The sequence below is a fragment of the Variovorax sp. NFACC27 genome (genome assembly GCF_048301545.1).
Taxonomy (GTDB): Bacteria; Pseudomonadota; Gammaproteobacteria; order Burkholderiales; family Burkholderiaceae_C; genus Variovorax; species Variovorax gossypii.
This window is the reverse complement of sequence record NZ_CP157613.1, coordinates 7601415-7656984: the sequence shown is the minus strand read 5'-3', so window position 1 is coordinate 7656984 and position 55570 is coordinate 7601415. Positions and strand designations below refer to the sequence as shown.

General features: G+C 68.4%; 54 protein-coding genes (2 of these 54 only partly in view). 31 read left to right on the top strand and 23 right to left on the bottom strand.

The window, feature by feature from the left end:
- The 5 genes from ABL840_RS35865 to ABL840_RS35845 all read left to right on the top strand — a co-directional run.
- On the top strand, nt 1-923 hold the 3' portion of the coding sequence (locus ABL840_RS35865) for an NADP-dependent oxidoreductase (protein ID WP_093306903.1). Its footprint begins 121 nt before the window's first position; only the last 923 of its 1044 coding nucleotides appear in the window; its start codon lies beyond the left edge, outside the window; the stop codon is at nt 921-923.
- 173 nt (nt 924-1096) lie between these two features.
- Nucleotides 1097-1654, top strand: a complete 558-nt coding sequence (locus tag ABL840_RS35860) for a fimbrial protein (protein WP_093306904.1) — start codon at nt 1097-1099, stop codon at nt 1652-1654.
- A 194-nt stretch (nt 1655-1848) separates the two neighbouring features.
- Nucleotides 1849-2667: a molecular chaperone gene (locus tag ABL840_RS35855; protein ID WP_240652315.1), complete on the top strand. Its 819-nt coding sequence runs from the start codon at nt 1849-1851 to the stop codon at nt 2665-2667.
- Between the two features lie 11 nt (nt 2668-2678).
- Nucleotides 2679-5348, top strand: coding sequence for a fimbria/pilus outer membrane usher protein (locus ABL840_RS35850; protein ID WP_093306906.1), 2670 nt, complete (start codon nt 2679-2681; stop codon nt 5346-5348).
- The gene (locus ABL840_RS35845) at nt 5345-6364 is read left to right on the top strand and encodes a fimbrial protein (protein ID WP_093306907.1); all 1020 of its coding nucleotides are present in this window, start codon (nt 5345-5347) and stop codon (nt 6362-6364) included. Before ABL840_RS35850 ends, ABL840_RS35845 begins: the two co-directional genes overlap by 4 nt.
- 39 nt (nt 6365-6403) lie before the next feature.
- On the opposite strand, the gene ABL840_RS35840 is transcribed toward ABL840_RS35845, so the two are convergent.
- The 5 genes from ABL840_RS35840 to ABL840_RS35820 form a co-directional block, all read right to left on the bottom strand.
- The gene (locus tag ABL840_RS35840; protein WP_093206313.1) at nt 6404-6721 is read right to left on the bottom strand and encodes a hypothetical protein; all 318 of its coding nucleotides are present in this window, start codon (nt 6719-6721) and stop codon (nt 6404-6406) included.
- A gap of 95 nt (nt 6722-6816) precedes the next feature.
- Entirely contained in the window at nt 6817-7656 is an 840-nt protein-coding gene (locus ABL840_RS35835; protein WP_093206314.1) for a DMT family transporter, read from the bottom strand.
- Nucleotides 7657-7853: 197 nt separating this feature from the next.
- On the bottom strand, nt 7854-8549 hold the full coding sequence (locus tag ABL840_RS35830; protein WP_093306908.1) for a helix-turn-helix transcriptional regulator: 696 nt from the start codon (nt 8547-8549) through the stop codon (nt 7854-7856).
- A gap of 52 nt (nt 8550-8601) precedes the next feature.
- Complete coding sequence (locus ABL840_RS35825) at nt 8602-9735, bottom strand: SLC13 family permease (RefSeq protein WP_093306909.1); 1134 nt, start codon at nt 9733-9735, stop codon at nt 8602-8604.
- Nucleotides 9716-11248, bottom strand: coding sequence for a class I adenylate-forming enzyme family protein (locus ABL840_RS35820; RefSeq protein WP_093306995.1), 1533 nt, complete (start codon nt 11246-11248; stop codon nt 9716-9718). Before ABL840_RS35820 ends, ABL840_RS35825 begins: the two co-directional genes overlap by 20 nt.
- A gap of 221 nt (nt 11249-11469) precedes the next feature.
- Between ABL840_RS35820 and ABL840_RS35815 the strand changes: the two genes are divergently transcribed.
- Nucleotides 11470-11712, top strand: coding sequence for a GlsB/YeaQ/YmgE family stress response membrane protein (locus tag ABL840_RS35815; protein WP_093306910.1), 243 nt, complete (start codon nt 11470-11472; stop codon nt 11710-11712).
- Nucleotides 11713-11744: 32 nt separating this feature from the next.
- A complete protein-coding gene (locus ABL840_RS35810) occupies nt 11745-12236 on the top strand; it encodes a hypothetical protein (protein ID WP_093306911.1) in 492 nt (163 codons plus the stop codon).
- A gap of 6 nt (nt 12237-12242) precedes the next feature.
- Here ABL840_RS35810 and ABL840_RS35805 read toward each other — a convergent pair whose 3' ends face one another.
- From ABL840_RS35805 to ABL840_RS35795, 3 genes are read right to left on the bottom strand one after another with little or no spacing between them, the layout of a single operon-like run.
- Entirely contained in the window at nt 12243-13703 is a 1461-nt protein-coding gene (locus ABL840_RS35805; protein ID WP_093306912.1) for an efflux transporter outer membrane subunit, read from the bottom strand.
- A 5-nt stretch (nt 13704-13708) separates the two neighbouring features.
- Nucleotides 13709-16855 (bottom strand): efflux RND transporter permease subunit, encoded by a 3147-nt coding sequence (locus tag ABL840_RS35800; protein ID WP_093306913.1) that lies wholly within the window; start codon nt 16853-16855, stop codon nt 13709-13711.
- A gap of 13 nt (nt 16856-16868) precedes the next feature.
- Nucleotides 16869-18122 carry an efflux RND transporter periplasmic adaptor subunit gene (locus tag ABL840_RS35795; protein WP_206169389.1) on the bottom strand — a complete coding sequence of 418 codons (1254 nt, stop codon included), beginning with the start codon at nt 18120-18122 and terminating at the stop codon, nt 16869-16871.
- Nucleotides 18123-18257: 135 nt separating this feature from the next.
- Between ABL840_RS35795 and baeS the strand changes: the two genes are divergently transcribed.
- Nucleotides 18258-19646, top strand: a complete 1389-nt coding sequence (baeS, locus tag ABL840_RS35790; protein ID WP_093306997.1) for a sensor histidine kinase efflux regulator BaeS — start codon at nt 18258-18260, stop codon at nt 19644-19646.
- Nucleotides 19647-19662: 16 nt separating this feature from the next.
- Complete coding sequence (locus ABL840_RS35785; protein ID WP_093306914.1) at nt 19663-20367, top strand: response regulator; 705 nt, start codon at nt 19663-19665, stop codon at nt 20365-20367.
- 118 nt (nt 20368-20485) lie between these two features.
- Here the strand turns inward: ABL840_RS35785 and ABL840_RS35780 are convergent, their stop codons facing one another.
- From ABL840_RS35780 to ABL840_RS35740, 9 genes are read right to left on the bottom strand one after another with little or no spacing between them, the layout of a single operon-like run.
- Nucleotides 20486-21871, bottom strand: a complete 1386-nt coding sequence (locus ABL840_RS35780) for a hypothetical protein (RefSeq protein WP_093306915.1) — start codon at nt 21869-21871, stop codon at nt 20486-20488.
- On the bottom strand, nt 21853-23025 hold the full coding sequence (locus tag ABL840_RS35775) for a DegT/DnrJ/EryC1/StrS family aminotransferase (RefSeq protein WP_093306916.1): 1173 nt from the start codon (nt 23023-23025) through the stop codon (nt 21853-21855). The genes ABL840_RS35780 and ABL840_RS35775 overlap by 19 nt, the downstream gene beginning before the upstream one ends.
- Nucleotides 23022-23990, bottom strand: a complete 969-nt coding sequence (locus ABL840_RS35770; protein ID WP_093306917.1) for a Gfo/Idh/MocA family protein — start codon at nt 23988-23990, stop codon at nt 23022-23024. The genes ABL840_RS35775 and ABL840_RS35770 overlap by 4 nt, the downstream gene beginning before the upstream one ends.
- 30 nt (nt 23991-24020) lie before the next feature.
- Nucleotides 24021-24800: a hypothetical protein gene (locus ABL840_RS35765; RefSeq protein ID WP_093306918.1), complete on the bottom strand. Its 780-nt coding sequence runs from the start codon at nt 24798-24800 to the stop codon at nt 24021-24023.
- The gene (locus ABL840_RS35760; RefSeq protein WP_418116116.1) at nt 24797-26194 is read right to left on the bottom strand and encodes a glycosyltransferase; all 1398 of its coding nucleotides are present in this window, start codon (nt 26192-26194) and stop codon (nt 24797-24799) included. Before ABL840_RS35760 ends, ABL840_RS35765 begins: the two co-directional genes overlap by 4 nt.
- On the bottom strand, nt 26191-27192 hold the full coding sequence (gene lipA, locus ABL840_RS35755) for a lipoyl synthase (protein WP_093306919.1): 1002 nt from the start codon (nt 27190-27192) through the stop codon (nt 26191-26193). Before lipA ends, ABL840_RS35760 begins: the two co-directional genes overlap by 4 nt.
- A 7-nt stretch (nt 27193-27199) precedes the next feature.
- A complete protein-coding gene (gene lipB, locus ABL840_RS35750; RefSeq protein WP_093306920.1) occupies nt 27200-27901 on the bottom strand; it encodes a lipoyl(octanoyl) transferase LipB in 702 nt (233 codons plus the stop codon).
- Nucleotides 27902-27932: 31 nt separating this feature from the next.
- Nucleotides 27933-28241 (bottom strand): YbeD family protein, encoded by a 309-nt coding sequence (locus ABL840_RS35745; protein WP_093206372.1) that lies wholly within the window; start codon nt 28239-28241, stop codon nt 27933-27935.
- Nucleotides 28238-29146, bottom strand: coding sequence for a D-amino acid aminotransferase (locus ABL840_RS35740; protein ID WP_093306921.1), 909 nt, complete (start codon nt 29144-29146; stop codon nt 28238-28240). The genes ABL840_RS35745 and ABL840_RS35740 overlap by 4 nt, the downstream gene beginning before the upstream one ends.
- 157 nt (nt 29147-29303) lie before the next feature.
- Between ABL840_RS35740 and ABL840_RS35735 the strand changes: the two genes are divergently transcribed.
- The 20 genes from ABL840_RS35735 (at nt 29304) to ABL840_RS35640 (ending at nt 50209) form a co-directional block, all read left to right on the top strand.
- Nucleotides 29304-29789, top strand: coding sequence for an ATP synthase subunit I (locus ABL840_RS35735; protein WP_093306922.1), 486 nt, complete (start codon nt 29304-29306; stop codon nt 29787-29789).
- Nucleotides 29790-29793: 4 nt separating this feature from the next.
- Nucleotides 29794-30663 carry a F0F1 ATP synthase subunit A gene (gene atpB, locus ABL840_RS35730; protein WP_093206375.1) on the top strand — a complete coding sequence of 290 codons (870 nt, stop codon included), beginning with the start codon at nt 29794-29796 and terminating at the stop codon, nt 30661-30663.
- Between the two features lie 60 nt (nt 30664-30723).
- Complete coding sequence (gene atpE / locus ABL840_RS35725; protein ID WP_019657641.1) at nt 30724-30987, top strand: F0F1 ATP synthase subunit C; 264 nt, start codon at nt 30724-30726, stop codon at nt 30985-30987.
- An 82-nt stretch (nt 30988-31069) separates the two neighbouring features.
- Nucleotides 31070-31540, top strand: a complete 471-nt coding sequence (locus ABL840_RS35720; protein ID WP_093206376.1) for a F0F1 ATP synthase subunit B — start codon at nt 31070-31072, stop codon at nt 31538-31540.
- Nucleotides 31541-31548: 8 nt separating this feature from the next.
- On the top strand, nt 31549-32079 hold the full coding sequence (locus tag ABL840_RS35715; protein ID WP_093206377.1) for a F0F1 ATP synthase subunit delta: 531 nt from the start codon (nt 31549-31551) through the stop codon (nt 32077-32079).
- Nucleotides 32080-32117: 38 nt separating this feature from the next.
- Nucleotides 32118-33671 carry a F0F1 ATP synthase subunit alpha gene (atpA, locus tag ABL840_RS35710; protein WP_093206378.1) on the top strand — a complete coding sequence of 518 codons (1554 nt, stop codon included), beginning with the start codon at nt 32118-32120 and terminating at the stop codon, nt 33669-33671.
- A 32-nt stretch (nt 33672-33703) separates the two neighbouring features.
- Nucleotides 33704-34579: a F0F1 ATP synthase subunit gamma gene (gene atpG, locus ABL840_RS35705; protein WP_093206379.1), complete on the top strand. Its 876-nt coding sequence runs from the start codon at nt 33704-33706 to the stop codon at nt 34577-34579.
- A gap of 88 nt (nt 34580-34667) precedes the next feature.
- Nucleotides 34668-35066 (top strand): hypothetical protein, encoded by a 399-nt coding sequence (locus ABL840_RS35700; RefSeq protein ID WP_093206380.1) that lies wholly within the window; start codon nt 34668-34670, stop codon nt 35064-35066.
- 134 nt (nt 35067-35200) lie between these two features.
- A complete protein-coding gene (atpD, locus tag ABL840_RS35695; RefSeq protein WP_093206381.1) occupies nt 35201-36601 on the top strand; it encodes a F0F1 ATP synthase subunit beta in 1401 nt (466 codons plus the stop codon).
- Between the two features lie 12 nt (nt 36602-36613).
- A complete protein-coding gene (locus tag ABL840_RS35690; RefSeq protein ID WP_019657634.1) occupies nt 36614-37033 on the top strand; it encodes a F0F1 ATP synthase subunit epsilon in 420 nt (139 codons plus the stop codon).
- Nucleotides 37034-37281: 248 nt separating this feature from the next.
- Nucleotides 37282-38451 carry an ROK family protein gene (locus ABL840_RS35685; RefSeq protein ID WP_093306923.1) on the top strand — a complete coding sequence of 390 codons (1170 nt, stop codon included), beginning with the start codon at nt 37282-37284 and terminating at the stop codon, nt 38449-38451.
- Nucleotides 38448-39995 carry a sugar ABC transporter ATP-binding protein gene (locus ABL840_RS35680; RefSeq protein ID WP_093306924.1) on the top strand — a complete coding sequence of 516 codons (1548 nt, stop codon included), beginning with the start codon at nt 38448-38450 and terminating at the stop codon, nt 39993-39995. The genes ABL840_RS35685 and ABL840_RS35680 overlap by 4 nt, the downstream gene beginning before the upstream one ends.
- On the top strand, nt 39955-40989 hold the full coding sequence (locus tag ABL840_RS35675; protein WP_093206384.1) for an ABC transporter permease: 1035 nt from the start codon (nt 39955-39957) through the stop codon (nt 40987-40989). The genes ABL840_RS35680 and ABL840_RS35675 overlap by 41 nt, the downstream gene beginning before the upstream one ends.
- Before the next feature lie 43 nt (nt 40990-41032).
- A complete protein-coding gene (locus ABL840_RS35670; RefSeq protein ID WP_093206385.1) occupies nt 41033-41995 on the top strand; it encodes a substrate-binding domain-containing protein in 963 nt (320 codons plus the stop codon).
- A gap of 167 nt (nt 41996-42162) precedes the next feature.
- Nucleotides 42163-43329 carry a Gfo/Idh/MocA family protein gene (locus ABL840_RS35665; protein WP_093206386.1) on the top strand — a complete coding sequence of 389 codons (1167 nt, stop codon included), beginning with the start codon at nt 42163-42165 and terminating at the stop codon, nt 43327-43329.
- Nucleotides 43330-43354: 25 nt separating this feature from the next.
- Nucleotides 43355-44065, top strand: a complete 711-nt coding sequence (locus tag ABL840_RS35660; RefSeq protein WP_418116115.1) for a phosphatase PAP2 family protein — start codon at nt 43355-43357, stop codon at nt 44063-44065.
- 77 nt (nt 44066-44142) lie between these two features.
- A complete protein-coding gene (locus tag ABL840_RS35655; RefSeq protein WP_093306926.1) occupies nt 44143-44685 on the top strand; it encodes a DUF3617 domain-containing protein in 543 nt (180 codons plus the stop codon).
- Nucleotides 44686-44762: 77 nt separating this feature from the next.
- Nucleotides 44763-45794 (top strand): ligase-associated DNA damage response exonuclease, encoded by a 1032-nt coding sequence (locus tag ABL840_RS35650; RefSeq protein WP_093306927.1) that lies wholly within the window; start codon nt 44763-44765, stop codon nt 45792-45794.
- A 1-nt stretch (nt 45795) separates the two neighbouring features.
- Complete coding sequence (locus tag ABL840_RS35645; protein WP_093306928.1) at nt 45796-47451, top strand: ATP-dependent DNA ligase; 1656 nt, start codon at nt 45796-45798, stop codon at nt 47449-47451.
- Nucleotides 47452-47485: 34 nt separating this feature from the next.
- Nucleotides 47486-50209: a ligase-associated DNA damage response DEXH box helicase gene (locus ABL840_RS35640; protein ID WP_418116385.1), complete on the top strand. Its 2724-nt coding sequence runs from the start codon at nt 47486-47488 to the stop codon at nt 50207-50209.
- A 4-nt stretch (nt 50210-50213) separates the two neighbouring features.
- Here the strand turns inward: ABL840_RS35640 and trxC are convergent, their stop codons facing one another.
- Entirely contained in the window at nt 50214-50663 is a 450-nt protein-coding gene (trxC, locus tag ABL840_RS35635; RefSeq protein ID WP_093306929.1) for a thioredoxin TrxC, read from the bottom strand.
- 65 nt (nt 50664-50728) lie between these two features.
- On the opposite strand from trxC, the gene pdeM reads away from it, so the two are divergent.
- Complete coding sequence (gene pdeM / locus ABL840_RS35630) at nt 50729-51406, top strand: ligase-associated DNA damage response endonuclease PdeM (protein ID WP_093306930.1); 678 nt, start codon at nt 50729-50731, stop codon at nt 51404-51406.
- 115 nt (nt 51407-51521) lie between these two features.
- Here the strand turns inward: pdeM and ABL840_RS35625 are convergent, their stop codons facing one another.
- From ABL840_RS35625 to ABL840_RS35615, 3 genes are all read right to left on the bottom strand, one after another.
- Nucleotides 51522-52067, bottom strand: a complete 546-nt coding sequence (locus ABL840_RS35625; protein WP_093307000.1) for a TPM domain-containing protein — start codon at nt 52065-52067, stop codon at nt 51522-51524.
- Nucleotides 52068-52072: 5 nt separating this feature from the next.
- Nucleotides 52073-52936 carry a TPM domain-containing protein gene (locus tag ABL840_RS35620; protein WP_093307001.1) on the bottom strand — a complete coding sequence of 288 codons (864 nt, stop codon included), beginning with the start codon at nt 52934-52936 and terminating at the stop codon, nt 52073-52075.
- Nucleotides 52937-53076: 140 nt separating this feature from the next.
- Nucleotides 53077-53676, bottom strand: coding sequence for a LemA family protein (locus ABL840_RS35615; protein ID WP_418116114.1), 600 nt, complete (start codon nt 53674-53676; stop codon nt 53077-53079).
- A gap of 46 nt (nt 53677-53722) precedes the next feature.
- Here ABL840_RS35615 and ABL840_RS35610 point away from each other — a divergent pair, with 46 nt between their 5' ends.
- Nucleotides 53723-54481 (top strand): hypothetical protein, encoded by a 759-nt coding sequence (locus ABL840_RS35610; RefSeq protein ID WP_093306931.1) that lies wholly within the window; start codon nt 53723-53725, stop codon nt 54479-54481.
- Between the two features lie 3 nt (nt 54482-54484).
- Here the strand turns inward: ABL840_RS35610 and ABL840_RS35605 are convergent, their stop codons facing one another.
- Nucleotides 54485-55159: a cysteine hydrolase family protein gene (locus tag ABL840_RS35605; protein WP_093306932.1), complete on the bottom strand. Its 675-nt coding sequence runs from the start codon at nt 55157-55159 to the stop codon at nt 54485-54487.
- On the bottom strand, nt 55156-55570 hold the final stretch of the coding sequence (locus tag ABL840_RS35600) for an ABC transporter permease (RefSeq protein WP_093206395.1). Its footprint extends 518 nt past the window's final position; the window shows 415 of its 933 coding nt (coding positions 519-933); its start codon lies beyond the right edge, outside the window; the stop codon is at nt 55156-55158. Before ABL840_RS35600 ends, ABL840_RS35605 begins: the two co-directional genes overlap by 4 nt.

The following is a 55570-nucleotide window of genomic DNA, read 5'->3' as shown; positions in this document are numbered from 1 at the left end:
TCGTCAAGACGCTGTCGCTGTCGCTCGACCCCGCCATGCGCGGCTGGCTCAACGACGCCAAGAGCTACATCCCTCCAGTGGGCATCGACGAAGTGATGCGCGCCGGCGGCGTCGGCCGCGTCATCGCGTCGAAGAACCCGCAGTTCGCGGTGGGCGACACCGTCTACGGCACGCTGGGCGTGCAGGAATACATCCTGATCCCCGAAGACCAGGTCAAGCGCAACGGCCTGGTGAAGATCGACCTGAACGTCGGCACCATCACCCAGTGGCTCAACGTGCTGGGCATGCCCGGCATGACCGGCTACTTCGGCCTGATGGACGTGGGCATGCCCAAGCCGGGCGAGACGGTGGTGGTTTCCGGCGCGGCCGGCGCGGTCGGCCAGACCGTGGGCCAGCTGGCCAAGATCAAGGGCTGCCGCGTGGTCGGCATCGCCGGCGGCGAGGCCAAGTGCGACTGGGTGGTGAAGGAGCTGGGCTTCGACGCCTGCATCGACTACAAGGCCGGCGCCGCAGCGGTGCGCGAGGGCCTCAAGACGCACTGCCCGAAGGGCGTGGACATCTACTTCGACAACGTCGGCGGCGAGATCCTCGACATGGTGCTGGCGCGTCTCGCGCGCAAGGCCCGCATCATCATCTGCGGCGCCATCAGCCAGTACAACAACGCCAACAGCATGCCCTCGGCCGGGCCGAAGAACTACCTGAGCCTGCTGGTGAACCGCGCCCGCATGGAAGGCATCGTGGTGTTCGACTATGCCGACCGCTATCACATCGCCATCGCCGAAATGGCCGGCTACCTGAAAGATGGGCGCATGAAGAGCAAGGAAGACATCGTGAAGGGGCTGGACACCTTCCCCGAGTCGCTCAACAAGCTCTTCGCGGGCGAGAACTTCGGCAAGCTGGTGCTGCAGGTCGCCGAAATCTAGTGTCGAGTTGTTAACGTTCGTGTAAATTTCACAGACATCTTGAGTGCAATGTTAACTACGGTTAACTAGCGCCAACGCACCTTCTTCTTGCGTCATCGACTGCATAGACTGCGCGCCTGCCTTGCATCAGCAGGTCGCAGTTCAGTCACATCAATCCCCAGGGAACGCAAGAAATGCAGAAGTCTGTAATCACGAAGTTCGCAGCGCTGGCCATCGCCGGCGCTTTGTCGCAGGGCGCATTCGCCGCCGACGGCACCATCAATTTCACCGGTGAGATCGTCGACGCGCCCTGCTCGATCTCTCCCAACAGCCAGAACATGACCGTGCCCCTGGGCAAGGTTTCGCGCACTGCGTTCGACGGCGCCACCGCCGGCACGGCAGTGGTCGGCAAGAAGGCCACCCCCTCCAAGTTCAAGATCGACCTGCTCGGCTGCGGCGCCACCGCCAAGGGCGCGACCGTGACCTTCTCGGGCACGGCCGACCTCGACGACGCCACCAACCTGCGCATCGCCAACGCCGGCCAGGTGGGCGTGGGCTCGGCTTCGGGCGTGGCCATCGAACTCGGCGACTCGGCCGGCACCAAGATCCCGCTGGGTTCGGAATCGGGCCAGTACGTGCTGGGCCTCGGCGACAACTCGCTGAACTTCCAGGCCGCCTACGTCGCCACCAAGACGACCGTGACGGTCGGTCCGGCCAACTCGGTCGCGCAGTTCACCGTCGCCTACAAGTAAGCAGGCGCGCCCGCGGCATCCACGGCCCGCCGAAGCGCCCGCCGCTTCGGGTCGGCCGGCGATGCCGCCAATGCCCGGCGCCGCGTCCGGACTCCACGTCCCCGCCGGCGCCGGCATCCCCTTTTTCTTCCCGCTTTTTCCGACGGCGCTGCAACGCGCGCCGTCGCGCCGGGTTCGCGTGTTCCACGTCCTTCATGCGTTCGGCCCGGGCCGAGGACTTCTTCTCTTCTCTTATGTGCAGCAACAACCGCTTCCGATGGGCTCTCGCCGTCCTGCTGACGCTGGGCCTGCAGTGGCCGGCAGGCGCGGGCGTGATGCTCGGCGGCACCCGCGTGATCCTCGGCGAGAAGGACCGCGAAGCCTCCATCCCGGTGAAGAACACCGGCGTCTCGCCCTACGTGGTGCAGAGCTGGATCGACGCCGGCGAGGGCCGGAACAAGACGCCGCTGCTCGTCACGCCGCCGTTGTCGCGGCTCGACCCGGGCATGGAGAACATCCTGCGCATCATGCGCACCACGGGCGAGCTGCCGTCGGACCGCGAGTCGGTGTTCTGGCTCAACGTCAAGGAGATTCCCGAGAAGTCCAGGGACGAGAACGTGCTCCAGATCGCGGTGCGCAGCCGCATCAAGGTGTTCTACCGGCCCTCGGGACTGCAGGGCAAGTCCGACCAGTCGCGCGGCCAGCTCAGGTGGGCGGTGAGCGCCGGTGCGCAGGGGCAGGGCGCGGTGCTGAAGATCGCCAACCCCACGGGCTACCACGTGACCTTCACCGCGCTGAATGTCAACAATGGCCAGCAGCTCATCAACGCCGACATGGTGCCGCCCTTCGGCGAAGTGGCGTACCCGCTGAGCGCGGTGAAGGCGCCGCAGGCTGTACAGGTCGGCTACACCACGCTCAACGACTACGGCGGCGAGACGCCCGAGGAGCGCGTGCAGGTGCCGGCCGGCGCTGAGCCCGTGGCGGTGACGGTCGAGACGGTCACCCCGCCGCCCGCCGACGGCGCAAAGCGCTGAGGCATCCCCCCATGCGCCGCTGCCTGTCCGCTCCTCGCGCGCCGTTCCGGCTCACCCTGTGCGCGGCCCTGCTGGGCGCGCTGGGCGCGACTGGTCATGCGCAGCAGCAGCAGCAATCGCAGCAGCAGGCGGCCTCCAGCTTCAACGAGGAATTCCTGAACATCGGCGGCGACCAGCCCCACGCCGACCTGTCGCTCTTCTCCTTCGGCAACCGCGTGCTCGCGGGCAAGTACATGGTCGACGTGTCGCTCAACGAACGCGGCACCGGCCAGGCCGAGATCCGCTTCGTCGACAAGGAAGGCAGGAACGACGCCGAGCCCTGCATCACGCGCGGCATGCTCGACGGCTGGGGCGTCAACGTGGCGGTGTTCGCCGCGCTGGCGAACGCGGCGGACGACGCCTGCGTCGACCTGTCCGCCATCAGCCCCGAGGCCAGGTACAGCTACGACGCCGGCAGGCAGCGCCTGTTCGTGAGCATTCCGCAGGCGGCGCTGAAGCGCTCGGCGCGCGGCGCGGTCGGCCCCGAGAAGTGGAGCAGGGGCATCACCGCCGGCATGCTGGACTATCAGCTCAACTTCGCGCGCTACAGCGGCGACAAGTACCGCAACGACGTCAATCCGTTCGCGACGCCGCAGAGCGCCTTCGACAGCAATCCCTTCGCCGACACGAACAAGACCCTGCAGCGCAACACGCTGTTCGCGGGCCTGCGCGCCGGCTTCAACTACGAGGACTGGCGCTTTCGCCACTTCTCCACCTACAACCGCGGCATCGACGGCCAGAGCCGCTGGCAGGGCATCAGCACCTACGCGCAGCGCGACATCGCCCCGATCAACGGCAGCCTGCTGATCGGCGACGGCAACACGCCCGGCAACTTCTTCGACAGCGTTCCCTTCCGCGGCGCGCAGCTGGCCTCCGACGACGCGATGCTGCCCGACAGCCAGCAGGGCTACGCACCCACCGTGCGCGGCGTGGCGCAGACCAACGCGCGCGTCACGGTCCGGCAGAACGGCTACATCATCTACAGCACCTTCGTCGCGCCGGGCCCGTTCGTGATCGACGACCTCTACCCGACCGCGTCCAGCGGCGACATCGAGGTGACCATCACCGAGGCCGACGGCCGCGAGGTCAAGTACACGCAGGCCTTCTCCGCCGTGCCCACGCTGCTGCGCGAAGGCACCTGGCGCTACTCGGCCACCGTGGGCAAGTACCGCAACAACTACTTCGGCACGACGAGCACCGGGAGCCGTCCCACGCTGACGCAGCCCGCCTTCGTGCAGGCGACGCTGGCGCGCGGCCTCGGCAACGAGTTCACGCTCTACGGCGGCCTGCTGGCGGCCAACATCTACCAGTCGGTGCTGGTGGGCGTGGGCAAGAACATGAAGGACTTCGGCGCGGTGTCGGTCGACCTCTCGGCCGCGCGCACCACCGACCGGACGCCGGTCAACGGCGCGAGGAACTTCAACGGCCAGTCGGTGCGCTTTCTCTACTCGAAGGCCATCCTCTCGTCGGGCACCAATTTCCGCGTGGCGGGCTACCGCTATTCGACCAGCGGCTTCCGCACCTTCCAGGAAGCGGTGCAGATGCAGGACCTGCTGCCCTTCGAGTCCTTCAACAGCCGCCGCAACGAGATCCGCTTCGAGGTCTCGCAGCAGATCAAGGACTGGGGCAGCGTCTTCGCCTCGGCCCGCCAGCAGAGCTACTGGGGCACCAGCGCGAAGGACAGGCTGGTGCAGGTCGGCTACTCGGGCAACTACAGGCAGTTCGGCTACAGCGTCTACTACAACTACACCACCAGCCTGAACCGGGCGCCGGTGCGCCAGCTGATGTTCACGCTGAGCATTCCGCTGGGAGACACCCGTGCCAGCGCGCAGTACGCCGTCAACCGCGACAGCACCGGCCGCCTCAACCAGCAGGCCAGCGTCTACGGCTCGGCCTTCGACGACAGCCGCCTGACCTACAACGTCACGGCCAGCAACGCGAACCAGGGCGGCGGCAGCAGCGCCAGCGCGAGCGCCAGTTATCTGTCGTCGGTGGGTCGGCTGGACCTCGGGTACTCGCAGGGCCGCGGCTACGGCCAGAGCACCGTCGGCGTCGCCGGCGGCCTGCTGTTCCACGGCGGCGGCGTCACGGCGTCGCAGCCGCTGGGCGAGACGGTGGCGCTGGTGCAGGCGCCCAAGGCGCAGGGCGTGGGCTTCGAGTCGCAGCCCGGCGTGGCGACCGACCGGGCCGGCAACGCGGTCATTCCCAATCTCACGCCGTACCGGCTGAATCGACTGGCCGTGCGCACGAGCGATCTCGGCGACACCGTGGAAGTGAAGAATGCAGCGACCGAGCTGGTGCCCACGCGCGGCGCCGTGGTGGTCGCGAAGTTCGAGACCTCGGTGGGCTTCCGCCTGCTGATGGTGCTCACCGACCGCAAGGGCCGGGCCCTGCCGCTGGGCTCGAAGATCGAGAACGAGGCGGGCCAGGAGGTCGGCATCGTCGGGCCCGACGGCCAGTCCTTCGTGACCGGCGCGGCCGACAGCGGACGGCTGACCGTGCGATGGGGCCAGGGCCAGGCCGACCGGTGCGTCGTGCCCTACAGCCTGCCCGACGAAAAGAACCCGCCGCCGATCCGCGAGCTGAACGGCCAGTGCGCCGCCACCGGACCGGACGCCGTGCAACCGAAGGGAGCGGAATGAGCCGCAGCAGCCATCCATCCGGCGCGACGAAGGTCGCACGCATCGCCTTTCCGACGCTCGGGGCCCTCGTGCTGCTGCTCGGCGCGCAGGCCGCGCGCGCCGCCTGCTACGTGACGCCGGGCTACATCGAGAAGACCGTCAACATGGCGATGGGCCGGGTCGTCATCCCGAACGACGCCGCGGTCGGCACCATGTTCAAGAGCCAGCTCTTCCCGCTGCCTCTGACGGGCACCACCAACAAGCCATGGACCTGCTCGGGCGGCGGCAACGTGAAGGGCGTCATGCTGCAGGGCTCCCCCGTGGCGGGCTACGACCACGTGTACACCACCAACGTGCCCGGCGTCGGCATCCGGCTGTCGCGCTACTTCGACCAGACCGCGGTCAACTACTACCCGCACGATCGCTCGACCACCACGGATTTCGGCGACTTCAACGCGGCTTCCCGCTTCCAGGTGGAGCTGTTCAAGATCGCGACCGTGACCGGCAACGGCCCGCTGGCCCAGGGCACCTACACGCAGTACTACAGCGTGGCGGACAACAAGTCGGTGCTCACGACGAACCTGCTGGGCGAAGGCATCACCATCATCACGCCCTCGTGCTCGGTGGACCTGGGCTCGCGCAACATCACGGTGGATTTCGGCAAGGTGCCCCAGAACAACTTCAAGGGCAAGGGCACGACCACGGGCGACCGCAAGTTCGATATCAGGCTCAACTGCAAGGCCGGGCAGAACGCGCAGAACACCGTCTACCTGCGCATGGACGCCACGCCGGACCCGTCGAACGTGCAGGGGGTGCTGAAGATCACCCAGGGCGGCACGGGCACCGCGACCGGCGTGGGCATCCAGGTGGTGGACAACCAGAGCCAGCCGGTCAAGTTCGGCGACGAGGCGCTGGTCGGGCCGTCGAAGGACGGCGACTACGTGCTGCCCTACACCGCGCGCTACTACCAGACCGCCGACAAGGTGACGCCGGGACGCGCGGACGGCACCGCCACCTTCACCCTCGACTACAAGTAGCCCCGACAGCCCGGGCCGGGCCGAAGCCGGGGCCGGCGCTCAGCCCAGGTCGGGCCGCAGCGGGATGTCGCCCAGCGCGTCGTCCTCGCGCAGTCCGCGCGCGGCCTTCAGCAGCTCGATCGACAGGCCGTCGCCGTGGCCCGCGAAACCCCGGGCGATGCCCTCGAGCACCGTCGACAGGCCGGTTTCGCCGTCGTTGCGGGCATCCATGCTGATGTTGAGCACCCGGGCCGCCATCTGGCGGTAGGTGACGGCGCCCGCGCCCTCCAGCGCGGCCACCAGGTCGAGGTACAGCGCCAGGTTCAGGTCGAACACCAGCTTGGGCGTGATCTCGAAATCCCTGTTCTTGTCGTCCATGTGGGTTGGCTCCTTTTTTCCTGAGCCTCCACTCTAGCCACAAAAAATGAAGCCGCCCCGTCGGATACAGCCTGATTCAGCACGCCCGGCACGTCTCACCGTGCGCGAGTGCCCATGATCGCCGCCGAGATGATCAGCCAGGCCGCGAGCACGATGGTCCAGGTCAGCGGACGCCCGGTCACGAGCAGCAGCAGCGCCGTCGAGCCCAGCGGCGTGATGTAGCTCAGGATGCCGATCTGCCGCGCGTCGCCGCGCTTGAGCGCCATGTCCCATACGAAGAAGGCCGCGCCCAGCGGGCCCAGGCCGCACAGCACGAGCAGCAGCCAGTCGCGGCCCGACAGCGCCACCGAAGGCTCCAGCACCGCGTGGCAGGCCAGCGAGAGCGCGCCCGAGACCAGCCCGAACAGGCCGATCGCCGAGGTGGGGAAGGCCGGCACGCGCTTCGTCCACAGCGAATAGCTGGCCCAGACGAAGGCCGAGGCCAGCGCCGGCAGGAAGCCCCGGTAACCCGAGAAGGACGCATTGCCGCCGCCCGCCCCGAGGATCGCCGCCGCGGCCCCCGCGAAGCCCAGCAGCCCCGCCACCAGGTGCAGCGGCCGCAGCGACACGCCCGGCAGCAGCACCGGCGCCAGCACCACCATCAGCAGCGGCCACAGGTAGTTGACCAGGTTGGCCTCGACCGGCGGCGCGTAGCGCAGCGCGATGAACAGCAGGAAGTGATAGCCGAAGAGCCCGTAGATCCCCAGCGCCAGCGTGCGCGGCGGCACCTTCCAGGCGGCGCGGTCGCGCAGCACCAGCGGCCAGCTCGGCACGCTGCCGATGATGAGCGCCAGGCCCGTCAGCAGGAAGGGCGGCAGGTGGGACAGGGCCGTGCCCAGCGAGGCGAGCGTGGTCCACAGGGCGATGGCGATCAGGGCGTAGGCGGTCGATGGCATGGACGGCGAGGCTACGCGATGCGGTCGTCGCGCAACGATGGTCCGTCGTCGCGAAACGACGGTTTGGGCTTTGCTCCTTCCCCCGCTGGGGGAAGGTTGGGATGGGGGCAGGCCATTGATCGCGCCCCGTGTTTTTTCGTCGCCGTCGTGCCCCCACCCCGGCCCTCCCCCAGCGGGGGAGGGAGAAAGTCAGCGCCTCAGCGTCGGAGGGCGGCCGTGAGCGCCGACGGCGAGCGGTAGCCCGTGCGGCGCGCCGTCTCCGCCACGCTCAAGCCGCCCAGCCGCAGCTCGCGCGCATGCGCCAGCCGCAGCGAGCGCAGCCACTGCATCGCGCCCATGCCCTGCTCGTCGCGGCAGCGCTGCGCGAACTGGCTGGGGCTCAGGCAGGCGACCTCCGCCAGGTCGGCCACGGCCAGCGGCTGGTGCCAGCGGGCGCGGGCCCAGTCGGCGAGCAGGGGCCAGTCGATGCGGCGGCGGCGCGAATCCGATGAGGATGCCGGTGCCGGATTCCATGCCTCCAGCAGCAGCGCGGGGCCGTGCTGCAGGGCCAGCGCAGAGGCCTGCGGCTGCTTCATGCATTGCGCAAGGTAGCGCGCCAGCGTGTGCAGCTGAGGCGAATCGGGAGATGCGCGTTCGGCGCAGCGGGCCCAGCCCGCATGGGTGGTGTCGAGCACCAGGCACACGGCACCATGCCTTTGCGCGCTGAAGTCGTGCCGGTCGCCCGGCGCGACCACCTGCGCCTCGCCGGCGGCGATGCCGGCGCCGCGGCCTTCCACCTCGATCTCGAGCACGCCGTCCAGGCCGATCAGCACCTGGAAATGCTCGTGCGCGTGGCTGCCGTGCGAGTGGCCGTAGTCGCGCAGGGCCAGGGTGTGCGTGGCGGGCGTGTGCATGGAAAGGGGCGGGGAAGGGAGGACGCGATTGTCCGACTCCGGCCCGCCGCTGTCATCCCAACCGCAGCAGCAGCGCCGAGGCCGCGCACACCAGCAGGAACGGAATGCTGATGCGGTGGAACTCGCGCAGCCCGTTCGGCAGCTTGGCGAGCCGCAGCGCGATCAGGTTGGCCAGCGAGCCCAGCACGCAGCCGAAGCCGCCCACGCTCACGCCGGCCGCCAGCGCCGGCAGGTCGCGCACATGGCCGTCCAGCAGGATCGCGGCCGGCACGTTGCTGATGAACTGCGAGGTGACGATGGCCGCGAGGTACGCGCGCCAGCCCTCGGTGATCGGCCAGTGGCCCAGCAGCGCCACCACGGCGGGCAGCTCCGCGAGCTGCCGCAGGTCCACGAACATCAGCGCGATGATCGCGAGCAGCGCCCAGTCGATGCCGCGCAGCACGCGCGGATACGCCACCAGGAACACGCCGAACACCACGCCCAGCCCCGCCAGCAGCCAGTGCCGGTCGAGCGCGACCACGAAGCCGACGAAAAGCAGTGCCGACAGCGCCAGCATGCGCGGCTGCACCGGCGCGGCTTCGGCCTCGGGTTTCAGCTCGATGGGCGTGCGCGGCACCAGCAGCCAGACCGCGACGAAGACCCAGAACAGCATCACCGCCACCGTCGGCCCCATCATCCCCATGAAGGCGACGAAGCCCTCGCCCGAGCGGTGCCACAGGTACAGGTTCTGCGGATTGCCGATGGGCGTGAGGGCAGAGCCCGCGTTCACCGCCAGCGCCTGCAGCACCACCAGCCGCGCCAGCGGCAGGTGCGCCTGCGTGGCGAGCACGCGCGTGAGCGGCACCAGCAGGAACAGGCTCACGTCGTTGGTGACCAGCGCCGAGAGAAATGCCGCGCTGGCCGTCAGCAGCATCGCCAGGCTGCGCTGGTTGTGCGTGCGCGCCAGCAGGCGCTGCGCGGCGGACTGCAGCATCCCGCTGCGCTCCACGCCCTGCGTGATGGCCAGCAGCCCCGCGAGCGCGCCCACCGTCTGCCAGTCGACCAGCCGCAGCCAGTCCATCGGCGCGCGCGGGCGCAGGAACGCGAACAGCACGGCGACCGCGACCAGCACCCACAGCAGGCCGTTGCCGCCGCCGCCGTGGTCGGGCGCCGCCGCCGCGCCGGTGTCAGCGGCCGACGAGTTCACGCAACTCGCGCTTGAGCACCTTGCCGATCGCGCTGCGCGGCAGCTCGTCGATGAAGGCGAGGCGCGCCAGGCGCTGGGTCTTGCCGAGCTGGGCGTTGGTCCACTGCAGCAATTCGTCTTCGCTCGTGGCGTCGCCCTCGCGGCGCACCACGAAGGCGGCCGGCGTCTCGCCCCATTGCTCCGAGGGCACGCCCACCACCGCCACGTCGGCCACCGCCGCATGGCCGCGCAGCACGGCTTCCAGGTCGCTCGGGTAGATGTTGAAGCCGCCGCTGATGATCATGTCCTTCTTGCGGTCGAACAGCGTGAGGAAGCCGTCGGCGTCGAAGCGGCCCACGTCGCCGGTGCGTATGAAACGCTTGCCGGTGGCGTCGAACCACTCGGCCTCGCGCGTCTTCGCGGGCTGGCGGTGGTAGCCGGTCATCATGCCGGCCGAGTGGCCAACCACCTCGCCGGCCACCTCGGTGTTGCCGCTGGGCAGCTCGTTGCCCTCTTCGTCGATCAGACGGATGTCGCTGCCCTCGGCCGGGCGGCCGACGGTGTGCAGCTTGGTGGGGTTCAGGTGCGCTTCCAGGATGCAGGTGCCGCCGCCCTCGGTCATGCCGTAGAACTCGACCAGCCCGCCGGGCCAGCGCTTGAGCACGTCGGCCTTCAGCGCCGCGCCGAAGGGCGCGCTGGTGCTGAACTTGTGCCTGTACGAGGACAGGTCGTGCTCGTCGAAGCGCGGATGCGCCATCAGCCGCTGGTACTGCACCGGCACGAGCATGGTGTGCGTCACGCGGCGCTGCTGCGCCAGCTGCAGGTAGCCCAGCGCGTCGAACTTGGGCATCAGCACCACGCAGCCGCCGAAGGCCAGGGTGGGGAAGAACACCACCAGCGTGGTGTTGGAGTACAGCGGCGTCGACAGCAGCGTGACCGTGTCAGGGCCGTACTCGTACTTGGCGCCGCGCTGCACGTGGGCCCAGCGCATGCCGTGGCCCTGCACGATGCCCTTGGGCTCGCCCGTGGTGCCCGACGAATAGATGATGTTGAAGGCCCAGCCGGGCTGCACCTCGACGGCCTCGGGCCGTGCGCCCGCCGGTGCGAGCCATTCGTCGATGCCGCGGCCGACCTGCGAACCGTCCAGCGCCACGCGCGGGATGCCGCCTTCATTCGCGGGGCCGATCACTTCCGCGGCCGATGTGTCGCTGAACAGGATGCGCGCGTCGGCGTCCTCGATCATGCGGGCCAGGCTGGCGGGCGTGGAGCCGGGTGCCAGCGGTGCCACGGCCACGCCGGCGCGCAGCGCGCCCAGGAACACGGCCGCGTAGTTCACCGACGACGAGGCACAGATGGCGATGGCGTCGCCGGCCTTGAGTCCGTCGCGCTGCAGGCTGGCCGCGATGCGGTCCATCAGCGCGTCGAGCGCGCGGTAGTCCAGCGTGCGGGTGGCGTCCGCCAGCGCTGCGTGGTCGGGCGTGTGTTGCGCGTGGAGGCGAATCAGATCGGCAATGGCGCCGAAACTGCGTTCCATGGCGGCTTGGACGGCAGGGTGCGTTTGCAAAGTCATCTTCCTTCTTCTTGGCCAGCCGGCAGGATAGCGAAATGCTCCCGCTTTCGGCCAGCGCCTTGGCGACCGCCCGGGTGCAGGACGGCACGCCGTCAGTTGCCGCTCAGGAAGGCGGGGCGACGATCCCCGGGCGCCTTTCGCAACAAAGCGGCGGCGCTTGTTGTCACCAAGGACAGGGAGTTTCCGTGCACATCATCTGGACGATTCTGATCGGCTTCATCGCCGGGCTCCTGGCCCGCGCCGTGCTGCCGGGTAACAACTCGATGGGGTTCATCCTCACCGCGGTGCTCGGCATTGCCGGCTCGCTGGTCGCGACCTATGCCGGGCAGGCCATGGGCTGGTATGCGGCGGGGGCCGGTGCCGGCTTCATCGCCTCGGTGGTCGGCGCCGCGGTGCTGCTCGGGATCTGGCACCTCGTGACCCGCTGAAGCCAACTGATCCGATCACCAAGGAGCTCGCCATGGGTTTACTCGACATCCTCCAGCAGGCCATCGGCAACAACAATGCCGAAGCCCACCTCGACCAGGTCGCGCAGCACGCCTCGCCCGGCGAGCTGGGTGCGGGGCTCGCCGCGGCGATGCGCTCGGACCAGACGCCGCCCTTCGGCGACACGGTCGGCCAGCTGTTCGGCCAGTCCTCGCCGGCGCAGCAGGCCGGCGTGCTCAACCAGATCCTGGCCACGCTCGGCCCGGCCGCCGCCTCCGCGCTGGCCGGCGGCGTGCTCGGGCGCATCCTGCAGCCGGGGCAGACGCAGGTCACGCCCGATCAGGCCTCGCAGCTTTCGCCCGCGCAGGTGACAGAGATCGCCACGCACGCCGAGCAGCAGCACGCGGGCGTGATCGACGAGGTCAGCCAGTTCTACGCGCAGCACTCGGGCCTCATCAAGACGCTGGGCGGCGCGGCCATCGCCATCGCGCTGGCGAAGATGAAGGAAAACGCGACGCGCGGCTGAGCAGCTTCAGCCGGTCGAAGCCGGCTGCGCCGTGTCGCCCCCGCCCATCACCTTGTAGAGCGTGATGCGGTTGCTCTGCTCCGACAGGCGCAGCGTGATCAGCGTCTGCTGCGCCGTGTACAGCGAGCGCTGCGCGTCCAGCACTTCGAGATAGCTGTAGCTGCCGTTGCGGTAGAGCGCTTCCGACAGCGTGAAGCTCTTCTGCGTGGCATCGACCAGCGACTGCTGCGCCGCCAGCTTCTCGCCCAGCGAGCCGCGCACGGCCAGCGCGTCGGCCACTTCCTTGAACGCGGTCTGCACCGTCTTCTCGTAGGTGGCGAGGTCGATCTCGCGCTGCGCCTTCGCCGAATCGAGGCTGGCGCGGTTGCTGCCGGCGTTGAAGATCGGCAGGCTGATCGAGGGCGCGAAGCTCCATGTGCTGTTGCCGCCCTTGAACAGGCCCGACAGTGCCGTGCTCGACGAGCCCGAGCTCGCGGTCAGCGAGATGGTCGGGAAGAAGGCCGCGCGCGCCGCGCCGATGTCGGCGTTCGAGCCCTGCAGCGTGTGCTCGGCGGCCAGCACGTCGGGACGGTGCTGCAGCAGCGTCGAGGGCAGGCCCGCGGGCACTTCGACCAGCGCGCTGGCGGTGGTCATGCCGGCGGCCGGCAGCAGTTCGTCCGGCACCGTGGCGCCGGCCAGCAGGTCGAGCGCGTTGCGGTCCTGCGCCACCTGCGCGGTGTAGCCGGCCACGTCCACGCGCGCCGAGTCCACCGTGGTCTGCGCCTGGGCCAGCGCCAGCGCGGTGCTGGCGCCGAGCGCCTTCATGCGGCTGGTCAGTTCGTAGGAGCGCTGCTGGCTCGCGAGCGTGTCCTGCGCGAGCTTCAGCCGCTCGTTGTCGGCGGCCAGCGTGAGCCAGGCCGAGGCGACCTCGGCCACCAGGCTGATCTGCGTGCTGCGGGTCGTGGCCTCGGTCGAGAGGTAGCTCTGCAGGGCCGCCTCGTTGAGGTTGCGCACGCGGCCGAACAGGTCGAGCTCGTAGCTGCTGAAGCCCAGCGAGGCGGTGTAGGTGTTGCCGATGGACGATTCGCCGCTGCTGCTCGTGGCCGCCGAGGTGCGCTGGCGCGTGCCGCCGGCCGTGGCCGAGACGCTGGGGAACAGCTCGGCGCGCTGCACGCCGTATTGCGCGCGCGCCTTCTCGATGTTCTGCACGGCGACGCGCAGGTCGCGGTTGTTCGCCAGTGCGAGCGTGATGGTGCGCCGCAGCCGGTCGTCGGTGATGAAGCTCTGCCAGCCGGTGGTGGCGGAGACGGTGCCGTCCTTGGCGTCCCTGGTGTCCTTTGTGTCCTTCGCGTCCGTGGAGGCCGGCCAGGCCTTGGGCACGGGCGCCTCGGGCCGCGAGTACACGGGGGCGAGGTTGACGCAGCCGGCCAGCGTCGCGGCGGCGAGGAGCGCGCAAAGCGCGCGGAGTCTGAAGCGAGGATGTGTCATGGCTTTCATGCCTCGGGCAATGCGGGCAGCGAGGCCGGCGTGGTCGGAGTCGTAGGCTTTTTCCGTTGCGCGAAGAAGCGCCGGATAGCGACGAAGAAAAGCGGCACGAAGAAGATGCCCAGCGCGGTGGCGGTGGCGATGCCGCCGAGCACGCCCACGCCGATGGCGCGGCGGCTGCCCGAGCCCGCGCCGGTGCTCAGCGCCAGCGGCAGCACGCCGAACATGAAGGCCAGCGAGGTCATCAGGATGGGCCGCAGCCGCAGGCGCACCGCCTGCAGCGTGGCCTCGACCAGCGCCATGCCCTCGTCCTGCAGCTGCTTGGCGAACTCCACGATCAGGATCGCGTTCTTCGCCGACAGCCCCACCGTGGCCAGAAGCCCCACCTGGAAGTACACGTCGTTCGACAGCCCCGCCAGCTTCGTCGCCAGCACGGCGCCCAGCACGCCCAGCGGCACCACCAGCATCACCGAGAACGGCACCGACCAGCTTTCGTACAGGGCAGCCAGGCACAGGAACACGAACAGGATAGACACCGCGTACAGCAGCGGCGCCTGCGAGCCCGACAGGCGCTCCTGGTAGGAGCTGCCCGCCCACTCGTAGCCGATGCCCTGCGGCAGCTGCTTCATGATGCGTTCCACCGCGTCCATCGCCGTGCCCGAGCTCACGCCCGCGGCCGGGTCGCCGATCAGCTCGAAGGACGACATGCCGTTGTAGCGCGACAGCTGCGGCGAGCCGTAGGTCCAGCGGCTGCTTGCGAAGGCCGAGAAGGGCACCATCTCGCTGTTGCCGTTGCGCACGTGCCAGCGGTCCACGCTGTCGGGCTGCATGCGGAAGGGCGCGTCGGCCTGCACGTAGACCTTCTTCACGCGGCCGTTGTTGATGAAGTCGTTCACGTAGCTGCCGCCCATCGCGCTCGAGAGCGTGTCGTTGATGTCCGAGGTCGACAGGTTCAGCGCGGCGGCCTTGCGGTCGTCGATGTCGATGGCGAACTGCGGCGTGTCGTCCAGGTTGTTGCTGCGCACCTGGCTCAGCGCCGGGTCTTTCCGGGCCAGCGCCAGGAACTGCTCGCGCGCCTGCACCAGCGCCTCGTGGCCGATGCCGCCCAGGTCCTGCAGCTGCACGTCGAAGCCCGCGTTGGAGCCCAGGCCGCGCACGGCCGGCGGCAGCATCACGAACACGTTGGCGTTGCTGGTGCGCGCGGCCATGTCCATGGTGAAGCGGCGCGACAGCGATGCGGCGTCCTGCGCCTTGCCGCCGCGCTCGCTCCAGTCCTTCAGCGTGATGAAGGCATTGCCCGTGGCCTGGTCGCCGCTCAGGCCGGTCAGCGTGATGAAGTGGGCGACCTCCTTCTGCGAGGAGAGGTACTGCTCGAAGCTCTTCATGGTCTGCTGCAGCTGCTCGTCGGTGGCGCTGGCGGGCAGCTTCACCTGCGCCATCAGCGTGCCCTGGTCTTCGTCGGGCAGGAACGAGGTGGGCAGGCGCATGAAGGTCACGCCCAGCACGCCCAGCAGCAGCACGTAGACCAGCATGCTGCGCTTGCCCCGGTGCAGCAGGCCGCCCACGCCCGAGCGGTAGCGCTCGGCGTTGCGCTCGAAGTTGCGGTTGAACCAGCCGAAGAAGCCGCGCTTCTCCTGGTGGTGGCCGGCCTCCACGGGCTTGAGCAGCGTGGCGCACAGTGCAGGCGAGAGCGTCAGCGCCACCAGCACCGACAGCAGCATGGCCGCGACGATGGTCACCGAGAACTGGCGGTAGATCACGCCCGTCGAGCCGCCGAAGAAGGCCATCGGAATGAACACCGCCGACAGCACCAGCGCGATGCCCACCAGCGCGCCGGTGATCTCGCCCATCGACTTGCGCGTGGCTTCCTTCGGCGAGAGCCCTTCCTCCGTCATGAGCCGCTCGACGTTCTCCACCACCACGATGGCGTCGTCCACCAGCAGCCCGATGGCCAGCACCATGCCGAACATCGTGAGCGTGTTGATCGAGTAGCCCAGCAGCGCCAGCACGCCGAAGGTGCCCAGCAGCACCACCGGCACCGCGATGGCGGGCACCAGCGTGGCGCGCAGGTTCTGCAGGAAGAGGTACATGATCAGCACGACCAGCACCATCGCCTCGGCCAGCGTCTTGGCCACTTCCTCGATGGAGATGCGCACGAAGGGCGTGGTGTCGTAGCCGACCACCGCCTTCATCTGGTTGGGGAAGAAGGGCGACAGCTCGTCGAGCTTGGCCTTCACCGCGTTCGACACCGTGAGCGCGTTGGCGCCGGTGGCCAGCTTCACGCCCATGGCGGCCGCGGGCTTGCCATCGAAGCGCGAGCTGATGGTGTAGCTCTCGCTTCCGAGCTCGATGCGCGCGACGTCGCCCAGCCGCACGATCGCGCCGCTGCTGCTGTCCGACTTGACGATCACCTCGCGGAACTGGTCGGCGGTGCGCAGCTTGCTGCGCGCCGTGATGGTCGCGGTCAGGCGCTGGCCGGCGGCCGCCGGCAGCGCGCCGAGCTGGCCGGCCGAGACCTCGGTGTTCTGGCTGGTGAGCGCGGTGGTCACGTCCGAGGGCATCAGCGAATACTTCTGCAGCTTCGCCGGGTCGAGCCAGATGCGCATGGCGTAGCCCGAGCCCAGCGTCTGCACGTCGCCCACGCCGTCGATGCGGCTGACCACGTCGAGCAGGCTGCTGGAGATGTAGTCGCCGATGTCGGTGGCCGAGGCGCTGCCGTCCTGCGAGATCAGCGAGACGATCATCAGGAAGTCGGTGCCCGACTTGGTGACCGTCACGCCCTGGTTCTGCACCGACTGCGGCAGCTGCGACTCGGCCTGCTGCAGCTTGTTCTGCACCTGCATCTGCGCCACGTCGGCGTTGGTGCCGGCCTCGAAGGTGAGCTCGATGCGCGCGGTGCCCGAGGAGGTGCTGCTCGAGGACATCGAGACGAGCCGGTCGAGGCCCTTCATCTTCTGCTCGATCACCTGCGTGACCGAGTCCTCGATGGTCTTGGCCGAGGCGCCCGTGTAGGTTGCGTTGATCGTGACCTTGGTGGGCGCGATGTCGGGATACTGCTCCAGCGGCAGCGTGCTGATCGACAGCGCCCCGGCCAGCATGATGACGATGGCGATGACCCACGCGAAGATGGGCCGGTCTATGAAGAAGCGTGCCATGTGCGTGGCCTCCTCAGCGCGCGGTGGGCGCGGCGGCCGCGGCTGCGGCCCCCGCGCTGGCCACCGTGGCGTCGGAAGCCGCCACGGCCTTCACCGAGTCGCCCGCCTTCACCTTCAGCGAGCCCTCGACGATCACGCGCTCGCCGGCCTTCAGGCCCTCGGTGACCTGCCAGCGGTTGCCGACCGCGCGCGACACCTTCAGCGCGCGCTTCTCGACCTTGCCGTCGGCCGTGACCACCAGCGCCGACGCGTCGCCGCTGGCCGTGCGCGTCACGCCCTGCTGCGGTATCAGCAGAGCGCCCTCGGCCACGCCTTCCTCCAGCACTGCGCGCACGTACATGCCGGGCAGCAGCGTGCGATCGGGGTTCGGCACCAGGATGCGCAGCGTGACAGCACCGGTGCCTTCGTTCACCGTGACGCTGGAGAACTGCAGGCGCCCGGCGTGGCCGTAGGTGCTGCCGTCCTCCAGCAGCAGCTTCACCGAGGCTTCGCTCTTGTCGCTGCTGCCCTTGAGCGTGCCGGCCGCCAGTTCGCGCTGCAGCCGCAGCAGCTCGGTGGTCGATTGCGTCACGTCGACGTAGATCGGATCGAGCTGCTGCACCGTGGTGAGCGCAGTGGTCTGGCTGGCCGTGACCAGCGCGCCCGGCGTGACCGTGGAGGCTTCGATGCGCCCTGCGATGGGCGCAGTGATGCGCGTGAAGCCGAGGTTGATGCGCGCCGTGTCGAGCGCGGCGCGGGCCACGCCCAGCTCGGCCTCGGCCTGCTGCAGCGTGGCCTGGCTGTCTTCGCTGGTCTGCTTGCTGACGGCCTCGATCTTCGCGAGCTCCGCATTGCGGCGCGCCGTGACCTTCGCGGCGTTGACCGTCGCTTCCGACTTCGCGACGGTGGCCTGCGCGCTTGCATAGGCGGCCTTGTAGCTGGCGGGGTCGAGCTGGTAGAGCACCTGCCCGGCCTTCACCAGCGCGCCTTCCTCGAAGAGGCGCTGCTGCACGATGCCGCCCACCTGCGGGCGGATCTCGGCGCTCAGGCGGGAGCGGGTGCGCCCCGAGAGCTCGGTGGTGACGGGCTGGTTCTCGGGCTGCACCGTCACCACGCTGACCTGCGTGGCGGAAGCGCCTTGGGGTCCTGCGGCGAGGCCGGGAGGGCCGGAAGGAGAAGAAGGGCCGGGCGAAGTGGAGGAAGAGCCGGAGCATCCCGCGACAGCGCCCAGCAGGCCGATGGCCAGGGCGCACGCGAGGCCGGTGCGGTTGAAGCGGGAAGACATCATGTTCGGAGTTCCAATCAGGTTGGAACCCATGGTCTTCAGGGAATGTGGAGCGAATGTGGAGGTCCCCGCGGCCCGCACGGCCATGGGGCGGCGATGCACCGCGCGGGCCCCATCTGGCTTATCTTGTGGCCCTTCATGAAGATCAGCATCACCACCAAGCTCTTTCTCGCCGTGCTGGCCACCGCCGTGCTGGCCGTGGTCGCCATGGGCGCCGCCTCGCGCTGGAACTTCGAGCGCGGCTTCGTCGGCTATCTCAACGAACAGGGCGTAGAGCGGCTCGACGCCGTGGTGCCGAACGCCGCCGCGGCCTACCGGCTGAACGGCAGCTGGGACTTCCTGCGCGACAACCCGCGCCCCTGGTTCGAGATCATGCGGCCCGCGCCTTCCGCGTCGGGCGAGCATTTCGAGCCGGGCCGTTCGCCGGCGCTGGTGTCCGACCTGACCGGTGCCGTGCTGCGCATCTCGCTGCTCGATGTCGACAGGCGGGTGATCATCGGCTTCAGGGACGTGCGCAAGGGCGCCGTCGAGCGCGCCGTGGTGGTCGACGGCAAGACCGTGGGCTGGGTCGTCATGATGCCCTTCCAGAGCGTGAGCGAGGCCGGCGACCAGCGCTTCCAGAAGAACCAGCTGCGCGCGAGCTGGGTCATCGGCAGCCTCTGCGTGCTGCTGGCCGCGGGCATCGCATGGTGGATCGCGCGGGTGCTGCTCGCGCCCGTCAAGCGTGTGGCGACGGCTACCCATCGGCTGGCGGCGGGCGATTACGCGAGCCGCGTGGCCGTGGCCTCGCACGACGAGGTGGGGCAACTGGCGCGCGACTTCAATTCGCTCGCCAACACGCTGCAGCGCAACGAGCAGATGCGCCGCGAATTCATGGCCGACGTGTCGCACGAGCTGCGCACGCCGCTGGGCGTGCTGCACGGCGAACTCGAAGCCATGGAAGACGGCGTGCGCCGTCTCGACGCGCAGGCCGTGCGCTCGCTGCAGCACGAGGTCGGCATGCTCAACCAGCTGGTGACCGACCTCTACGACCTGTCGCTGGCCGACGTGGGCGCGCTCGCCTACCGCAAGGCCGACGTGGACGTGCGCGACCTGCTGGAGCCGAGCCTCGATGCCTTCCGCGAGCGGCTGGCCTCGGCCGGCCTGCGGCTGGAGCTGGCGCTGCCCGCGCAGCCGCTCGTGGTGTTCGCCGACGAGCGGCGCATGCAGCAGCTCTTCAGCAACCTCGTGCTCAACACCTGCCGCTACACGGACGCCGGCGGCGTGCTGCGCATCGAGGCGCGCGAGGACGGCGACCGCATCGCCATCGACCTCATGGACTCCGCGCCGGGCATCGACGAGGCCTTGCTGCCGCGCCTCTTCGAGCGCTTCTTCCGCGGCGAGGGCTCGCGCAACCGCGCCAGCGGCGGCGCGGGGCTCGGGCTGGCCATCTGCCGCAGCATCGTGGAGGCGCACGACGGAACCATCGAGGCCAAGGCCTCGCCGCTGGGCGGCGTGTGGATCGCGATCCGCATGCCGAGGGCATGAGGAGGAGGGCAGGACGATGACGACAGCAACGACGAACGACACGCCGGCGGCGACGGCCCACATCCTGATCGTCGAGGACGAGCCGCGCATGGCCGCGCTGCTCGCCGACTACCTGCGGGCGTCGGGCTACACCTCGCAATGGATCGCGAACGGGCTGGAGGCGGTGCCCAGCGTGAAGGCCCGCCGGCCCGACCTGGTGCTGCTCGACGTCATGCTGCCCGGGCAGGACGGCATGAGCGTGTGCCGCGAGCTGCGGCAGTTCAGCGAGGTGCCGGTGATCATGCTCACGGCGCGCGTCGAGGAGGCCGACCGACTGATGGGGCTCGAGATCGGCGCGGACGACTACATCTGCAAGACGCCCTTCAGCCCGCGCGAGGTGGTGGCGCGCGTGAAGGCGCTGCTGCGGCGCAGCGGCTATGCGGCGCGCGAGGCGTCGCCGCTGCAGATCGACGCGCAGGCCTACAAGGCCGCCTGGCAGGGCACGCCGCTGGATCTCACGCCGGTCGAGTTCCGCCTGCTGAAGGCGCTGGCCGACGCGCGCGGCCGCGTGCTCTCGCGCGACAGGCTGCTCGACCATGTGCATGCCGACCAGCGCGCCGTGACCGATCGCGCGGTCGACAGCCACGTCAAGAACCTGCGCCGCAAGCTCGACGCGGCGAGCGGAGGGCAGGAACTGATCCGGTCGATCTACGGGGTCGGCTACAGGCTCGACTTACCGTGAAACTCCCCCAGGCTTCGCGCACTTCGTGTCGCTGCGCCAACCCCCTCGCCGGGGGCGACACCTGCGGCCCGGCGAAGCCGGTTCCGCGGTGTCTCGCGAAGGGGCTGCGCCTGATTCTCTAGCCGTCGGCGTCGCGCGCGAGGCTGCGCTGGTTCCATGCGTGCATCGATGCGGCACGCTGCGGCGTGTATTGCGTAGGGAAATGCACGAAGTGGCTCTCGCCAGTGGCGTAGATCACGGGGGCGTCGAGCGACAGGGCATCGACCACCTGCGCCTGCGTGATGAGGCCGCGCGCCCTGAACGCGTTCGCGAAGTAGGTCTGGTCGCCGCCGTTGGCGTGGATCGACGAGCGGTCGGGCGCGTTCTCGATCTGCTGGCAGACGTCCTCGACCAGCGCATGCATCGCGGGCGTGTTGCGCACGCCGACCACGCTGGAATTCATGTTCCACGCCGTGTGGTCGTTGCCCACCAGGGCATCCCGTCCCTCGACCAGCGGCTCCATGCGCAGCGACTGGTTCATCGCGATGATGTCCGCGTCGACCCACAGCAGGAACTCGTGCTCGGCGAGGTGGCGCCGCATCACGTGCGGCTTGGCCCACGAGCCCGTCAGCCCGTTCGCGAACTCCGGCACCTTGCGGTAGAGATGATAGCCGTAGCCATGCCGCAGGCAGTAGCGCGCGAAGCTCTCCTCGTGGGTGCGGCCGTAGCTCGCGATGTGGTGCGTGTAGATGCTCACGAAGGCGATGCGCGCGCCGGGGTTCAGGTGCAGCTCGTCGCCCTCCGGCTGCGCGGCTTCGGAGAGCGCGAGGCAGGGCGGGCGTTCGCCGGCGGCCAGCGCGGCGGCCTCGTCGACCAGGTTCTGCACGCCGCGGAAGTCATAGTCCAGCGTCGGCGTCCACCGGTTGCCGGGCCCTGTGCGGCGCCAGGTGGGCGCGTCGCTGGCCACCAGCGGCCGCACGCCGCGGATGGAGTCGTGATAGCCGCCGCCGGGCCAGCTGGCCTGCACGTTGGGATAGACGCCGTTGGGCAGCGCCAGGCCGCAGGGGCGGGGCGGAAAGACGTGCGCGACCAGCGAGTTCTCCGGCTGCTCGTCGTCTTCCAGGATGCGCACCGCCCAGTGGGAGACATGGTCGACCAGCTGGCGAAGCTTCTCGCGCACCTCGGCCGTGTTGCGCAGCAGGAGCATGCTGGTGTTGCAGAGCGCGTCGTCGTCGGGCTGCGCGCTGACCAGCGCGTCGACGCCCGCGAAAGTCTCTTCCAGCGCACGGGGCTCGTAGACCACCGCGAACTGGTCGAGCACCAGCAGCAGGCTGCCTTCGCCGATCTGCGCCAGGTGGTGGTAGATCGCGTGGTAGCGGAAGTAGACCGGCTGGCGTGGGCCCCACACATGGGTGCTGTCGACGACGCGGTGCGCGTAGCCGTGCCGCCGCGCATAGGCCGCGTGGTTCTCGACCAGGCCCGGGACGGGGCGGGTCGACAGCGTGGTCAGGACGGTGGCTGGCATGTCGTCGGGTGCTGATCGCCTGGGGCTCGGGCTGCTTGCCGTACGGCATCGATGATGTACCCGATTTCCTCGTCGTCGAGCATCGGGTACAGCGGCAATGCGAGCGAACAGCCGGCCAGCCTTTCACTGTGCGGCAGGGCACCGCGGTCGCCGTGCCAGGGCCGTAGCGCCTCGTGCAGGTGAAGCGGCTGCTCGTAGTAGACGCGGGTGGCGATGCCGGACGCTGCCAGCCGGGCCGCGAAGTTCTCTCGCTCGAGCGGACCGGGCAGCCGGACGACGAAGTAGTTCCAGGCGTGGCCGGCCGAGTCTTTCGGCAGGCGCATCGGCAGGTCCGACCAGGCCGCGAGGTAGCGCGCGGCGATGGCGCGACGCCGCGCGAGGTTCGCGGGGAAGTCGTCGAGCGCGGCGTGGAGCAGGCAGGCCTGCAGCTCGTCCATGCGGCTGTTGTGCCCGAGGCAGCGATGAAGGCCGTCGCGGTAGCCGTGGTTGCGCAGCAGCCGGGCCTTGTCCGCGTGGCGCGGGTCCTTGAAGGCCAGGGCACCGGCGTCGCCGGCGGCGCCCAGGGTCTTGGTCGGATAGAAGCTCATCGCCGCGGCATCGCCCCAGGTGCCGGCGTGACCTGCCGCGGCGCCGTCGTCGGACTGGGCTCCCAGGCACTGCGCCACGTCCTCGACCAGCAGCAGCCCTTCGTCGCGGCACCAGTCGGCCAGCTCGGGCAGGCTGCTCGCATCGCCGAACAGGCCCACCGCGAGGATCGCGCGCGTACGAGGCGTGCGGGCCTTGCGGAAATCCTCGGGCATGGGGATGAAGTCGTCCGGCGCGCTGTCGACGAAGACCGGCCGCGCGCCGGCTGCGAGCACCGCTTCCGCACAGGCCACGAAGGTGTAGGCCGGCACCAGGACTTCGTCCAGCGCGTCGCCGCCGCCCGCGCTTCCGATGCCGAGGCTCTTGAAGGCCAGCAGCAGCGCCTCGGAGCCCGACCCTGCTGCCACCGTCTCGCGGCCTTGCAGCAATGCCGACAGCCGCGTCTCCAGGGATTGGACCTGCGGACCGAGGATGTAGGTGCCGCTGCGCAGCACGCCGGCGAGGGACTGGGCCAGGCGCGCCGCCGTCGGTTCGGCGGAAGCCGCCGGCCGGAACAGCGGGATCTTCATGCGCGCAGTATCTGGCAGGCGCGGGTGACGGCCGCCAGGCCATCCGCGCCGGACGCGATGCGGCTGGGCTCGCCCAGCACCGCGCGCCGGAAGCCCTGGTACTGGCGCGCCAGGGCATCGTCGCCGTTGGCCGCCGTTGTCGACGCCGCGCCGCGCAGGTCCAGCCATTGCTCGCGATGGTTGTCGCACAGCTGCAGCCGGGCCGCGGGCAGGCTGCCGTAGCCGCTCTCGAACTCGGCGACCAGCGCATCCAGCCGCACGCGGGCGCGCACGCCGTGCGCATCGACATGCAGCGTGAGCAGCTCGAGTGGCGCCTCGGCGGGAATTGCGCACAGCCATGCGAACAGGTCGAGGTCGTGCACCATCAGGTCCAGCACGCTGTCCCTGGCGGTCGCGATGCGGGTCGAGCAGCGCCGGAAGCGCATGAACGGACGGGCGCTCCGGCTCTGGCGATGGTTCGTGGCCGCATTGCGCAGCCGGCCCAGGAGCACCTCGTCGAACACCGGGTTGAAGCGCTCGATGTGTCCGGTGCCGAGGGTGACGCCGCATTGCCGCGCCGTGCGGATCATCAGGGCGCCTTCGTGCCGGTCGATGCACAGCGGCTTTTCCACCAGCACATGACAGCCGCGTCGCATCAAAGCCATCGCGACCTCGGCATGCGCGTCGTCGCAGGTGGCGACGGTGGCCGAGGCGATGTCCCGCGGCATGTCGTCCAGGCTGGACAGCAACGGCAGCGCGGCAAGCTCGCTTGCGACGCGGGCCGACGGCGAGCAATCGACCAGCGCGCGCAGATGGAAGCCTTGCAGGGAGAGGAGCTTGCGGGCGTGCACGCAGCCGAAGCGGCCGATGCCCACGACAGCATGGGACAGCGCGGTGTCGGCGGCAAGCGGGGCCGGTACGGTGACGACGGGATCGGCGACGGTGGCCGTGCTGTCGTCGTCGCTGGCGGGCGTCGTGAAGATCATCGCGGCGTCGTCGCTGGCTGATGCGTCAGGTCAACGGCGAATGGCGCCGCGCAGCCGGTCGGCCACGGCCTGCAGGTGGGAGCCGCGGATCACGTGCTTGTAGACGCCGGCGGCGACGCGTTCTTCGCCGAAGACTTCGAAGGCGGGCTTGCCCGCGGGCGGCTGGGCCAGTTCGTAGCGCGTGGGCTGTGCGGCGAAGAGGCATTCGCGGCCGTAGGCCTGGGCGCCGAACTCGGCGATGAAGCCCGCCAGCTCCTGCTCCAGCTGGCCGCCGAAATGGCGCGCGTAGCCGTGCATGTCGTCCAGCTTGGCCTGCAGCTCGTTCGCATCGAGCTCGACCACGACGTGGCGCTCGGACGCCAGCCGCGCCGGCGGGCTGGGGTGGCCCACGGTGGGATAGCCGAGCGAGACGACCTCGCGGCCGCGCGCCACGACCTGCGCCGCGACCTGGTTGGCCATCAGGCGGCACATGTCGTGCGAAGGGTTGTAGTCCTCGGCTTCGTCGGCGACGATGCAGTCGATACCCTGCTCGACGACGTGATCGGCCAGCGCATCGACCCATCGCGTGAAGAGGCTCGTGTCGCCTTCGAGAAGGGCGCGGTAGATGTCGGCGTCGGCGACCGGCTGCACTACCTCCGGGATCCAGCGGGCACCGGCGCGCGAGAGATTGTCGACCGTCGGTTCGAGCCGCGGCACGCCGGTCGATCCGGCGCCGTTGGTCAGCACCACGAAGTCGGGCCGCTCGTTGCGCAGCCACTTCCAAAGCAGCAGCTCATGCCCCGAATGGGCGGCGATCACCAGCGCCTTCATGCCTGCGGTTCGCCTGGGCGAACCAGGGTCGAGATGCGGCGCAGCGGCCCGGTCACGCGCCACGAGCGGCTGGCGTAGACCTCGCGCAGCTGCGCCTGGAGCAGGGCGAGTTCGGTGCGTGCCTGCTGCACTTGCCGCTCGGCTTCGGCCAGCCGCTCGTTGCAGTGCGCATTCGACTGCGCCGCGTGCTCCGCCTGGCGCTGCGCCTCGGCCTGTACCGCCTCGATCCGGCTCTGGTACATGTGCTGGTGGTCGTTGAAGGACTGCTGCAGCCCCGCAACATGCTGGTGCAGCGATGCGATGGTCAGCTGCGCGGCCGAAGGATTGCCGCGCCGGATCCAGTCCTGCATGTAGCGGGACATCTCGTCCGCCCGCTGGCCGGCGGGAATTTCGATCACCGTGTGTTGCCGGACCATGCGCAGCACGCAGCCTTCGAGCGCGCCTAGCGTGGCGTCGAGACTGCCGTGCGTGCGCATCCACTCGCCGGAGCTGGCGGCATCTTCGGCGTCGTAGCGGTCGAGTTCAGCGCCCACGCTTTCCCGCGTGATCGGACGGATCAGCAGCGCCCGGCCGAAATTCCAGCGCCGCGCGTGGGCGATCGTGGAAGCCGTCACCATCTCGCCCATGCCCCAGACCGGGTCGAGAACCACCACCGCGTTACCGGTGCACAGCGCCTCGGTGGCGCAGCGGCCCTTGCCGAAGACGATGTCGTAGCGGCCCAGCGCCTCGGCCGGGTCGGGCAGGTGGTTGCCGGTGCCGCTGCCGATCACGTCCAGCGACAGCCCGCGCTGCACGCAGGCGGCGCGGATTTCCTCGAGCTGCTCGTTGTGCGAGGCGTAGTTGCTGAAGACGAGCGCCGTGCGGGCCCGCTGCGGCAGTGCGCCGCGCCGAGGAAAGCGAGAGAGGTCGACGCCGTTCTGGATCAGCTCGATGCGCTCGCGTTCGATGCCGAACTCGTGCACCAGCCGCTGCGCGCAGTTCTCGTCGACCGCCACATGGCGCACGACCTGCGCGAACTGAGCGGGCCGCCCATGGTCGTCGCTGCGGTCGTGGCAGATCGTGATGACCGGCACGTCGTGGAAATGCAGCAGGGCTCTAACCGTCTCGTGGTGCGTGTTGCCGACGATGGTGTCCGGTCGCGCCGCCATGTCGGCCAGGTCGGTGACGCAGGCGATGGAGGCGAAGCGCAGCTCGTTCGCCATGTCGCCGAAGGCCGTCGCGAAGATGGTGACGGCGTGCCCGCGGCGTCGCAGCCACATCGCCAGGTCGCGCGTGAACATCTCGGCGCCCGTGCGATGCAGCAGGTAGCACATCGCCAGGAGGATGTGCAGGGGCTTGCCCTGCCGCGGTGCGTCGTCCGCAGCGGGCTGTGTCGCCGCGGTGTCGTTGCTCAATCGAGCGCCGGCGCGCCGGCCAGAACGTGTCCTGCCTGCTGGTCTGCGTGGTAGCTCGACCGCACCATCGCGCCCACGGCGGCGTGGCTGAAGCCCATCTTGTAGGCCTCTTCCTCGAACATCTTGAAGGTGTCGGGGTGCACGTAGCGGCGCACCGGCAGGTGCGAGCCCGACGGCGACAGGTACTGGCCGATGGTCAGCATGTCGATGTCGTGGGCGCGCATGTCGCGCATGACCTGCAGGATCTCTTCGTCGGTCTCGCCGAGGCCGACCATGATGCCGCTCTTGGTGGGCACGTTGGGGTGCAGCGCCTTGAACTTCTTCAGCAGGTTCAGGCTGAACTGGTAGTCGCTGCCGGGACGCGCTTCCTTGTAGAGGCGCGGCGCGGTTTCCAGGTTGTGGTTCATCACGTCCGGCGGCGCGGCCTTGAGGATCTCGAGGGCGCGGTCGTCGCGGCCGCGGAAGTCGGGCACGAGGATCTCGATCTGGGTGGTGGGCGAGAGCTCGCGGATATTCCTGATGCAGTCGACGAAGTGCTGGCTGCCGCCGTCGCGCAGGTCGTCGCGGTCGACGCTGGTGATCACCACGTACTTCAGGCGCAGCTTGGCGATGGTCTTCGCGAGGTTGAGCGGCTCGTCCTTGTCGAGCGGATCGGGGCGGCCGTGGCCCACGTCGCAGAACGGGCAGCGCCGGGTGCACTTGTCGCCCATGATCATGAAGGTGGCCGTGCCCTTGCCGAAGCATTCGCCGATGTTCGGGCAGGAAGCCTCTTCGCAGACGGTGTGCAGGTTGCTCTCGCGCAGGACCTGCTTGATCTCGTAGAAGCGCGTGGTGGGGCTGCCGGCCTTGACGCGGATCCAGTCGGGCTTCTTGAGCACTTCGCCGCTCTGCACCACCTTGACGGGAATGCGCGAGAGCTTGGCCGCCGCTTTCTGCTTGGCCAGGGGGTTGTAGGTTTCGGCGCTTTGCGCGTCGCGGACGACTTCTGTGGTGCTCATCGGTATGTCAAGGCGCCAGGAAGGTGGAGAGCTTCTGGCTCAGCACCGCGGCGGCTTCTTCCCATGTGGTTTGGATGCCGATTGTAGAAAGGTCGACCGTTTGCAGGCCGGCATAGCCGCAAGGGTTGATGCGCGAGAAGGGTTCGAGGTCCATCCGCACGTTGAGCGCCACGCCGTGGTAGGTGGCGTGGCGGCTCACCTTGATGCCCAGCGCGGCGATCTTGCCGAGGCCGCGGAACGGGTCGGCGGCGGGCATCGGGCCGGTCAGCGCTGCGTGGGAGAACGGGTCGTCCAGCCGCACGTAGATGCCGGGGGCGCCCGCCACGCGGTGGCCCGTGACGCCGAAATGGGCCAGCGTGCGAAGCACCGATTCCTCGATGCGAAACACATATTCCTTGACGAAGTAGCCCGCGCGCCGCAGGTCGATCAGCGGGTAGGCCACCACCTGGCCGGGGCCGTGGAAGGTGACCTGCCCGCCCCGGTCGGTCTGCACGATGGGGATGGCGCCGGGGTTCAGGATGTGGTCCTGCTTGCCCGCGATGCCTTGCGTGAAGACCGGGGCGTGCTCGCAAATCCATAGCGCATCGGGCGTGTCGGGCGTGCGCTCGAACGTGAACTGCTTCATCGCCGCGAAGGTGTCGGCGTAGTCGACGCGACCCAGCGCGAGCAGTTCGATGGCGGGAACGGCGATGGCGGCTGAGTCTGTCATTGCATGGCCTGCCGTGCGAACGGCTTGCAGGTCAAAGCACGACCTTGACCATCGGGTGCGAGGACAGCGCGCGATACAGGTCGTCGAGCTGTTCCCGGCTGGTGGCCGTGACTGTGATGGTCACGCCGAGGTAGTTGCCGGCCTTGCTGTCGCGCAGCTCGACGGTGGTGGCGTCGAACGTGGGATCGAAGCGTTCAGCGATCTGCGTGATGGCGTGCACGAAGCCGTCGGCCTTGGCACCCATCACCTTGATCGGGAACTGCGAGGGGTACTCGATCAGCGATTCCTTGCGCGGATCGGGGATCGAGGTGGTTTCGGTGGTGGTCGTGTTGTCGGTCATGCCGGGACTCCGTGCTTCTGCTGCTTCTGCGTTTGTGCGTTGTGTACCTTGGCCTCCTGGTAGGCCTCGTACAAGCTCTTGTAGATGGGGCCGGGGCGGCCATTGCCAATAAGCTTGCCGTCGAGCGTGACGACCGGCAGCAGTTCCTTGCTGGCCGAGGAGATCAGCACTTCATCGGCGGCGAACACTTCCTCGCGCGAGATGGGGCGCAGCGCGAAGGGAATACCGAGTGTCTTGCTGAGACGCTCGAACAGGCCGTAGCGGATGCCGGTCAGCACGAGGTTGTTCTTGGGCGGGCCCATCAGCTTGCCGTCCTTCACGATCCACACGTTGCTCGACGAGGCCTCGCTGAGCCAGTCGTCGCGGAACATGATGGTCTCGGCCGCGCCGGCCTCCACGCTGATCTGGCGCGCGAGCACCGCGCCCAGCAGGCTGGTGCTCTTGATGTGCGCCTTCTGCCAGCGGAAGTCGGCCGCGGTGACGCAGGCCACGCCCTTGGCGCGCACAGCCTCGGAGCTGGGCGGCAGCGGGTTCACCATCACGAACACGGTGGGGCGGATGCCGCGCACCATCGCGTGGTCGCGCGGGGCCACGCCGCGCGTTACCTGAAAGTACACTGACTGGGGCTCATCCCCGCCGGGCGCGACGAGGCGCATCACGATCTCCCGCCATTGCTCGAGCGAGAGCGGGTTCTCGATCTGCAGCTCCGCGAGAGAGCGATCGAGGCGCGCCATGTGCTCCTCGAAGCAGAAGGGCTGGCCGAAGTAGACGGGGACGTATTCGTAGATGCCGTCGCCGAAGATGAAGCCGCGATCGAGGACGCTGATCTTCGCGTCGCGCAGGGCGGTGTACTCGCCATCGAGGTAACAAAGCGTGGCGGGCAGGGCGTCGGTGATAGGGTGCATGGAGGAATTATGGTTGTGCACGCCGCGTCGGGTTCGCGTCAGGGAATGCAGTGCCGATTTGCGTGCGCGACAGCGCGGGTGGCGGGACAGGCTGGGTTTTTACTTATAATCAATGGCTTTGTAGAAATTCTGGGTCGTCATCCGGGCTTCATTCGAAATGAAAACAATCGCCCGCCAGGACTCGGAGGTCGCTGAAGACCTCGACGCAGAATTCAAGCCGTTGACCGCCGATGAGGCGCGTGAACTGCGAGCAAAGAACCCATCGATCTCCCCGTGGCGGGTGATCGCGGGTCAGTTGGTTGTCGGTCTGGTGGTGGCTTTGGCTGCCTGGGGGCTGACGGGGAGGCAAAATCTGGGCTGGTCCGCCGCATATGGCGCGATCGCGGTGGTTGTTCCATCGGCGGTCTTCGCACGCGGGCTGACCGGCCGGTTTTCCTCCCTGAATCCGGGCACTGCGGTGTTCGGGTTCTTCCTGTGGGAAATGGTCAAGATGGCCTTGTCGGTGGCGATGCTGATCGCTGCGCCAAGGCTGATTACGGCGCTGAGCTGGCCAGCAATGCTGATCGGCCTGGTGGTGACAATGAAGGCGGCCTGGTTGGCGGTGATGTTCTCGCCCCGGCGCCGGAAACTGAGAGACGAGTAACGGAATGGCTGCTGAAAACGCTGCGGAACATGGTCAGACCGCTGGTGAATACATCGTTCACCACTTGACGCACCTGCAAAGCTCCAAGCCCGGAGGTGTGGCCGACTTCTCGGTTTTCAACTTCGACTCTCTCTTTTTCTCGATCACGCTCGGCATCCTGGGTTGCTGGTTGCTCTGGCTGGCTGCCCGCAAGGCCACTTCGGGTGTTCCCGGCCGTTTTCAAGCGGCTGTCGAACTGCTCGTCGAAATGGTCGACCAGCAGGCCAAGGGCATCGTCCACAACGCCACGAGCCGCAAGTTCGTCGCTCCGCTGGCCCTGACCATCTTCGTCTGGATCTTCCTGCTGAACGCAATGGACCTGTTCCCGGTCGATTTGTTCCCGGCGATCTGGGCCAAGATTTTCCACATCGCGGGCGAAGATCCGCACCACGCCTATCTGCGTGTCGTGCCCACCGCCGACCTGTCGGTGACCATGGGCATGTCGGTGGCTGTGCTGCTGATCTGCATCTACTACAACATCAAGATCAAGGGCGCCGGCGGCTGGGTCCACGAGCTGTTCACCGCGCCCTTCGGCAATCACTGGGCTCTGTACCCCTTCAACTTCGCCATGCAGATGATCGAGTTCGTCGCCAAGACGGTCTCGCACGGCATGCGGTTGTTCGGCAACATGTACGCTGGCGAACTGATCTTCCTGCTGATCGCCCTGATGGGTGGTGCCTGGTCCATGTCGGCCACCGGCATCGGCCTGGCCATCGGCCACATCATTGCGGGCACGGCCTGGGCCATCTTCCACATCCTGATCATCACGCTGCAAGCCTTCGTGTTCATGATGCTGACGCTGGTCTACATCGGCCAGGCCCACGATCACCACTGATCATCAGTTTTCGTTCTTGTTTTTGTTTTTCTCTTCAACCAAAGTCCTCTAGGAGTCATCATGGAAGTTATTAGCTTTGTTGCACTGGCCGCCGGCCTGATCATCGGTCTGGGCGCTGTGGGCGCATGTATCGGCATCGGCATCATGGGCAGCAAGTACCTCGAGTCGGCCGCACGTCAGCCCGAACTCATGGGTGAACTCCAAACCAAGATGTTCCTGCTGGCTGGTCTGATCGACGCCGCTTTCATTATCGGCACCGGTATCGCCCTGTGGTTCGCAACGGCCAACCCGTTCCTGTCGCAAATCGCCAACCTGCCGAAGTAAGTCTTTCTCGTCGGACCTGCGTCGTCGTTCTCTGGCCCTGCTAGCGAATGGCTTCGATTCAATCCCATAGAGAGGGTGAAAAGTGAGCATTACCGGTACCCTGATCGTTCAGATGATCGTGTTCCTGATCCTGGTCGGGTTCACGATGAAGTACGTGTGGCCGCCGATCGCGAAGGCGCTGGACGACCGCGCCGCGAAGATCGCCGAAGGCCTCGCTGCAGCCGACAAGGCCAAGTCCGAGTTGTCCGCCGCCAACAAGCGCGTGGAAGCCGAACTGGGTCAGGCGCGCAACGAGTCCGCGCAACGTCTTGCCGACGCCGAACGTCGCGCCCAGGCCATCGTTGAAGAGGCCAAGGCCCGCGCGACCGAGGAAGGCAACAAGATCGTCGCCGCCGCACGCGCCGAAGCCGAACAGCAGGCACTGAAGGCCCGCGAAGCCCTGCGCGAGCAGGTCGCCGCACTGGCCGTCAAGGGCGCAGAGCAGATTCTGCGCAAGGAAGTGAATGCGGGCGTTCACGCCGACCTGCTCGCCCGTCTGCAGACCGAACTCTGATAGAAGCCATGGCAGAACTCGCCACCATTGCACGCCCCTACGCCGAGGCGCTTTTCAAGGCTTCGTCGTCCGACGTCGCCGGAACCAGCGCCTGGCTCGAAAAGATTGCCGCCATCGCGGCCAATCCGGAGCTCCAGCAGTTCGCCGACAACCCGAAGGCCACGGCCGAACAGGTGGTCGGCGTGGTCGCCGGTGCATTCGGTGCACCGCTGGCTCCCGCTGCCCAGAACTTCCTGTCCGCGCTCCTCGAGAACGGGCGTTTTTCGGTGCTGCCGGAAATTGCGAAGCAGTTCCGGGCACTGGCCAACGCGAAGAGCGGTTCGTCCGACGCCGTTGTCTACAGCGCCTTCCCGATCGAAGCCGCGGCCCTGGCCAACGTTTCGGCCGCGCTCGAAAAGCGCTTCGGTCGCAAGCTCCAGGTCACGGTTCGGCAAGAGCCCGAACTGATCGGCGGCATCCGTGTGGTGGTCGGCGACGAGGTGCTCGACACCTCCGTCAAAGCGCGCCTTGAACAAATGAAAGTTGCGCTGGTGGCCTGACGGCTCCCGGCCCCTTACAAAGAAAGAAGGAAAGAGTCATGCAACTCAATCCCGCAGAAATTTCCGAACTGATCAAGAGCCGCATCGAGGGCCTCGGGGTCAGCGCCAACATCCGCAACGAAGGCACCGTGGTGTCGGTGACCGACGGTATCGTGCGCATCCACGGCCTGTCCGACGCGATGCAGGGCGAAATGCTGGAGTTCCCGCCCACGGCTGACGGCACGCCGTCGTTCGGCCTCGCGCTGAACCTCGAGCGCGACTCGGTCGGCGCCGTGATTCTGGGCGAGTACGAGCACATCTCCGAAGGCGACACCGTCAAGTGCACGGGCCGCATCCTGGAAGTGCCCGTGGGCCCCGAGCTCATCGGCCGCGTGGTGAACGCCCTGGGCCAGCCGATCGACGGCAAGGGTCCGGTCAACGCCAAGATGACCGACGTGATCGAGAAGGTCGCGCCGGGCGTGATCGCCCGCAAGTCGGTCGACCAGCCGATGCAGTCCGGCCTGAAGTCCATCGACTCGATGGTGCCCGTCGGCCGCGGCCAGCGCGAGCTGATCATCGGCGACCGCCAGACCGGCAAGACGGCCGTGGCCATCGACGCGATCATCAACCAGAAGGGTCAGAACATGACCTGTGTCTACGTTGCGATCGGCCAGAAGGCTTCGTCGATCAAGAACGTGGTGCGCGCACTGGAACAAGCCGGTGCCATGGACTACACGATCGTGGTCGCTGCTTCCGCTTCGGAATCGGCCGCCATGCAGTACGTGTCGGCCTACTCGGGCTGCACGATGGGTGAATACTTCCGCGACCGCGGCGAAGACGCGCTGATCGTCTATGACGACCTGTCCAAGCAGGCCGTTGCCTACCGTCAAGTGTCGCTGCTGCTGCGCCGCCCGCCGGGCCGCGAAGCCTACCCCGGCGACGTGTTCTATCTCCACAGCCGTCTGCTCGAGCGCGCGGCCCGCGTGAACGCCGACTACGTCGAAGCCTTCACCAAGGGCGCGGTCAAGGGCAAGACCGGTTCGCTGACCGCACTGCCGATCATCGAAACGCAAGCCGGCGACGTGTCCGCGTTCGTTCCGACCAACGTGATCTCGATCACCGACGGCCAGATCTTCCTGGAAACCAACCTGTTCAACGCAGGTATCCGCCCCGCCATCAACGCCGGTATCTCGGTGTCGCGCGTGGGTTCGTCGGCCCAGACGAAGATCATCAAGGGCCTGTCCGGCGGTATCCGTACCGACCTGGCCCAGTACCGTGAACTGGCTGCGTTCGCGCAGTTCGCTTCCGACCTCGACGAAGCCACCCGCAAGCAGCTCGACCGCGGTGCCCGCGTGACCGAACTGCTGAAGCAGCCGCAATACAGCCCGCTGCCGATCTCGCTGATGGGCGCGTCGCTGTTCGCAGTGAACAAGGGCTTCATGGACGACCTCGAGATCAAGCAGGTGCTGCCGTTCGAACATGGCCTGCACCAGTTCCTGAAGTCCAGCCACGCCGCGCTGCTCGACAAGATCGAGAAGGCAAAGGCTCTCGACAAGGAATCGGAAGCCGAACTGCTGGCCGCCGTGACCTCGTTCAAGAAGTCGTTCGCCTGATCGACCCTTGATCGACGCAAGAAGGAGCTCTCATGGCAGCTGGTAAGGAAATCCGCGGCAAGATCAAATCGGTGGAAAACACCAAGAAGATCACCAAGGCCATGGAAATGGTCTCGGTTTCCAAGATGCGCAAGGCGCAGGAACGCATGCGCGCCGCTCGCCCCTACAGCGAAAAGATCCGCAACATCGCGGCCAACCTCGGCAAGGCGAACCCGGAGTACACCCACGCGTTCATGAAGACGAACGACGCCAAGGGCGTCGGCTTCATCATCGTGACCAGCGACAAGGGCCTGTGCGGCGGCTTGAACACCAACCTGCTGCGTGCCGTCACGGGCAAGCTGCGCGAAGCGCAGTCCGCGGGCAGCGTGGTCGAGTCGGTCGCCATCGGCAACAAGGGCCTGGGTTTCCTGAACCGCATCGGCGCCCGCGTGGTGGCCCATGTGACGCAGCTGGGCGACACGCCGCATCTGGACAAGCTCATCGGGCCGGTCAAGACGCTGCTGGACGCCTACGCCGAAGGCAAGCTGTCGGCCGTGTACCTGTGCTACACGAAGTTCATCAACACCATTAAGCAGGAGCCGATGGTGGAGCAGCTGCTGCCGCTGAAGGCCGAGACGCTGCAGACCGAGTCGGGACATCACTCGTGGGACTACATCTACGAGCCCGACGCGCAAAGCGTGATCGACGAGCTGCTGGTGCGCTACGTGGAATCCCTGGTCTACCAGGCAGTGGCCGAGAACATGGCGTCCGAGCACTCGGCGCGCATGGTGGCCATGAAGGCCGCGACCGACAACGCAGGCAACGTGATCAACGAGCTGAAGCTGGTCTACAACAAGACCCGCCAGGCCGGCATCACGAAGGAACTGTCGGAAATCGTGTCCGGCGCGGCTGCGGCTGCAGGCGTTTGATTGAGGCAATGCAACAGGCCGCGTTGCTGATCGGGTGCGCTCCGCGCGCCTGGTAACCCAAGGCCTTTTTTAGGGGACTCTGCGCAAAATGAAGAAGATGCTTGCTCTGGTGGCTGTTGCTGCCGCTCTGACCGCCTGCTCCAAGAAGGAAGAGGCGCCCGCACCTGCACCGGCTGCTCCCGCCGCTGCACCTGCTGCGCCCGCTCCGGCTCCCGCGCCTGCTCCGGCAGCAGCGCCGGCGGCAGCTCCCGCCGCAGCACCGACGGCTTCCGCCGCCGACCTGCCGCAGGAATGCAACGACTACCTGGCCAAGGTGCAGACCTGCGTCGCTGCGCAAAGCGGTGCTGCTGCCGACGCCATGAAGGCAAGCCTCGACCAGACGAAGGCCACCTGGGCTTCGATGGGCGCGGACAAGGCCGCGCTGGGCCAGGCCTGCAAGGCTGCTTCCGACGCCTTCGCCGCCCAGGCGACGGCCATGAAGTGCTGATGGGAAACTGACAGCAGGACATTCAAGGGTGCCGGCCCCGCCGGCATTCTTGCAAAAGCGGCCCGTTTTGGCACCAGGACGCTTCTGCAAGAACCTGTCGCAAATTTATTGAGATCCATCCAGAAGGAAACGCCATGGCTGAAGGAAAAATTGTCCAATGTATCGGCGCCGTGGTCGACGTGGAGTTCCCGCGTGACCAGATGCCCAAGGTGTACGACGCCTTGAAATTCGAAGGCGGCGGGCTGACCCTCGAAGTTCAGCAGCAGCTCGGCGACGGCGTGGTGCGCACCATTGCACTGGGCTCGTCCGACGGCCTGCGTCGCGGCCTGGTCGTGACCAACACCGGCGCTCCCATCACCGTGCCGGTCGGCAAGGCCACCCTCGGCCGCATCATGGACGTGCTCGGCCGTCCGATCGACGAGCGCGGCGACGTGGGCCAGGAGCTCACCGCTTCCATCCACCGCAAGGCTCCCGCGTACGACGAACTGTCGCCCTCGCAAGACCTGCTGGAAACCGGCATCAAGGTTATCGACCTGGTCTGCCCGTTCGCCAAGGGCGGCAAGGTGGGTCTGTTCGGTGGCGCCGGCGTGGGCAAGACCGTGAACATGATGGAACTCATCAACAACATCGCCAAGGCTCACTCGGGTCTGTCGGTGTTCGCTGGCGTGGGTGAACGTACCCGCGAAGGCAACGACTTCTATCACGAGATGGCCGACTCCGGCGTCGTGAACCTCGAGAAGCTCGAGGACTCGAAGGTGGCCATGGTCTACGGCCAGATGAACGAACCCCCGGGCAACCGTCTGCGCGTGGCGCTGACCGGCCTGACCATCGCCGAGTCGTTCCGCGACGAAGGCCGTGACGTTCTGTTCTTCGTGGACAACATCTACCGCTACACGCTGGCCGGTACCGAAGTGTCGGCTCTGCTGGGCCGCATGCCTTCCGCCGTGGGCTACCAGCCGACGCTGGCCGAAGAAATGGGCCGCCTGCAGGAGCGGATCACGTCGACCAAGGTCGGCTCGATCACCTCGATCCAGGCCGTGTACGTCCCTGCCGACGACTTGACCGACCCGTCGCCCGCCACCACCTTCGCCCACCTGGACTCGACCGTGGTGCTGTCGCGTGACATCGCCTCGCTCGGTATCTATCCCGCCGTGGACCCGCTGGACTCGACCTCGCGTCAGCTCGACCCGAACGTGGTCGGCGAAGAGCACTACAACGTGGCCCGCGCCGTGCAAGGCACGCTGCAGCGCTACAAGGAACTGCGCGACATCATCGCCATTCTGGGCATGGACGAACTGGCTCCCGAAGACAAGCTGGCCGTGGCCCGCGCCCGGAAGATCCAGCGTTTCCTGTCGCAGCCGTTCCACGTGGCCGAAGTGTTCACGGGCTCGCCCGGCAAGTACGTGCCGCTGGCCGAAACCATCCGCGGCTTCAAGATGATCGTGAACGGCGAAGCCGACCACCTGCCCGAGCAGGCGTTCTACATGGTCGGCACCATCGACGAAGCGTTCGAGAAGGCCAAGAAGGTCGCTTAAGAAGGAATCACCATGGCAGGCACCATTCATGTGGACGTGGTCAGCGCGGAAGAGTCGATCTTCTCGGGCGAAGCCAAGTTCGTCGCGCTGCCCGGTGAAGCCGGTGAGCTCGGCATCTTCCCGCGCCACACCCCGCTGATCACGCGCATCCGCCCCGGCGCCGTGCGCATCGAAACCGCCGACGGCAAGGAAGAGTTCGTCTTCGTGGCCGGCGGCATTCTCGAAGTGCAGCCGAACGCCGTCACCGTGCTGTCCGACACCGCGATCCGCGGCAAGGACCTCGACGACGAGAAGGCCAACCAGGCCAAGGCCGCCGCCGAAGAAGCGCTGAAGAACGCGAAGAGCGACATCGACATCGCGATGGCGCAGTCGGAGCTGGCCGTGATGGCCGCCCAGATCGCGGCGCTGCGCAAGTACCGTCAGAAGAAGTAATCGAAGTCGGGCCTCCAGCCCATCGTCGAAGCAACGAAGAAGAAAGCCGCCTCCCAGGCGGCTTTTTTTCGTCCATTCATCTTCGAACCGTCTATCTTCGGTCTGAACAAGGTCGAAGTTCGGCCTTGTCCGGCTGAAGCCCGCCACCTAGTATTCGCCTTCGTCCGGCGGCTGCCGCTGCCGGGCCAGGACAAAGAACACCGGAGACAAGACGCGTGGCACCCTGGAGTGGCATCACTGCGGACGAAATGCGGCTGCTGGAAACGACCTTCTGGTCGGCCGGCGGTTCGCGGCATGCCATGGCAGAGCAGCTCGGCTTCTCCAAGAGCAAGGCCAACGGGCTGATCGCCGGCCTCGTGGACCAGGGCCTGCTCGCCGAAGCCGGCCTGCAGCGCTCTTCGGGCGGACGCCGCCCCGAAAACCTCCAGCTTCATTCCGGACTCGGCGTGCTCGTCGGCGTCGACATCGGCGCCACCAGCCTCGACGTGGCCGTGCTGCGCCCGGACCTCAGCGTGCTCGCGCAACACGATGAACCGGCCGATGTGCGCGAAGGCCCCGCTGTCGTGCTGGCCCGCGTGCGCACGCTCATGCGCGAGTTGCTGGCCAACTGCGGCCACACCGCGAAAGACGTTCTCGGCATCGGCATCGGCGTGCCCGGCCCGGTCAACTTCGAGATCGGCCAGCTCGTGAATCCGCCGCTGATGCCCGCCTGGGACAGCTTCTCGATCCGCGACTACCTGCGCGAGGACTACGCGGCGCCCGTCTTTGTCGACAACGACGTGAACCTGATGGCGCTCGGCGAACTGTGGCGCCTGCGGCGCTCGCTGCAGAACTTCCTCGTCATCAAGATCGGCACCGGCATCGGTTGCGGCATCGTGTGCCACGGCGAGGTGTACCGCGGCGCCGCCGGTTCGGCCGGCGACGTCGGCCACATCTGCGTCGACCAGGAAGGCCCGCGCTGCCACTGCGGCAACCTCGGCTGCGTGGAAGCCATGGCCGCCGGCCCGGCGATCACGCGCATGGCGGTGCAGGCTGCCGAAGCCGGCGAGAGCGCCGCGCTGGCCGAAGTCCTGCGCCTGTACGGCCGCATCGATGCCGTCGACGTCGGCCAGGCCAGCCGCGGCGGCGACACGGCCGCCAACGCCATCATCCAGCGCGCGGGCAGCCTGATCGGGCAGATGCTCGCGTCGGTCGTCAACTTCTTCAATCCGTCGCATGTGTTCATCGGCGGCGGCATCACGCGCATCGGGCCGCTGTTTCTCGCTGCCGTGCGGCAGAGCGTCTACCAGCGCTCGCTGGCGCTCTCCACGCGGCACCTGGAGATCCAGTACACGCCGCTGGGCATGCAGGGCGGCCTGGTCGGCGCCGGCGTGCTCGCGATGCAGGAAACGCTGAAGGCCCGCGGGGTGGCGCCATGACGAGCGCTGCGGTAATCCACAAAGGCAGCGTCGCCGTCGAGTTCGACGGCATCGTGAAGGCATTCGGCCCCGTGCAGGTGCTGCACGGCGTGAGCTTCGCGCTCGCGCCCGGCCGCGTGTACGGCCTGCTCGGCGAGAACGGCGCGGGCAAGTCCACGCTGATGAAGATCCTGTCCGGCTACGAGTCGGCCACCGGCGGCACGCTGAAGATCAACGCAACGCCGCAGCAGTTCGCGAGCTCGCGCGACGCCGAGGCGCTCGGCATCGTGCTGATCCACCAGGAGTTCAATCTCGCCGAAGACTTGAACGTTGCCCAGAACATCTTCCTCGGCCACGAAAAGAAGAAGGGCTGGCTGCTCGACGACGCCGCCATGGAGCGCGACGCCGCCTCCGCGCTCGCGGCCGTCGGCCTGAACATCGACCCGCGCACCAAGGTGCGCAAGCTGATCGTCGCCGAGAAGCAGCTCGTCGAGATCGCGAAAGCCATCGCCCGCCGCGCGCGCCTGCTCGTCATGGACGAGCCCACGGCCACGCTCACGCCCGGCGAGACGGAGCGCCTGTTCAAGCTCATCGCCCAGCTGCGCGCCGACGGCGTCACCATCGTCTACATCTCGCACAAGCTCGACGAAGTGGAGCAGGTGACAGACGAAGTCATCGTCATGCGCGACGGTCGTTTCGTCGCGCGTGCCCCGACGGCCGACGTCACGCGCCAGCAGATGGCCAACCTGATGGTGGGCCGCGAGCTGGCCGATCTCTATCCACCCCGCGATGCGGTCACTGCCACCGGCGCGCCCGCCATGCGCGTGCAAGGCTTCAGCGTGCCCGGCTGGGCGCAGGACGCGAGCTTCGAGGTGCGCCCCGGCGAGATCCTCGGCTTCGCGGGCCTCGTCGGTGCCGGCCGCACCGAGCTCTTCGAGGGGCTGCTGGGCCTGCGACCCGCGAGCGGCGGCAGCGTCGAGATGCTCGGCAAGCCCGTGCCGCACGGCAAGGGCTGGCGCAATCCGCGTGAGGCGGCAAGGGACGGTCTCACCTACCTGAGCGAAGACCGCAAGGGCAAGGGCCTGCACGTCAACTTCGGCCTGCGCCAGAACCTCACGCTGATGGCGCTCGAGCGCTATGCCCAGCCCTGGCTCAAGCCCGAGGCAGAGCGCGGCGCGCTGGCCGAGGCGGTGAAGGACTACGGCATCCGCACCGGTTCGCTCGACGTGAAGGCCTCGTCGCTGTCGGGCGGCAACCAGCAGAAGCTCGCGCTCGCCAAGGTGCTGCAGCCGCGGCCGAAGGTGGTGGTGCTCGACGAGCCCACGCGCGGCGTCGACGTGGGCGCCAAGCGCGACATCTATTTCCTGATCCAGCGACTCGCCCGCGAAGGGCTCGCGGTGATCGTCGTCTCGTCGGAACTGATGGAGCTGATCGGCCTGTGCCACCGCGTCGCGGTGATGCGCGCGGGCCGCATCGTCGCCACGCTCGACGCCGACCATCTGACAGAAGAGGAGCTCATCGCTCATGCCACCGGAACAGCAGACACAACCGCCGCGCACGCTTGAAGCCGCGCAGCAGCAGCACCGCAGCGAGACCAAGCCGCGCTGGACCGAGCGCCTGCATGGCCTCGGGCCCGTCATCGGCCTGGTGCTGCTGTGCATCGCCGGCACGCTGCTGAACGGCGACTTCGCGACCCTCGACAACGCGATGAACGTGCTCACGCGCACGGCCTTCATCGGCATCATCGCGGTGGGCATGTGCTTCGTGATCATCTCGGGCGGCATCGACCTGTCGGTGGGCTCGATGGCCGCGCTCATCGCGGGCAGCGTGATCATGTTCATCAACTGGGCCGGGCCGGCCTCGGGCTCGCCGCTGCTGGCGGTGGTGATGGGTGCAGTGCTGGCCGTGGTGCTCGGCGCGGTGTTCGGCCTCGCGCACGGCCTGCTCATCACCAAGGGCCGCATCGAGCCTTTCATCGTGACGCTGGGCACGCTGGGCATCTTCCGCGCGTATCTCACGTACTTCGCCGACGGCGGCGCACTCACGCTCGACAACGAGCTGTCGGACCTCTACGCGCCCGTGTACTACGCGAGCCTCGCGGGCATTCCGGTGCCGGTGTGGGTGTTCGTGATCGTCGCCGTCGTCGGCGGCCTCATCCTCAACCGCACGGCTTACGGTCGCTACGTGCAGGCCATCGGCTCCAACGAGCAGGTGGCGCGCTACGCGGCGGTGGACGTCGACCGCGTGAAGATCCTCACCTACGTGCTGCTCGGCGTGTGCGTGGGCATCGCGACGCTGCTGTACGTGCCGCGCCTGGGCTCGGCCTCGCCGACCACCGGCCTGCTGTGGGAGCTGGAAGCCATCGCCGCGGTGATCGTCGGCGGCACGGCGCTCAAGGGCGGCGCGGGCAGCATCACCGGCACGGTGGTGGGTGCGATCCTGCTCTCGGTCATCAGCAACATCCTGAACCTCACGAGCATCATCAGCGTGTACCTCAACGCGGCGGTGCAGGGCTTCGTGATCATCATCGTCGCGTTCCTTCAACGCGGCCGGCGCTAGTTCTTTCCCGTTCCGTTCCATCAACCAAGAGGAGACATCCAGCATGACGACTTTCACCCGACGCCTCGCACTCACGGCGGTTGCCGCCGCAGCGTTCGCCAGCCTGCCCGCGCTTGCCGCGGAGAAGGTCAACCTCGGCGTTTCGATTCCCGCGGCCACGCACAGCTTCATGGGCGGCATCAACTACTGGGCCAACCAGGCGAAGAAGGACCTGGAGAAGGAACACAAGGACCTGAAGATCACCATCAAGACGGCCGCCAATGCGCCCGAGCAGGCCAACCAGCTGCAGGACCTCTCGACGGTCACCAAGATCAACGCGCTGGTCGTGTTTCCCTTCGAGTCGGCCGCGCTGACCAAGCCGGTCGCGCAGGTCAAGGCCAAGGGCGCCTATGTCACCGTGGTCGACCGCGGCCTCACCGATACCAGCGCACAAGACGCTTATGTTGCCGGCGACAACACGGCCTTCGGCAAGATCCCGGCCGAATACATCGTCAAGCAGCTCGGCGGCAAGGGCAACGTGGTGGCGTTGCGCGGCATCGCGACCACGCTGGACAACGAGCGCATGGACGCCTTCAATGCCGTGCTCAAGAACAGTCCCGACATCAAGCTGCTCGACGCCAAGTACGCCAACTGGAACCGCGACGACGCCTTCAAGGTCACGCAGGACTACCTGACGCGCTTCAAGAACATCGACGCCATCTGGGCCGCCGACGACGACATGGCCGTGGGCGTGCTCAAGGCCATCTCGCAGGCCAAGCGCGACGACATCAAGATCGTGTTCGGCGGCGCTGGCGCCAAGGACATGGTCAAGACCATCATGGACGGCAAGGACAAGCGCATCACGGCCGACGTGAGCTACTCGCCCAAGTTCATCTACGACGCGATCAAGCTCACGGCCGAGGCGCGCCTGAAGGGCGAGAAGCTGCCGGCGACGACCATCATTCCGTCGGTGCTGATCACCAAGGAAAACGCGAAGGACTTCTACCACCCGAACTCGCCGTTCTGATGTTCTGAAGCGGCGGGCCTGCTTTGCTCCCTCTCCCTCTGGGCAGAGGGTTGGGGTGAGGGCCTGCGGCGACGGCGAAAACGGTGCGTGCGCAAATGCCGCCACCCTCACCCCAGCCCTCTCCCCAAGGGGAGAGGGAACAGTTTCCGGAAACGCCGAGACGATCGATGACAGACACACCTCCTCGCAAACTGCGCTACGCCATGGTCGGCGGCGGCCGCGACGCCTTCATCGGCGCCGTGCACCGCAAGGCCATGGCGCTCGACGGGCAGATCGAGCTCGTCGCGGGCGCGCTCTCGTCCAGCCCCGAGAAGGCGCGCGCCTCGGGCCGCGACCTCGGCCTGGCCGACGACCGCAACCACGGCGACTGGCAGGCGCTGCTGGCCGACGAGCTGAAGCGCCCGGAGGGCGAGCGCATCGACTTCGTGTCGATCGTCACGCCCAACCACGTGCACTTTCCGGTGGCGCAGGCCTTCGCCGAAGCAGGCTTCCACGTGGTGTGCGACAAGCCGCTGGTGCACACGCGCGAGCAGGCCGACGCGCTGGTCGCCACAGTGGCCAAGCGGGGCACGGTGTTCGGCGTCACCTACAACTACACCGGCTATCCGATGGTGCGGCAGGCACGGGAGATGGTGCGCTCGGGCCTGATCGGCGAGGTGCGCAAGGTCGTCGTCGAATACAACCAGGGCTGGCTCGCGAGCCATGTCGAGGCCAGCGGCGGCAACAAGCAGGCCGACTGGCGCACCGACCCCGCGCGCAGCGGCGCGGCCGGCGCCATCGGCGACATCGGCTCGCATGCCGAGAACCTCGTGGCCACCGTCACCGGGCTGCGCATCGAAAGCCTCTGCGCCGACCTGGGTGCGCTGGTGCCCGGCCGCATGCTCGACGACGACGGCAGCCTGCTGCTGCGCTTCGAAGGCGGCGCGCGCGGCGTGCTCATCGCCTCGCAGATCAACACCGGCCTGGAGAACGACCTGCGCCTGCGCGTGTCAGGCACGCTGGGCACGCTCGAATGGCACCAGGAGCAGCCGAGCCGGCTGGTGCACCTGCCGCACGACGGACCGCTGCAGGTGCTCACGCGCGGCGCGCCCTGGCTGTGCGAGTCGGCGAAGCGCGCGAGCCGGCTGCCGGCGGGGCACCCCGAAGGCTTCATCGAGGCCTTCGCGAACGTGTACGCGGGCGTGGCGGCGGACATCCGCGCCAGGCTCGCGGGCCTGCCGGCCGATCCACTGGCTGCGGACTATCCGCGCGTCGAGGACGGCGCGCGCGGCGTGCGCTTCATCGAACGCACGGTGGCTTCGGCGAAAAGCGAATTAAAGTGGACGCCCTGGTAGCGCGCGGCGCGTTGCCCGGGCCTCCATGACACCTCCCGCGTCCGACGTCACCTCTTCTTCTCCGTCGTCCTCTTCCGCATCGTCTTCGTCGAGGGTGCCGCCGTGGCTTGCGGCCCTGTGGAAGCGCAGCATCACGCTGTTTCCGCTGAAGCTGGTCGGCAACACCGTCGCCACGCTCGGCTTCTTTCCGTTGTACTTCTGGATCATGAAGAACGCGGGCCAGGCCTGGGTGCTGCCGCTCACGCCCATCGACCGGCTGATCGCCTTCTGGCCGTGGCTGCTGCCGGTGTATCTCTCGCTCTGGGGCTACATCGCACTGCCCGTGCTGCTGGCCAGGGACATGCGCGAGCTGCAAGGCTTCTCGCTGGGCTGCGCGGCCATGACGGTGCTGGCGCTGCTCGTGTTCTGGTTCATGCCCACGGCGATTCCCAACTTCGTGGTCGAGACCACGCCGGGCACCTCGCTGCAGTTCCTCAAGATGGTCGACTCGGCCGGCAATGCCTTTCCCTCGCTGCATGTCTCGTTCTCGGTGTTCACCTGCGTCGCCCTGGCAAGGCAGCTGCGCGCGGTGGGCGCGCCGGCCTGGCTGCGCGTCGCCAACGTGGCGTGGGCGGTGGGCATCGTCTATTCGACGATGGCGGTGCGCCAGCATGTGCTGATCGACGTGCTGGGCGGTTTTGCGTTGGGCGTGGCGTTCGGCATCGCCACGCGGCAACGACCCGGGGCGCAGGCGTAGGCCGATCGCGGTATTCCAACGCGGCGGCGCGCAAGGTACAACCCGGGCTTCGCCATCCGAAGGAGCGGGAGTCCGCCATGAAGATTCGCCTTTCCGCCGTCGTGACCTGCATCGTGGCCGGTATCGTCGCGGGCCCGGCGTTCGCGCTCGACTTCCCCGCCCGCAAGCCCGGCCTCTGGGAGATCCAGACCCAGACCGGTGAAGCCACGGGCAAGGGCGCCAGCCCCGGCGGCGGCACCCACACCATGCAGCAGTGCATCGACGCCGCCACCGACAAGGCCATGCGCGACATGGGCCAGGGCATGGGCAAGGACATGTGCTCGAAGCAGGAGCTGCGCACCGACGGCGGCAAGCTGGTCATGGACTCGGTCTGCAAGATCGGCAACACGGTGGCCACCTCGCATGCGGTCATCAGCGGCGACTTCAACACCGCCTACCGCATGGAAAGCAAGTCGACCTACAGCCCGCCGCTGATGGGCCGGGCCGAAGGCACGAGCGCCATGGAAGCCCGTTGGATCGGCCCCTGCAAGGCCGACCAGAAGCCGGGCGACATGGTCATGCCCAACGGCATGAAGATGAACGTGCTCGACATGATGAAGAACCGCCCGAAGCGTCCGTAGGGTAGGAGCCAGCCCACAACGCTTCGCGCCCGCCGTTCGGCGGCGCGAAACCTCGGCAGCGCCTACGATGGCGTGCCATGCCTCCCGCAAAGCAGGAAGAAGACCTCCTCGTCGTCGCCAGGCCCGAGGGCCTGTACTGCCCGCCCGGCGATTTCTACATCGATCCGTGGCGGCCGGTGGCGCGTGCCGTCATCACGCACGCGCATTCCGACCACGCGCGCCCGGGGCATGCGCACTACCTGGCCCACACCGACAGCGCCGGCACGCTGCGCGCGCGCCTCGGCCAGGACATCCCGCTGCAGACGCTGCCCTACGGCGAGGTGATCGAGCACCACGGCGTGCGCGTCTCGCTGCATCCGGCGGGACACGTGCTGGGCTCGGCCCAGGTGCGGCTCGAGCACGGCGGGCGCGTATGGGTGGCCTCGGGCGACTACAAGACCGAGCCCGACGGCACCTGCGCGCCCTTCGAGCCGGTGCCATGCGACACCTTCATCACCGAGTCGACCTTCGGCCTGCCGGTCTATCGCTGGCCCAGGCAGGCCGAGCTGTTCTCGCAGATCGACGCATGGTGGCGTGCGAATGCAGAGGCGGGACGCGCATCAGTGCTCTTCTGCTACGCCTTCGGCAAGGCGCAGCGCATCCTGCACGGCGTGGACGCGAGCATCGGGCCCATCGTCGTGCACGGTGCAGTGGAGCCGCTCAATGCCGTGTACCGCGCGGCCGGCGTGGCGCTGCCGCCCACGTTGCGCGCGGACGACGCGGGTGTCGATGCCGCGCTGCTGAAGCGCTCGCTGGTGCTCGCGCCGCCCTCGGCGCAGGGCTCGCCGTGGATGCGCCGCTTCGGCAACTACGCCGACGCCTTCGCGAGCGGCTGGATGCAGCTGCGCGGCACGCGCAGGCGGCGCGGCGTGGACCGCGGCTTCGTGATGTCCGACCACGCCGACTGGCCCGGCCTGCAGCAGGCCATCGCCGGCACGGGAGCCGAGCGTGTGTTCGTCACGCACGGCAGCGTGCAGGTGATGGTGCGGTGGCTCGGCGAGAACGGCCTCGACGCGCAGGCCTTCAGGACCGAGTACGGCGACGAGGACGACCAGGGGGCGGAGGCGTGAGATGAAGGCTTTCGCCGCGCTGTACCACGAGCTCGACGCCAGCACCTCGAGCCTCGCCAAGCAGGCGGCATTGCAACGCTACCTGCGCGAGGCCGACGCGGCGGATGCCGCCTGGGCCGTCTACTTCCTCGCCGGCGGCAAGCCGCGCCAGCTGGTACCGGTCAAGCTGCTGCGCCTGCTCGCGCAGGAGGCGGCGGGCCTGCCCGAGTGGCTGTTCGACGAGAGCTACGACGCCGTGGGCGATCTCGCCGAAACCATCGCGCTGCTGTTGCCGCCGCCCAGCGAGGCGCACGATCTCGGCCTCGCAGGCTGGGTCGAACAGCACCTGCTGCCGCTGCGCGATGCCGCGAAGAGCGCGCCCGACGAGCTCGCCGACCGCCTGCGCGCGCAATGGCGCCAACTCGCGCCCGAGGAGCGGCTGGTGTACTTCAAGCTCATCACCGGCGCCTTCCGCGTCGGCGTGTCGAAGCTGCAGGTCACGCAGGCGCTGGCGGCTGTAGGAGGCATCGACGCCAAGCGCGTCGCGCAGCGCCTCATGGGCTACACGCACATCGGCGGGAGGCCTCGGGCCGCCGACTACCAGGCGCTCGTCGCGCCCGAGTCGGGCGCGGAGCAGGAACAGAAGACCAGCGGCCAGCCGTATCCCTTCTTCCTCGCGCATCCCTTCAACCTGCCGCTAGAGCAGTTCGACGCGGTGCTGGGCCCGCCGCAGGACTGGATCGTCGAATGGAAGTGGGACGGCATCCGCGCGCAGTTGCTGAAGCGCGCGGGCGCCGCATGGGTGTGGTCGCGCGGCGAGGAACTGGTGACCGAGCGCTTCCCCGAACTCGCCGCGCTCGGCGAGGCGTTGCCCGACGGCACCGTGCTCGACGGCGAGATCGTCGTGTGGCGCGAAGGCCGCGTGCAACCCTTCGCCGAGCTGCAGAAGCGCATCGGCCGCAAGACCCTGGGCGCGAAGCTGCTGCGCGACATACCGGTGGTGCTGCTGGCCTACGACATCCTCGAATGGGAAGGGCGCGACCTGCGCGCGCGGCCCCAGTCGGAGCGCCGCGCGCTGCTCGACGAACTGGTCGAGCGCATGCGGCACCCCTCGCTGCTGCCCAGCCCGATGCTCACCGGACCCGACTGGCCCGACCTCGCGCGCCAGCGCGAAGCGGCGCGCGCCATGGGCGTGGAAGGCATGATGCTCAAGCGCCGCGACGCGCAGTACGGCGTGGGCCGCACCAAGGACGTGGGCGTGTGGTGGAAGTGGAAGATCGATCCGCTGAGCGTCGACGCGGTGCTGATCTACGCGCAGCGCGGCCACGGCCGGCGCGCGAGCCTCTTCAGCGACTACACCTTCGCGGTGTGGGACGGCCCGCCCGGGCAGGAAGACCGCAAGCTCGTGCCCTTCGCCAAGGCCTACTCCGGCCTGACCGATGCCGAGATGGCGCGCGTGGACGCGATCATCCGCAAGACCACCGTGGAGAGCTTCGGGCCGGTGAAGAGCGTCAGGCCCACGCTGGTGTTCGAACTCGGCTTCGAGGGCATCGCGCGCAGCACGCGGCACAAGAGCGGCATCGCGGTGCGATTTCCGCGCATGCTGCGCTGGCGCGAGGACAAGCCGGTGGAAGAGGCCGACAGCCTGCAGACGCTGGCGGCGTTGTTGCCCACATGAACAAGTCGCAGGACCTGTCTTCCTCCCTCCCCCGCTGGGGGAGGGCTGGGGTGGGGGCACGCGGCGTTCGAACAGTGCGCGGCCCGCTCAAGGCCGTCTGCCCCCATCCCGACCTTCGCCCAAAGGGGGAAGGAGCAGGGCGGTCAAGGCCGCGCTCGATGCGTGGTTCGCCGCGCGCGGATGGAAGCCGTTCAAGTTCCAGCGCGAGGTCTGGAAGGCCATTGCCGATGGCAGGTCGGGCCTGCTGCATGCCACCACCGGCGCGGGCAAGACGTATGCCGTGTGGCTCGGGGCGCTGCAGGCTTTCGCACGGGCGCGCAAGGCGAACGCAAACGCACGGCCCGTTGCCGAGCCGCTCACCGTGCTGTGGCTCACGCCGATGCGCGCACTGGCGGCCGACACGCTGCGCGCGCTGCAGCAGGCGCTCGAAGCCCTCGGTGCCGAAGTGCATCCATGGAGTGCCGGCGCGCGCAGCGGCGACACCACTTCGGCCGAGCGCAACGCGCAGAACCAGCGCCTGCCCACGGTGCTCGTCACCACGCCCGAGAGCCTTTCGCTGATGCTCGCGCGTGCCGATGCGCGCGAGGTGCTCGGGCATGTGCGCATGGCGGTGGTCGACGAATGGCACGAACTGCTGGGCAACAAGCGCGGGGTGCAGGTGCAGCTCGCGCTCGCGCGGCTGAAGCGATGGAGCCCGGGCCTCGCGATCTGGGGAATGTCGGCCACGCTGGGCAACCTGCACGAGGCGATGCATGCCCTGCTGGGCCGTGAAGACGGCGTGCTCGTGCAAGGGCAGGTGCCGAAGAAGCTGGTGGTCGATTCGCTGCTGCCCGGCGTCGCCGAGCGCTTTCCCTGGGGTGGGCATCTCGGCCTCACGATGCTGCCGCAGGTGATCGAGGAGATCGCCGCGAGCAGCACCACGCTGGTCTTCACCAACACGCGATCGCAGGCAGAGATCTGGTACCAGGCGATGCTGGAAGCCAGACCGGAGTGGGCCGGGCTGATCGCGCTGCATCACGGCTCGCTCGACCGCGAGGTGCGCGAATGGGTGGAGCTGGGCCTGAAGAGCGGCGAGCTGAAGGCGGTGGTCTGCACTTCGAGCCTCGACCTTGGCGTGGACTTCCTGCCCGTGGAGCGCGTGCTGCAGATCGGCTCGCCCAAGGGCGTGGCGCGGCTGCTGCAGCGCGCGGGCCGATCGGGCCACGCACCGGGACGGCCTTCGCGCATCACGCTCGTGCCCACGCACAGCGTCGAGATGGTGGAAGGCTCGGCCGCGCGCACCGCCATCGCGGCAGGGCACATCGAGGCGCGCCACTCGCCCGAGCAGCCGCTCGACGTGCTGGTGCAGCACCTGGTGACCGTGGCGCTGGGCGGCGGCTTCGTACCCGACGAGCTGTACGAGGAGGTACGCGGCACAGCCGCCTACGAAGGCCTCTCGCGCGAGAACTGGCAGTGGTGCCTGGAGTTCGTGGCGCAGGGCGGGCCATCGCTCGCGGCTTATCCGGACTACAAGCGCGTGGTGCCCGATGCCGAGGGTGTCTGGCGCGTGCCCGATGCGCGGCTCGCGCGGCGGCACCGCATGAACATCGGCACCATCGTGAGCGACGCGAGCATCTCGGTGCAGTACCTCGGCGGCTCGAAGATCGGCAACGTGGAGGAAAGCTTCGTCGCGCGCATGAAGGCCGGTGACTGTTTTCTCTTCGGCGGCCGCATGCTGGAGCTGGTGCGCATCCACGACATGACGGCCTGGGTGCGGCGCGCGAGCGGCAAGCGGGCCGCGGTGCCGCGATGGGGCGGCGGGCGCATGCCGCTGTCGAACACGCTGGCCGATGCGGTGGTGCAGCAGCTCGCGCAAGCCGGCGAGGGTCGCTACGACTCGCCGGAGCTGCAGTGCGTGCGTCCGCTGCTCGAGATACAGCAGCAGTGGTCGGCACTGCCCACGCCGCAAACGTTGCTGGCCGAAACGCTGAGCACGCGCGAGGGCTCGCACCTGTTCCTCTATCCCTTCGCTGGCCGGCACGTGCACCTCGGGCTCGCGAGCCTGCTGGCCTGGCGCATCGCGCAGCACGAGGCGCGGACCTTCTCGATCGCGGTCAACGACTACGGCTTCGAGCTGTTGAGCGCGACGGAGGTCGACTGGCCGGCGCTGCTGCCGCAGGTGCTGGCGCTGCCGCAGGGAGAGGACGCGCATGCACTGCTGCTGCACGAGGTGCTGGCCTCGCTCAACGCCAGCGAGCTCGCGCAGCGGCGCTTCCGTGAGATCGCGCGCGTGTCGGGTCTCATCTACCAGGGCTATCCGGGCGAGAAGCGCAGCAGCAAGCAGCTGCAGGCTTCGTCGTCGCTGTTCTGGGAGGTGTTTCGCAAGTACGACCCCGGCAACAGGCTGCTGCTGCAGGCCGAGCAGGAACTGCTCTCTCAGGAGCTGGAGATCGGCCGGCTGCGCGCCAGCCTGGAGCGAATCGCCACGCAGCAGCTGGTGCTGAAACCGCTCGCGCGGCCGACGCCTTTTTCGTTTCCGTTGATGGTCGAGCTGTTCCGCGAGAAGCTGTCGAACGAGAACGTGGCCGACCGCATTGCACGCATGGTCGAGCAGCTCGAAAAAGCTGCGGGCGGCGCGGTCACGGCCGGCGGCGTGGAGCGCGTGAAGGGAACGCTGGCCTTCGGGCAGGAAGGGCCGGGAAAGCCGCCGAAGCCGGTGAGCCAACGGCGCGACCGCAGGCGGCCCTCACGGCCTTCCCGGCCGCTGCCACCGCTTTGAGTCTTCAGCCGGCGCCGTGTGCCTTCACCCAGCGTACGATGTCGGCCGCGCCCATCGCGCCGGCCTGCCGCGCCACCTCGCGGCCGCCGCGGAACAGCGCCAGCGTCGGGATGCTGCGGATGTTGAAGCGCGAGCCCAGTGCGGGCACCGCCTCGGTGTCGACCTTGGCCAGCCGCACGTAGGGCTCCAGCTGGGCGGCGGCCTGCTCGTAGGCCGGAGCCATCTGCCGGCAGGGGCCGCACCAGGGCGCCCAGAAATCGACCAGCACCGGGATCTCGTTGCGGGAGATGTGGCGGTCGAAGGTGGCCGCGTCCGCCAGCGCGGTGGAATGGCCGGTGAACAGCGGGCGATGGCAGCTGCCGCAGTCGGGCGCGCTGCCCAGCTGCGCCGTGCGCACGCGGTTGGTCGTGTGGCAGTGCGGGCAGACGATGTGCAGCGGGGGCGATTCGGTCATGGCCGGCAGATGGGGGCTCTGGAGGGCCTTTGCAAGGCGGTCGCAGGTTTTGCGACACTGGCTTCGTGGCTTCTCCCGATACCTCCGCTTCGCCGCTTGCCGTCCACTGGGCAGGCGAGCTGCTGCACCTGCTGCCGGAGCGCGCACTCTGGTGGCCCGCGCAGCGCGTGCTGTTCGTGGCCGACCTGCACCTGGGCAAGGCCGCAACCTACCGCGCCCTCGGCCAGCCGGTGCCGGGCGGCACCACGCAGGAGAACCTGGCGCGGCTCGATGCGCTGCTCGAAAGGCATGAGCCGCGGCGCATCGTGTTCCTCGGCGACTTCCTGCATGCGGCCCAGGCGCGCACGGTGCTCGCCGCCGTGGAGGCCTGGCGCGTACGCCATGCGGCCATCGCCATGACGCTGGTGCGCGGCAACCACGACAGCCGCGCGGGCGACCCACCGGAGGCGCTTCACATCGAGGTGGTCGACGAGCCCTTCCTGCAGGGGCCTTTCGCCTGCTGCCACCATCCGCAGACGCATGCGACGCACTTCGTGCTCGCGGGGCATCTGCATCCCGTCTGCAGGCTCCAGGGGCGGGGTCGCGACAGCGTGCGGTTGCCGTGCTTCGCGAGCGACGAGCAGCAGGCCGTGCTGCCGGCCTTCGGCGAGTTCACGGGCGGTTGGTTGATGGAATCGGCGCCGGGGCGGCGCTTTCATGCGGTGGGCGGTGATGCAGTGTGGGCGCTGCCGGTCCAGGAGTGACTCTTGCTCCTTCCCCCTTTGGGGGAAGGCCGGGATGGGGGCAGGCAGGGCGCTCGATGGAGGCGCCGCGTGCCCCCACCCCCGCCCTCCCCCAGCGGGGGAGGGAGTGAAGAAGTCAGAGAACGACTGGCTCGTCGGGCAGCTCGTTCACGTCGAGCTCGCCCTCGGCCAGCGGAAAGTGCTCGACCAGCAAGGCGGAGATCTCTTCCAGCGCCTGCGTGAGCCCGTCCTCGAAGCGGCCTTCGCGAAAGGCCGCGCTCATTCGCTGCGCCATCGCAGCCCATTCGGCGTTGTCGACATGCGCGTCGATGCCCCGGTCGGCCACGATCTCGATGGCGTGCTCGGCCAGCAGCAGATAGATGAGCACGCCGTTGTTGTGTGCCGTGTCCCACACGCGCAGCTTGCCGAACAGCGTGACGGCACGCTCGCGCGGCGGTGCATGGCGCCACAGGTACGACATCGGCAGGCCGGCCTCGACGCAGATGCGGATCTCGCCGCTGTGGCGCCGCTCGCTCGCGCTCACGCGGCCCGCGAGGCGCTCCAGTACGGCCGGGGGAATCGCGCGGCGAACCTCGGATTCGTCGATCCAGCGATGGCGCCAGATGCGGCCCAGCTTCGTGAAGAGGCCCGCGTCGGTCGGCTTCGCGTTCATGGTCTGCATCGTGTTCACCAATCCCCCGACGCGCCGCCGCCGCCGAAATTGCCACCGCCGCCGGAGCTGAAACCGCCGCCTCCGCCCCCGCCGCTGAAGCCGCCACCGCCACTGCTCCAGCCTCCGCCGCCGGAACTCCAGCCGCCACCACCGCCGCCGCCCGGCCGCCCCGTGCCCGCGATCAGCGACACGATGAGCGCCACCAGACCCGCGATCACCGCGATGACGATGCTGGTGGTGATGAAGAACACCACCACGCCCACGCCGCCGCCCACGACCATCGTGCCCAGCTTCTTGCCGAGGATGGCGCGCGCGATCGGCGCGCCGATGAAGACGCCCACGAACAGGAAGATCGCGAGGTTCTCCCAGTCGAAGCCCTCATTGCCGCCGCTGCTGCCCGTGTTGCGCGAGGGCTCGGGCAGCGGCTCGCCGTCGACCAGCCCGATGAGCCGGTCCACCGCCGCGTTCAGCCCGCCCGCGAAGTCGCCGTTGCGAAAGCGCGGCTTCATCTCCTCGTCGATGATGCGTGCGGCCGCAATGTCTGGCACCGCGCCCTCGAGCGTCTTGGCCGTGGCGATGCGCATCTTGCGGTCGTCCTTGGCCACCACCACCAGCAGGCCGTCGCCGACGTCCTTGCGGCCGATCTTCCAGGCATCGCCCAGGCGCTGCGTGTAGCTGGCGATGTCTTCGGGCGCGGTGGTCGGCACCATCAGCACCACGATCTGCGAGCCCTTGCGCTGCTCGAAGGCGGCGAGCTTGGTCTCGAGGCCGTTGCGCTGCGCGCTGTCGAGCGTGCCGGTCTGGTCGATCACGCGCGCGGTGAGCGTGGGGATCGGCAGCAGGCCCTGCGCGAGCGCTCCACCCGACGCCAGCAGCATCCAGGCTGCGACCAGTGCTGCAAGCGCGCGCGCGACCCATTCCAGGAACACCGCGGAACCGGCTTTGCCGGGCCACAGGTGTTGCCCCCGGCGAGGGGGTTGGCGCAGTGACACGAAGTGCACGAAGCCTGGGGGGAGAGCTACTTCTTCGGGGTGCTGAAGTCGACGGTGGGCGGCGTGGAAATCTGCGCCTCGTTCTGCACCGAGAAGTTCGGCTTGGTCGCGTACCCGAAGACCTTGGCCGTGATGTTGGTCGGGAAGCTGCGCGCGAGCACGTTGTACTCCTGCACGCTTTCGATATAGCGGTTGCGCGCCACGGTGATGCGGTTCTCGGTGCCTTCCAGCGTCACGCGCAGGTCGCGGAACGACTGGTTGGCCTTGAGGTCGGGGTAGCGCTCGGACACCACCATCAGCCGCGACAGAGCTGAAGAAAGCTCGCCCTGCGCCTGCTGGAACTTGTTGAACGCTTCGGGGTTGTTCAGCGTCTCGGGCGTCACCTGGATCGAGGTGGCCTTGGCGCGCGCCTCGATCACCTTGGTGAGCGTGTCCTGCTCGAAGCTGGCCTCGCCCTTCACGGTGGCCACGATGTTGGGCACGAGGTCGGCGCGCCGCTGGTACTGGTTGAGAACCTCGCTCCAGGCCGACTTGCTGGCCTCGTCGAGGGACTGGAACTGGTTGTAGCCGCAGCCGCTCAGGGACAGGACCGCCGCGAGAATCAAGAGCCAGCGCTTCATCATCATTTGCATTACCTCCGCAGAAGATGCGGAAGGTAGCATAGACGGCTCCATGCCCGTCGATCCTCTACAAGCCCTGCAAGCCGCCAATCGTGCGGTATTGCCCTTTGCCTCTTCCGCCTTCGGAACGCTGCTGATTGCGGGTGCCACAGGGGCGCTGGGGGCCGAATTGCTGCGGCGGCTGGCCGGCAGCCATCGCCATGCGCACACCCGCGTGCTGGCGCGCGAGCCGATCCGCGACGGGCTGCGCGGCGTGGAAACCTACCTCAGCCCGGCCCAGCCGATCGCGCAATGGCCGATCACCTCGGCCCACACCGCCATCATCGCCTTCGACCCGCCCAGGCTGTACCACGACCGCGAGCGTGCGCTGTGGGTACCCGAGCCCTCCGACCTGCCTGAGCTGGCCCGCTGGCTGCGTGCCTGCGGCGTACAGACGCTGGCCATCGTGCAGCCGCACGACCAGGGCAAGCTGCCCGAGGCGCTGAAGCGCGGGCTCGCGAGCCTCGACGAGCAGGCCGTGGTGGCTTGCGGCTTCGAGCGCGTGATCCTCGTGCGCTCGGCTCGCAAGCCGGCGAATGCGAAGCTGGCCAACCCTTTCGAGCGCGTGGCCGCGTGGATGCTGTCGGTCGTGCGCTTCATGGTGCCCAGCAGCGAGCAGCCGGTGCGTGCGTCGAAGGTGGCCGAGCTGGTCGATGTGGCGCTGCGCATCGCGCCGCCGGGCGTGCATGTGGCGGCACCCGAACTGGTGTGGGAGTCCGCACAGGGCGACATGCCGGCTGTGGCCGCGCGCTGGCTGGGTGTGCAGGTCTGAGCTTCAGCCGCGCCACTGGCGCAGCAGCTCCCGCGAATCCATCACCAGCCCGAGGTGCAGCGACACCATCGCCAGCGCCGCGCCTTCCAGGTGCGCATCGGTGCCGCGCACCAGGTCGCGCAGCACGATCACGCGGTAGTTGCGGTTGCTGGCGTCGAAGGCCGTGTTGAGAACGCAGCAGTCGGTGAAGCCGCCATTGAGTACCACCGTCTCGATGCGCTGGTTGCGAAGAAGAAAGTCGAGGTCGGTCGGGTAGAAGGCCGAGAGCCGGCGCTTGCCGTCCACGCGCATGTCGCCGGGCTCCACGCGCGTGACCCATTCGGTCCACTTCGAGCCCTCGATGGCATGCGCGTCGGCATTCGGAATCTCGCCCACGTGCAGCGGAAAGGTGCGGCGCCATGCGGACGGAATGCCGTTGATGTCGTCCACCCCGCCGGGCCGCAGCACCGACCGCACATGCACGATGCGCACGCCCAGAGCCCGCACCGCGTCGTGGAAGCCGTCGATGGGCGCCACCACGTCGCGTGCGCGCGGCGCGGGGCAGGGGCAGTCGGGGCTGTCGTCGAGATGGCCACGGTGCATATCGATGGAGACGATCGCGGTGGTCGCGGGATTCAGGTAGTCGGCGAACTTCGCCGTGTCGAGCTCGCGCTCCTCGTCGTAGACCCAGGCCTTCATCGGCGTTCTTCCCGCACATAGGGTTGGCCCAGCGCACCGGGCTCTTCATCGGCGCCGCGCCGAGAGAGCGCGACCCACACCATCACGCCGAGCGTCACCGCATACGGCGTCATCATCACGAAGTACTGCGGCAGCTGCACGCCGGCCGCGGCCAGTTGCGGGATCAGCGCCTCGATGCAGCCGAAGAGAAGGGCTCCCACCAGCGCCTTCCACGGCGACCAACGCGCGAAGATCACGAGGCCCACGGCGATCCAGCCGCGTCCGCCGGTCATGCCCGCGATCCACAGCTTGGTGCTCACCACCGAGATGTAGGCGCCCGCCAGCCCCACGAGCGCCGAGCCCGCGAGCACCGCCGCGAAGCGCCATGCCGTCACGCGGATGCCCGCTGCGTCGGCCGCCTGCGGGTTCTCG

Bases quoted from the DNA above. Each gene is read 5' to 3' on its own strand.
- ABL840_RS35675 (WP_093206384.1), top strand. From the start codon at position 39,955: ATGCCACCGGAACAGCAGACACAACCGCCGCGCACGCTTGAAGCCGCG.
- ABL840_RS35785 (WP_093306914.1), top strand. From the start codon at position 19,663: ATGACGACAGCAACGACGAACGACACGCCGGCGGCGACGGCCCACATC.
- ABL840_RS35610 (WP_093306931.1), top strand. From the start codon at position 53,723: ATGCCCGTCGATCCTCTACAAGCCCTGCAAGCCGCCAATCGTGCGGTA.
- ABL840_RS35830 (WP_093306908.1), bottom strand. From the start codon at position 8,549: ATGCACACGCCCGCCACGCACACCCTGGCCCTGCGCGACTACGGCCAC.
- ABL840_RS35835 (WP_093206314.1), bottom strand. From the start codon at position 7,656: ATGCCATCGACCGCCTACGCCCTGATCGCCATCGCCCTGTGGACCACG.
- ABL840_RS35735 (WP_093306922.1), top strand. From the start codon at position 29,304: ATGAAAACAATCGCCCGCCAGGACTCGGAGGTCGCTGAAGACCTCGAC.
- ABL840_RS35860 (WP_093306904.1), top strand. From the start codon at position 1,097: ATGCAGAAGTCTGTAATCACGAAGTTCGCAGCGCTGGCCATCGCCGGC.
- ABL840_RS35685 (WP_093306923.1), top strand. From the start codon at position 37,282: ATGCGGCTGCTGGAAACGACCTTCTGGTCGGCCGGCGGTTCGCGGCAT.
- ABL840_RS35650 (WP_093306927.1), top strand. From the start codon at position 44,763: ATGCCTCCCGCAAAGCAGGAAGAAGACCTCCTCGTCGTCGCCAGGCCC.
- ABL840_RS35820 (WP_093306995.1), bottom strand. From the start codon at position 11,248: ATGGAACGCAGTTTCGGCGCCATTGCCGATCTGATTCGCCTCCACGCG.
- ABL840_RS35605 (WP_093306932.1), bottom strand. From the start codon at position 55,159: ATGAAGGCCTGGGTCTACGACGAGGAGCGCGAGCTCGACACGGCGAAG.
- ABL840_RS35660 (WP_418116115.1), top strand. From the start codon at position 43,355: ATGACACCTCCCGCGTCCGACGTCACCTCTTCTTCTCCGTCGTCCTCT.
- atpB (WP_093206375.1), top strand. From the start codon at position 29,794: ATGGCTGCTGAAAACGCTGCGGAACATGGTCAGACCGCTGGTGAATAC.
- lipA (WP_093306919.1), bottom strand. From the start codon at position 27,192: ATGAGCACCACAGAAGTCGTCCGCGACGCGCAAAGCGCCGAAACCTAC.
- ABL840_RS35745 (WP_093206372.1), bottom strand. From the start codon at position 28,241: ATGACCGACAACACGACCACCACCGAAACCACCTCGATCCCCGATCCG.
- ABL840_RS35615 (WP_418116114.1), bottom strand. From the start codon at position 53,676: ATGATGATGAAGCGCTGGCTCTTGATTCTCGCGGCGGTCCTGTCCCTG.
- ABL840_RS35770 (WP_093306917.1), bottom strand. From the start codon at position 23,990: ATGATCTTCACGACGCCCGCCAGCGACGACGACAGCACGGCCACCGTC.
- ABL840_RS35715 (WP_093206377.1), top strand. From the start codon at position 31,549: ATGGCAGAACTCGCCACCATTGCACGCCCCTACGCCGAGGCGCTTTTC.
- ABL840_RS35625 (WP_093307000.1), bottom strand. From the start codon at position 52,067: ATGCAGACCATGAACGCGAAGCCGACCGACGCGGGCCTCTTCACGAAG.
- atpD (WP_093206381.1), top strand. From the start codon at position 35,201: ATGGCTGAAGGAAAAATTGTCCAATGTATCGGCGCCGTGGTCGACGTG.
- ABL840_RS35690 (WP_019657634.1), top strand. From the start codon at position 36,614: ATGGCAGGCACCATTCATGTGGACGTGGTCAGCGCGGAAGAGTCGATC.
- ABL840_RS35655 (WP_093306926.1), top strand. From the start codon at position 44,143: ATGAAGATTCGCCTTTCCGCCGTCGTGACCTGCATCGTGGCCGGTATC.
- baeS (WP_093306997.1), top strand. From the start codon at position 18,258: ATGAAGATCAGCATCACCACCAAGCTCTTTCTCGCCGTGCTGGCCACC.
- ABL840_RS35805 (WP_093306912.1), bottom strand. From the start codon at position 13,703: ATGACACATCCTCGCTTCAGACTCCGCGCGCTTTGCGCGCTCCTCGCC.
- atpG (WP_093206379.1), top strand. From the start codon at position 33,704: ATGGCAGCTGGTAAGGAAATCCGCGGCAAGATCAAATCGGTGGAAAAC.
- atpE (WP_019657641.1), top strand. From the start codon at position 30,724: ATGGAAGTTATTAGCTTTGTTGCACTGGCCGCCGGCCTGATCATCGGT.
- ABL840_RS35845 (WP_093306907.1), top strand. From the start codon at position 5,345: ATGAGCCGCAGCAGCCATCCATCCGGCGCGACGAAGGTCGCACGCATC.
- atpA (WP_093206378.1), top strand. From the start codon at position 32,118: ATGCAACTCAATCCCGCAGAAATTTCCGAACTGATCAAGAGCCGCATC.
- ABL840_RS35840 (WP_093206313.1), bottom strand. From the start codon at position 6,721: ATGGACGACAAGAACAGGGATTTCGAGATCACGCCCAAGCTGGTGTTC.
- ABL840_RS35795 (WP_206169389.1), bottom strand. From the start codon at position 18,122: ATGATGTCTTCCCGCTTCAACCGCACCGGCCTCGCGTGCGCCCTGGCC.
- ABL840_RS35780 (WP_093306915.1), bottom strand. From the start codon at position 21,871: ATGCCAGCCACCGTCCTGACCACGCTGTCGACCCGCCCCGTCCCGGGC.
- ABL840_RS35775 (WP_093306916.1), bottom strand. From the start codon at position 23,025: ATGAAGATCCCGCTGTTCCGGCCGGCGGCTTCCGCCGAACCGACGGCG.
- trxC (WP_093306929.1), bottom strand. From the start codon at position 50,663: ATGACCGAATCGCCCCCGCTGCACATCGTCTGCCCGCACTGCCACACG.
- ABL840_RS35740 (WP_093306921.1), bottom strand. From the start codon at position 29,146: ATGCACCCTATCACCGACGCCCTGCCCGCCACGCTTTGTTACCTCGAT.
- ABL840_RS35665 (WP_093206386.1), top strand. From the start codon at position 42,163: ATGACAGACACACCTCCTCGCAAACTGCGCTACGCCATGGTCGGCGGC.
- ABL840_RS35680 (WP_093306924.1), top strand. From the start codon at position 38,448: ATGACGAGCGCTGCGGTAATCCACAAAGGCAGCGTCGCCGTCGAGTTC.
- ABL840_RS35620 (WP_093307001.1), bottom strand. From the start codon at position 52,936: ATGCTGCTGGCGTCGGGTGGAGCGCTCGCGCAGGGCCTGCTGCCGATC.
- ABL840_RS35800 (WP_093306913.1), bottom strand. From the start codon at position 16,855: ATGGCACGCTTCTTCATAGACCGGCCCATCTTCGCGTGGGTCATCGCC.
- ABL840_RS35765 (WP_093306918.1), bottom strand. From the start codon at position 24,800: ATGAAGGCGCTGGTGATCGCCGCCCATTCGGGGCATGAGCTGCTGCTT.
- ABL840_RS35670 (WP_093206385.1), top strand. From the start codon at position 41,033: ATGACGACTTTCACCCGACGCCTCGCACTCACGGCGGTTGCCGCCGCA.
- ABL840_RS35700 (WP_093206380.1), top strand. From the start codon at position 34,668: ATGAAGAAGATGCTTGCTCTGGTGGCTGTTGCTGCCGCTCTGACCGCC.
- lipB (WP_093306920.1), bottom strand. From the start codon at position 27,901: ATGACAGACTCAGCCGCCATCGCCGTTCCCGCCATCGAACTGCTCGCG.
- ABL840_RS35850 (WP_093306906.1), top strand. From the start codon at position 2,679: ATGCGCCGCTGCCTGTCCGCTCCTCGCGCGCCGTTCCGGCTCACCCTG.
- ABL840_RS35810 (WP_093306911.1), top strand. From the start codon at position 11,745: ATGGGTTTACTCGACATCCTCCAGCAGGCCATCGGCAACAACAATGCC.
- ABL840_RS35645 (WP_093306928.1), top strand. From the start codon at position 45,796: ATGAAGGCTTTCGCCGCGCTGTACCACGAGCTCGACGCCAGCACCTCG.
- ABL840_RS35855 (WP_240652315.1), top strand. From the start codon at position 1,849: ATGCGTTCGGCCCGGGCCGAGGACTTCTTCTCTTCTCTTATGTGCAGC.